53 protein-coding genes, 1 tRNA gene and 1 riboswitch (1 of these 55 running past the window's edge) are annotated in these 57,671 nt (G+C 52.5%); of the genes, 34 read left to right on the top strand and 20 right to left on the bottom strand.

Annotated features, from left to right (window positions below):
* Both gatA and gatC read right to left on the bottom strand, forming a co-directional pair.
* Window positions 1-1,126, bottom strand: partial view of an Asp-tRNA(Asn)/Glu-tRNA(Gln) amidotransferase subunit GatA gene (gene gatA / locus ACFOMG_RS16185; RefSeq protein WP_376868176.1) — the 5' portion only. It extends 341 nt beyond the left edge of the window; the window shows 1,126 of its 1,467 coding nt (coding positions 1-1,126); its start codon is at window positions 1,124-1,126; its stop codon lies off the left edge, out of view.
* A 21-nt stretch (window positions 1,127-1,147) separates the two neighbouring features.
* Window positions 1,148-1,435 carry an Asp-tRNA(Asn)/Glu-tRNA(Gln) amidotransferase subunit GatC gene (gene gatC, locus ACFOMG_RS16180; protein WP_376868174.1) on the bottom strand — a complete coding sequence of 96 codons (288 nt, stop codon included), beginning with the start codon at window positions 1,433-1,435 and terminating at the stop codon, window positions 1,148-1,150.
* Between the two features lie 215 nt (window positions 1,436-1,650).
* Here gatC and ACFOMG_RS16175 point away from each other — a divergent pair, with 215 nt between their 5' ends.
* The 7 genes from ACFOMG_RS16175 to ACFOMG_RS16145 all read left to right on the top strand — a co-directional run bounded on the left by ACFOMG_RS16175 (window position 1,651) and on the right by ACFOMG_RS16145 (window position 11,166).
* A complete protein-coding gene (locus ACFOMG_RS16175; protein ID WP_376868173.1) occupies window positions 1,651-2,688 on the top strand; it encodes a rod shape-determining protein in 1,038 nt (345 codons plus the stop codon).
* Window positions 2,689-2,910: 222 nt separating this feature from the next.
* Window positions 2,911-3,729, top strand: coding sequence for a rod shape-determining protein MreC (gene mreC / locus ACFOMG_RS16170; RefSeq protein WP_376868171.1), 819 nt, complete (start codon window positions 2,911-2,913; stop codon window positions 3,727-3,729).
* A 1-nt stretch (window position 3,730) separates the two neighbouring features.
* Window positions 3,731-4,210: a rod shape-determining protein MreD gene (gene mreD, locus ACFOMG_RS16165; RefSeq protein ID WP_376868170.1), complete on the top strand. Its 480-nt coding sequence runs from the start codon at window positions 3,731-3,733 to the stop codon at window positions 4,208-4,210.
* Window positions 4,211-4,220: 10 nt separating this feature from the next.
* On the top strand, window positions 4,221-4,793 hold the full coding sequence (locus ACFOMG_RS16160; RefSeq protein WP_376868168.1) for a Maf family protein: 573 nt from the start codon (window positions 4,221-4,223) through the stop codon (window positions 4,791-4,793).
* Between the two features lie 44 nt (window positions 4,794-4,837).
* Window positions 4,838-6,289, top strand: coding sequence for a ribonuclease G (gene rng / locus ACFOMG_RS16155; protein ID WP_376868166.1), 1,452 nt, complete (start codon window positions 4,838-4,840; stop codon window positions 6,287-6,289).
* A gap of 13 nt (window positions 6,290-6,302) precedes the next feature.
* Complete coding sequence (locus tag ACFOMG_RS16150; protein WP_376868164.1) at window positions 6,303-10,301, top strand: YhdP family protein; 3,999 nt, start codon at window positions 6,303-6,305, stop codon at window positions 10,299-10,301.
* Window positions 10,294-11,166, top strand: a complete 873-nt coding sequence (locus tag ACFOMG_RS16145; protein WP_376868162.1) for a carbon-nitrogen hydrolase family protein — start codon at window positions 10,294-10,296, stop codon at window positions 11,164-11,166. Before ACFOMG_RS16150 ends, ACFOMG_RS16145 begins: the two co-directional genes overlap by 8 nt.
* Here the strand turns inward: ACFOMG_RS16145 and ACFOMG_RS16140 are convergent.
* The 3 genes from ACFOMG_RS16140 to ACFOMG_RS16130 are packed head-to-tail and all read right to left on the bottom strand — an operon-like array spanning window position 11,159 to window position 14,048.
* On the bottom strand, window positions 11,159-12,487 hold the full coding sequence (locus tag ACFOMG_RS16140; protein WP_376868160.1) for a magnesium transporter: 1,329 nt from the start codon (window positions 12,485-12,487) through the stop codon (window positions 11,159-11,161). The two genes, ACFOMG_RS16145 and ACFOMG_RS16140, sit on opposite strands and share 8 nt — an antisense overlap.
* Window positions 12,484-13,029, bottom strand: a complete 546-nt coding sequence (locus ACFOMG_RS16135) for a mechanosensitive ion channel domain-containing protein (protein WP_376868158.1) — start codon at window positions 13,027-13,029, stop codon at window positions 12,484-12,486. The genes ACFOMG_RS16140 and ACFOMG_RS16135 overlap by 4 nt, the downstream gene beginning before the upstream one ends.
* Window positions 13,026-14,048: a succinylglutamate desuccinylase/aspartoacylase family protein gene (locus ACFOMG_RS16130; RefSeq protein ID WP_376868157.1), complete on the bottom strand. Its 1,023-nt coding sequence runs from the start codon at window positions 14,046-14,048 to the stop codon at window positions 13,026-13,028. The genes ACFOMG_RS16135 and ACFOMG_RS16130 overlap by 4 nt, the downstream gene beginning before the upstream one ends.
* A gap of 197 nt (window positions 14,049-14,245) precedes the next feature.
* Here ACFOMG_RS16130 and ACFOMG_RS16125 point away from each other — a divergent pair, with 197 nt between their 5' ends.
* Window positions 14,246-15,073: a mechanosensitive ion channel family protein gene (locus ACFOMG_RS16125; RefSeq protein WP_376868155.1), complete on the top strand. Its 828-nt coding sequence runs from the start codon at window positions 14,246-14,248 to the stop codon at window positions 15,071-15,073.
* Between the two features lie 70 nt (window positions 15,074-15,143).
* On the opposite strand, the gene ACFOMG_RS16120 is transcribed toward ACFOMG_RS16125, so the two are convergent.
* Both ACFOMG_RS16120 and ACFOMG_RS16115 read right to left on the bottom strand, forming a co-directional pair.
* On the bottom strand, window positions 15,144-16,772 hold the full coding sequence (locus ACFOMG_RS16120; protein WP_376868154.1) for an acyl-CoA synthetase: 1,629 nt from the start codon (window positions 16,770-16,772) through the stop codon (window positions 15,144-15,146).
* A 143-nt stretch (window positions 16,773-16,915) separates the two neighbouring features.
* On the bottom strand, window positions 16,916-17,263 hold the full coding sequence (locus tag ACFOMG_RS16115; RefSeq protein WP_376868152.1) for an Mpo1-like protein: 348 nt from the start codon (window positions 17,261-17,263) through the stop codon (window positions 16,916-16,918).
* 344 nt (window positions 17,264-17,607) lie between these two features.
* Here ACFOMG_RS16115 and ACFOMG_RS16110 point away from each other — a divergent pair, with 344 nt between their 5' ends.
* Window positions 17,608-18,837, top strand: a complete 1,230-nt coding sequence (locus ACFOMG_RS16110) for a polyhydroxyalkanoate depolymerase (protein WP_376868150.1) — start codon at window positions 17,608-17,610, stop codon at window positions 18,835-18,837.
* A gap of 32 nt (window positions 18,838-18,869) precedes the next feature.
* On the opposite strand, the gene ACFOMG_RS16105 is transcribed toward ACFOMG_RS16110, so the two are convergent.
* Window positions 18,870-19,580 carry a hypothetical protein gene (locus ACFOMG_RS16105; RefSeq protein ID WP_376868148.1) on the bottom strand — a complete coding sequence of 237 codons (711 nt, stop codon included), beginning with the start codon at window positions 19,578-19,580 and terminating at the stop codon, window positions 18,870-18,872.
* Window positions 19,581-19,735: 155 nt separating this feature from the next.
* On the opposite strand from ACFOMG_RS16105, the gene smrA reads away from it, so the two are divergent.
* Window positions 19,736-20,332 carry a DNA endonuclease SmrA gene (smrA, locus tag ACFOMG_RS16100; RefSeq protein WP_376868146.1) on the top strand — a complete coding sequence of 199 codons (597 nt, stop codon included), beginning with the start codon at window positions 19,736-19,738 and terminating at the stop codon, window positions 20,330-20,332.
* 47 nt (window positions 20,333-20,379) lie between these two features.
* On the opposite strand, the gene ACFOMG_RS16095 is transcribed toward smrA, so the two are convergent.
* On the bottom strand, window positions 20,380-21,162 hold the full coding sequence (locus tag ACFOMG_RS16095) for a substrate-binding periplasmic protein (protein ID WP_376868144.1): 783 nt from the start codon (window positions 21,160-21,162) through the stop codon (window positions 20,380-20,382).
* 224 nt (window positions 21,163-21,386) lie between these two features.
* On the opposite strand from ACFOMG_RS16095, the gene ACFOMG_RS16090 reads away from it, so the two are divergent.
* From ACFOMG_RS16090 to ACFOMG_RS16045, 10 genes are all read left to right on the top strand, one after another.
* On the top strand, window positions 21,387-22,313 hold the full coding sequence (locus ACFOMG_RS16090; protein ID WP_376868142.1) for an alpha/beta hydrolase family protein: 927 nt from the start codon (window positions 21,387-21,389) through the stop codon (window positions 22,311-22,313).
* A gap of 78 nt (window positions 22,314-22,391) precedes the next feature.
* A complete protein-coding gene (gmk, locus tag ACFOMG_RS16085; RefSeq protein WP_376868140.1) occupies window positions 22,392-23,036 on the top strand; it encodes a guanylate kinase in 645 nt (214 codons plus the stop codon).
* Between the two features lie 118 nt (window positions 23,037-23,154).
* Window positions 23,155-23,388, top strand: coding sequence for a DNA-directed RNA polymerase subunit omega (gene rpoZ / locus ACFOMG_RS16080; protein WP_376868139.1), 234 nt, complete (start codon window positions 23,155-23,157; stop codon window positions 23,386-23,388).
* Window positions 23,389-23,413: 25 nt separating this feature from the next.
* The gene (spoT, locus tag ACFOMG_RS16075; RefSeq protein ID WP_376868137.1) at window positions 23,414-25,534 is read left to right on the top strand and encodes a bifunctional GTP diphosphokinase/guanosine-3',5'-bis pyrophosphate 3'-pyrophosphohydrolase; all 2,121 of its coding nucleotides are present in this window, start codon (window positions 23,414-23,416) and stop codon (window positions 25,532-25,534) included.
* Window positions 25,535-25,536: 2 nt separating this feature from the next.
* Window positions 25,537-25,920: a RidA family protein gene (locus ACFOMG_RS16070; protein WP_376868136.1), complete on the top strand. Its 384-nt coding sequence runs from the start codon at window positions 25,537-25,539 to the stop codon at window positions 25,918-25,920.
* 132 nt (window positions 25,921-26,052) lie between these two features.
* Window positions 26,053-26,562, top strand: a complete 510-nt coding sequence (locus tag ACFOMG_RS16065; protein ID WP_376868134.1) for an RNA methyltransferase — start codon at window positions 26,053-26,055, stop codon at window positions 26,560-26,562.
* A gap of 67 nt (window positions 26,563-26,629) precedes the next feature.
* Window positions 26,630-27,124, top strand: a complete 495-nt coding sequence (locus ACFOMG_RS16060) for a LabA-like NYN domain-containing protein (RefSeq protein WP_376868133.1) — start codon at window positions 26,630-26,632, stop codon at window positions 27,122-27,124.
* 59 nt (window positions 27,125-27,183) lie between these two features.
* Window positions 27,184-27,399: a ParD-like family protein gene (locus ACFOMG_RS16055; protein WP_376868131.1), complete on the top strand. Its 216-nt coding sequence runs from the start codon at window positions 27,184-27,186 to the stop codon at window positions 27,397-27,399.
* A 4-nt stretch (window positions 27,400-27,403) separates the two neighbouring features.
* Window positions 27,404-28,180 (top strand): type I methionyl aminopeptidase, encoded by a 777-nt coding sequence (gene map, locus ACFOMG_RS16050; RefSeq protein ID WP_376868129.1) that lies wholly within the window; start codon window positions 27,404-27,406, stop codon window positions 28,178-28,180.
* A 107-nt stretch (window positions 28,181-28,287) separates the two neighbouring features.
* Window positions 28,288-28,944 (top strand): cytochrome b/b6 domain-containing protein, encoded by a 657-nt coding sequence (locus tag ACFOMG_RS16045; protein ID WP_376868127.1) that lies wholly within the window; start codon window positions 28,288-28,290, stop codon window positions 28,942-28,944.
* Between the two features lie 89 nt (window positions 28,945-29,033).
* Here ACFOMG_RS16045 and ACFOMG_RS16040 read toward each other — a convergent pair whose 3' ends face one another.
* Window positions 29,034-29,471: a c-type cytochrome gene (locus ACFOMG_RS16040; protein WP_376868125.1), complete on the bottom strand. Its 438-nt coding sequence runs from the start codon at window positions 29,469-29,471 to the stop codon at window positions 29,034-29,036.
* Between the two features lie 108 nt (window positions 29,472-29,579).
* The gene (locus ACFOMG_RS16035; protein WP_376868123.1) at window positions 29,580-30,179 is read right to left on the bottom strand and encodes a TetR/AcrR family transcriptional regulator; all 600 of its coding nucleotides are present in this window, start codon (window positions 30,177-30,179) and stop codon (window positions 29,580-29,582) included.
* A gap of 161 nt (window positions 30,180-30,340) precedes the next feature.
* Between ACFOMG_RS16035 and ACFOMG_RS16030 the strand changes: the two genes are divergently transcribed.
* The 8 genes from ACFOMG_RS16030 to ACFOMG_RS15995 all read left to right on the top strand — a co-directional run bounded on the left by ACFOMG_RS16030 (window position 30,341) and on the right by ACFOMG_RS15995 (window position 41,294).
* Complete coding sequence (locus tag ACFOMG_RS16030; RefSeq protein ID WP_376868121.1) at window positions 30,341-32,212, top strand: acyclic terpene utilization AtuA family protein; 1,872 nt, start codon at window positions 30,341-30,343, stop codon at window positions 32,210-32,212.
* Between the two features lie 149 nt (window positions 32,213-32,361).
* A complete protein-coding gene (locus ACFOMG_RS16025; protein WP_376868119.1) occupies window positions 32,362-33,990 on the top strand; it encodes an acyl-CoA carboxylase subunit beta in 1,629 nt (542 codons plus the stop codon).
* A 303-nt stretch (window positions 33,991-34,293) separates the two neighbouring features.
* Entirely contained in the window at window positions 34,294-35,451 is a 1,158-nt protein-coding gene (locus ACFOMG_RS16020) for an acyl-CoA dehydrogenase family protein (protein ID WP_376868118.1), read from the top strand.
* Between the two features lie 336 nt (window positions 35,452-35,787).
* Complete coding sequence (locus ACFOMG_RS16015; protein WP_376868117.1) at window positions 35,788-36,612, top strand: enoyl-CoA hydratase/isomerase family protein; 825 nt, start codon at window positions 35,788-35,790, stop codon at window positions 36,610-36,612.
* Window positions 36,602-38,587, top strand: a complete 1,986-nt coding sequence (locus tag ACFOMG_RS16010) for an acetyl/propionyl/methylcrotonyl-CoA carboxylase subunit alpha (protein ID WP_376868116.1) — start codon at window positions 36,602-36,604, stop codon at window positions 38,585-38,587. The genes ACFOMG_RS16015 and ACFOMG_RS16010 overlap by 11 nt, the downstream gene beginning before the upstream one ends.
* A 182-nt stretch (window positions 38,588-38,769) precedes the next feature.
* Window positions 38,770-39,654, top strand: a complete 885-nt coding sequence (locus ACFOMG_RS16005) for an SDR family oxidoreductase (RefSeq protein WP_376868115.1) — start codon at window positions 38,770-38,772, stop codon at window positions 39,652-39,654.
* A gap of 5 nt (window positions 39,655-39,659) precedes the next feature.
* Window positions 39,660-40,379: an enoyl-CoA hydratase/isomerase family protein gene (locus tag ACFOMG_RS16000; protein ID WP_376868113.1), complete on the top strand. Its 720-nt coding sequence runs from the start codon at window positions 39,660-39,662 to the stop codon at window positions 40,377-40,379.
* A gap of 56 nt (window positions 40,380-40,435) precedes the next feature.
* A riboswitch (glycine riboswitch) is annotated at window positions 40,436-40,524 on the top strand.
* Window positions 40,525-40,652: 128 nt separating this feature from the next.
* Entirely contained in the window at window positions 40,653-41,294 is a 642-nt protein-coding gene (locus ACFOMG_RS15995; protein WP_376868111.1) for a trimeric intracellular cation channel family protein, read from the top strand.
* 4 nt (window positions 41,295-41,298) lie between these two features.
* Here ACFOMG_RS15995 and ACFOMG_RS15990 read toward each other — a convergent pair whose 3' ends face one another.
* On the bottom strand, window positions 41,299-41,706 hold the full coding sequence (locus ACFOMG_RS15990) for a hypothetical protein (protein WP_376868109.1): 408 nt from the start codon (window positions 41,704-41,706) through the stop codon (window positions 41,299-41,301).
* Window positions 41,707-41,810: 104 nt separating this feature from the next.
* On the opposite strand from ACFOMG_RS15990, the gene ACFOMG_RS15985 reads away from it, so the two are divergent.
* The 3 genes from ACFOMG_RS15985 to ACFOMG_RS15975 all read left to right on the top strand — a co-directional run bounded on the left by ACFOMG_RS15985 (window position 41,811) and on the right by ACFOMG_RS15975 (window position 43,934).
* Window positions 41,811-42,746, top strand: coding sequence for an AEC family transporter (locus tag ACFOMG_RS15985; RefSeq protein ID WP_376868107.1), 936 nt, complete (start codon window positions 41,811-41,813; stop codon window positions 42,744-42,746).
* A gap of 90 nt (window positions 42,747-42,836) precedes the next feature.
* A tRNA-Arg gene (locus ACFOMG_RS15980) sits at window positions 42,837-42,913 on the top strand.
* Between the two features lie 652 nt (window positions 42,914-43,565).
* The gene (locus tag ACFOMG_RS15975) at window positions 43,566-43,934 is read left to right on the top strand and encodes a hypothetical protein (RefSeq protein WP_376868105.1); all 369 of its coding nucleotides are present in this window, start codon (window positions 43,566-43,568) and stop codon (window positions 43,932-43,934) included.
* 221 nt (window positions 43,935-44,155) lie between these two features.
* Here ACFOMG_RS15975 and ACFOMG_RS15970 read toward each other — a convergent pair whose 3' ends face one another.
* From ACFOMG_RS15970 to ACFOMG_RS15955, 4 genes are all read right to left on the bottom strand, one after another.
* The gene (locus tag ACFOMG_RS15970; protein WP_376868103.1) at window positions 44,156-45,838 is read right to left on the bottom strand and encodes an ATP-binding protein; all 1,683 of its coding nucleotides are present in this window, start codon (window positions 45,836-45,838) and stop codon (window positions 44,156-44,158) included.
* Complete coding sequence (locus ACFOMG_RS15965; protein WP_376868102.1) at window positions 45,835-46,605, bottom strand: hypothetical protein; 771 nt, start codon at window positions 46,603-46,605, stop codon at window positions 45,835-45,837. Before ACFOMG_RS15965 ends, ACFOMG_RS15970 begins: the two co-directional genes overlap by 4 nt.
* 161 nt (window positions 46,606-46,766) lie before the next feature.
* The gene (locus ACFOMG_RS15960) at window positions 46,767-47,567 is read right to left on the bottom strand and encodes a hypothetical protein (RefSeq protein WP_376868100.1); all 801 of its coding nucleotides are present in this window, start codon (window positions 47,565-47,567) and stop codon (window positions 46,767-46,769) included.
* A gap of 140 nt (window positions 47,568-47,707) precedes the next feature.
* Window positions 47,708-48,898, bottom strand: a complete 1,191-nt coding sequence (locus tag ACFOMG_RS15955; RefSeq protein ID WP_376868099.1) for a leucine-rich repeat domain-containing protein — start codon at window positions 48,896-48,898, stop codon at window positions 47,708-47,710.
* A 240-nt stretch (window positions 48,899-49,138) separates the two neighbouring features.
* Here ACFOMG_RS15955 and ACFOMG_RS15950 point away from each other — a divergent pair, with 240 nt between their 5' ends.
* From ACFOMG_RS15950 to ACFOMG_RS15940, 3 genes are read left to right on the top strand one after another with little or no spacing between them, the layout of a single operon-like run.
* On the top strand, window positions 49,139-50,137 hold the full coding sequence (locus ACFOMG_RS15950; RefSeq protein WP_376868098.1) for an HlyD family secretion protein: 999 nt from the start codon (window positions 49,139-49,141) through the stop codon (window positions 50,135-50,137).
* A 9-nt stretch (window positions 50,138-50,146) separates the two neighbouring features.
* Window positions 50,147-52,921 carry a ribosome-associated ATPase/putative transporter RbbA gene (gene rbbA, locus ACFOMG_RS15945; protein WP_376868096.1) on the top strand — a complete coding sequence of 925 codons (2,775 nt, stop codon included), beginning with the start codon at window positions 50,147-50,149 and terminating at the stop codon, window positions 52,919-52,921.
* Entirely contained in the window at window positions 52,922-54,040 is a 1,119-nt protein-coding gene (locus ACFOMG_RS15940) for an ABC transporter permease (RefSeq protein ID WP_376868095.1), read from the top strand. It begins immediately after the preceding gene.
* A 10-nt stretch (window positions 54,041-54,050) separates the two neighbouring features.
* Here the strand turns inward: ACFOMG_RS15940 and ACFOMG_RS15935 are convergent, their stop codons facing one another.
* The 4 genes from ACFOMG_RS15935 to ACFOMG_RS15920 form a co-directional block, all read right to left on the bottom strand.
* Window positions 54,051-54,731: a hypothetical protein gene (locus tag ACFOMG_RS15935; RefSeq protein WP_376868094.1), complete on the bottom strand. Its 681-nt coding sequence runs from the start codon at window positions 54,729-54,731 to the stop codon at window positions 54,051-54,053.
* Entirely contained in the window at window positions 54,728-55,432 is a 705-nt protein-coding gene (locus tag ACFOMG_RS15930) for a hypothetical protein (protein ID WP_376868093.1), read from the bottom strand. The genes ACFOMG_RS15935 and ACFOMG_RS15930 overlap by 4 nt, the downstream gene beginning before the upstream one ends.
* A gap of 51 nt (window positions 55,433-55,483) precedes the next feature.
* Window positions 55,484-56,137 carry a hypothetical protein gene (locus ACFOMG_RS15925; RefSeq protein ID WP_376868092.1) on the bottom strand — a complete coding sequence of 218 codons (654 nt, stop codon included), beginning with the start codon at window positions 56,135-56,137 and terminating at the stop codon, window positions 55,484-55,486.
* Window positions 56,138-56,238: 101 nt separating this feature from the next.
* The coding region (locus ACFOMG_RS15920; protein WP_376868090.1) for an OmpA family protein at window positions 56,239-57,671 on the bottom strand (1,433 nt) is incomplete at its 5' end.

The following is a 57,671-nucleotide window of genomic DNA, read 5'->3' as shown; positions in this document are numbered from 1 at the left end:
GTGCTTTTTTGTAATAGGCGTCATAGAAGCCGGCCGACAATGCATAAGTACCAATCATGATGCGGCGTTTCACTTCATCGCCAAAACCTTCGCCACGGGAGCGGACGTACAGGTCGTGAATATCTTTCGGATCTTCACAACGGTAACCAAAGCGCACGCCGTCCATACGCGACAGATTGGCAGAACATTCCGCCGGTGCGACCACGTAATACACAGGAACGGCCAGATGGGTATTCGGCAGGGAAATTTCTTTCACCATAGCACCCATGTTTTCGTATTCTTTAATGGCGTTCATCACCTGCTGCTGCATTTCTGGCGATAAATCATCGCGGAAATACTCTTTAGGCAGGCCAACGGTCATCCCTTCCAGCGAATCATTCAGCGTCGCGGTGTAATCCGGAATATCATGCTGAACACAGGTGGAATCTTTTTCATCGAAGCTGGCCATCACGTTCATCATCATGGCCGAATCTTCCGCGGTGCGGGTCATGGTACCGGCCTGATCCAGGCTGGAAGCGAAGGCAATCATGCCGTAACGCGATACCCGGCCATAAGTTGGCTTCAGACCGGTGATACCACACAGCGCTGCCGGCTGCCGGATCGAACCACCGGTATCACTGGCCGTGGCGCCCGGCACCAGACGAGCAGCAACCGCTGCCGCCGAGCCACCGGAAGAACCACCCGGAACGCGATCGCTATCCCACGGGTTTTTCACGCCACCAAAAAATGATGTTTCATTGGACGAACCCATGGCGAATTCGTCCATATTGGTTTTGCCCAGGCACACCGCACCGGCATTATTAAAGTTGTCGGCCACCGTGGAGTTATACGGCGACACGAAGTTGCTCAGCATTTTTGAACCACAGGTCGTTAACACCCCTTCGGTACAGAAAATGTCTTTATGGGCCATCGGCACCCCGGTCCAGGCACCGGCATTGCCAGCGGCACGCAGCTCATCCGCCGCTTTCGCCTGGGCCAGCGCCTGCTCTTCAGCAACCGTGATAAAGCTGTTGTAGTCGCCGTCTTTGTCTTTAATACGGCCTAATAAATCCTGAGTGATTTCAACACTGGAGTATTCTCCGGCTGCTAAATCGCGCGAAATCTCAGCAATGGTTTTGTTGTGCATTTCAATCAATCCTTCTGCTGATCACTCAACAACTTTCGGAACAATGTAGTGACCGTCGGCAATCTGAGGCGCAATCTTCTGGAAACGCTCACGTTCGTTGCTTTCGGTAACCACGTCGGCACGCAGACGCTGAACAGCGTCCAGTGGGTGAGCCATTGGCTCCACAGCGGTGGTATCAACAGCAGCAAGCTGGTCCACCAGGTCGAGAATATTGCTCAGGTTTTTCTGATATTCACCAATCTGAGCGTCATCAATCTGCAGGCGCGATAATTCGGCTATGCCGCGAACCTGATCCTGATCCAGAGCCATACGGGTACTCCCATAAATAAGGCAAGAGTCAATAGGGTTATGATAATTTGCGGCTTTGCTTAACGTCACTTGATCAAAAAAACAACAGCAGCGCCACAGAAAGAAAGGCCAGAAGCCTAGCACAAATGCGCCTTGCTCTAAATCCCCACCATTGCTAGAGTTACTGCAATTTTTTTACCTACCCGCGTGTGGGAAATTGTGCAGGGAATCCTTGGATGTTTAAGAAGTTAAGAAGCATGTTTTCCAGCGATCTGTCGATCGATCTGGGAACAGCGAATACGCTGATTTACATGCGTAATCAGGGCATCGTACTGGACGAACCGTCCGTGGTTGCGATTCGTATGCAGGGCCACGCAAAAAGTGTCGCCGCTGTTGGTGCCGAAGCAAAACGTATGCTGGGCCGTACTCCGGGCAACATTCAGGCCATCCGCCCGATGAAAGACGGCGTGATTGCCGACTTCGAAGTGACCGAAAAAATGCTGCAGTACTTCATTAAAAAAGTACACGAAAGCAGCGTCCTGCCACCCAGCCCCAGAGTGGTGGTGTGTGTACCTTACCAGGCAACCAAAGTGGAACGTCGTGCCATCATCGACTCCGTAATGGGTGCCGGTGCCAGCCGTGCTTACCTGATTTATGAGCCAATGGCTGCCGCTATTGGTGCCGGCCTGCCGGTCGACGAAGCCCGTGGTTCTATGGTGGTGGATATCGGTGGTGGCACCACAGAAATCGCCATTATTTCTCTCAGCGGCGTGGTTTACGCAGAGTCGGTTAAGGTGGGTGGTGATCGCTTCGACGAAGCCATTGTCGCTTATATCCGTCGTAATTATGGCAGCCTGATCGGTGAAGCCACGGCAGAACGTATCAAACAGGAAATCGGTACCGCATATCCGGGTGGTGAAGTACGTGAAATTGATGTTCGTGGCCGTAACCTGGCGGAAGGTATTCCGCGCAGCTTTACCCTGAACTCCAATGAAGTACTGGAAGCACTGCAGGAATCTCTGGCGGCAATCGTCCAGGCGGTTAAAGGTGCGCTGGAACAATCGCCACCGGAACTGGCTTCCGACGTTGCCGAACGCGGCATGGTATTAACCGGTGGTGGCGCGTTGTTACGTGACCTGGATAAACTGCTGAGCGAAGAGACCGGCCTGCCGGTACTGGTAGCCGACGACCCACTGACCTGTGTTGCACACGGTGGTGGTAAGTTCCTGGAAACGGCCAGCGAAAGCCAGCTGGAAATGGCGGCCATGGATTAATCCGGGCCAGCCAGTCAAAAAAGCCCTCCCTTATCCCGATAAGCGAGGGCTTTTTTGTCGCACTCTGACATTTTTTAAGGAAACATCGGTTCTCTGTATCGCTGCGAATCGGTATAGTTAGCGTTTTATCATCCGGCTTACTGATGGGCGTTGCGCCCGTATTGACGTAAGGAATACAGCATCAAATCTCAGTTTCAGGTTCCGCCATTTCAGGGACAGAAAGTGGCTGCCATTGCAGTGCTGGCTATGGCACTGATCTGGCTCGACAGCCACGCCCCCTGGTTACAACCGCTGCGTAATGCCACCGGTTACCTGATTTTGCCTGCGCAGAAGGTGGCTGCGATTCCGGCGGCCATGGCCGACTGGTTTGGTGAATCTGCCGCCGCCCGTCAGGAGCTGCAGGCGGAAAACAAAAAGTTAACCGCCCGCAACCTGATTCTGGAAACTAAAGCCCAGCGACTGGCAGCACTGGAAGCGGAAAATATCGAGCTGCGCGAACTGCTGTCGGCGTCTGAACAGATCGACGACCGGGTACTGGTTTCGACCTTAATCGCCGTTGACCCGGACCCCTATTCAAAACAAATCCTGATCGACAAAGGCAGCGAAGACGGCGTCTTCCTTGGCCAGCCGGTACTCGATGCTTATGGCCTGTTAGGTCAGGTGGTGGATGTTTTACCGCGCTCCAGCCGGGTATTGATGATTGCCGATTCCAACCACGCCATTCCGGTGCAGGTGAACCGCAACGGCGTCCGCGCCATCGCCGCCGGTACCGGCAGCCTGGCCGAACTGGAACTGATTTATGTGCCTAACACTGCTGATATTCAACAAGGCGATTTATTGGTCAGCTCCGGCCTCGGCGGCCGCTATCCCAAAGGCTACCCGGTGGCCCGGGTCGATCGGGTGGAAAACATTCCCGGCAAACCCTTTGCCAGCGTAACCGCCCGGCCGAGCGCTCACCTCGACCGCAGCCGTCACCTGTTACTGGTATTCCAGCAGGGGTCGGGGCAGGTTCCTCCGGAAACCTTATGGCGGAAGCAATAATATGATGGATTTCAGAACCCTGCTGGTATTTGCCACCTCGGTTTTTCTCGCGTTTACACTGCAGCGCCTGCCGATGCCGGAAATATTATCCTGGCTGCAACCTGCCTGGGTGACCATGGCAGTCACCATCCTGGTGTTACGCGCGCCGCAGGTATTTGGTTTATGGCTGGCATTACCGTTAGGGCTGATGCTGGATGCCGAACAAGGCAGTTACCTCGGCCTGCATGTGTTGTTACTGACGCTGCATATTTATCTGCTGCAGGTGATGTACAAACGGGTCGCCATGTTTAACTTTATTCAGCAGACCGGCGTGGTTTTCCTGCTGGTCGCGTTACAGCAGCTATTGGCTTACTGGGCACTGTGGCTACTGACGGAAGACAGCCGGCCGGTGGACATCTGGCGTCCGGCGTTAACCTCAGCGCTGATGTGGCCCTGGGTATACGCACTGGTCAGTCTGGCCATGCGCAAAGTACGGCACTGACGGAGTTTTTGTGTTTTATCTGGCCTCAGCTTCCCCGCGACGACGGGAATTATTAACCCAGATTGGTGTCAGCTTTGAACTGGCACCGGTTGCCATCGATGAAACGCCACACCCCGCTGAAGCCGCGCGCTCATACGTTGAACGTCTGGCGCAACAAAAAGCCGCGGCGGCGCTGGCCAGTCTGGATGACCCACAAGCCGTGGTACTGGGGTCCGACACCAGCGTGATCCTTGGTGAGGATATTCTGACCAAACCGGACAGTACAGCCGACGCGCGCCAGATGTTACGTCGCTTGTCAGGCCAGCCACATCAGGTTTTTACCGCGGTTGCGCTGCTCAGCCACGAGCGTCAGCAAGTCATCAGCGTCGCCACCGAGGTGGTTTTCCGCGCTCTGGACGAGGCCGAAATCGACGCCTATATCGCTACCGGCGAACCGATGGACAAGGCCGGTTCATACGGTATTCAGGGCAAAGGTGCGATACTGGTAGATCACATCAGTGGCAGTTACAGCAATGTGGTGGGGTTACCGCTGACGGAAACCGCCGCACTGTTAAAGAATTTTAATATTCCTGTGTGGGCCTGAGCCCGGCGCAGCTGAAACGGGCCTGAGCCCGGCAAGGTAAAGCCATGAATGCAGAGATTCTGATGAACGTTACCCCAACGGAAACCCGGGTGGCGGTGGTCGAAAACGGTGTATTACAGGAAATTGTCATCGAGCGCGCCAATCATCGTGGCATCGTTGGCAATATCTACAAAGGCAAAATTGTGCGTGTCCTGCCGGGCATGCAGGCCGCCTTTGTCGACATCGGGCTGGAGCGGGCAGCTTTTATTCACGCCGCCGAAATCGGCAACGGTGACAGCAACACGCCGATCAATCAGCTGGTGCATCAGGGCCAGTCACTGGTGGTCCAGGTCACCAAAGATCCGATTGGCACCAAAGGCGCACGCCTGACTACCCAACTGGCAATCCCGTCACGTTACCTGGTGTATATGCCCGGTGCAGATCACGTCGGCGTTTCCCAGCGTATCGAAGATGATGAAGAACGCGACCGCCTGAAAGTGCTGGTTAACCAGTGTATGGAGCAGGAAGGTCTGACCGGCGAAGCCGGCTTTATTTTACGCACGGCCGCAGAAGGCGTGGGCGAAGACGAAATTCTGGCCGATACCCGCTACCTGCGCCGACTGTGGCGCAAGCTGGAAGAACGCATCAAAGAATTTACCCCGCCGGCCCAGATTTACGATGAGTTGCCGTTATCACAACGGGCACTGCGTGATTTCGTGCGCCCGGAAATCGAAAAGATTCTGATCGACTCACGCGAAACCTCCCAAAAGATGGCATCGTTCACCGAACAATATATGCCGGAAATCGAAGAGAAGCTGGAGTATTACCCCGGCCCGCGCCCCATCTTCGAACTGAACAGCGTCGAGGATGAAATTCAGCGCGCACTGGAGCGCAAAGTCCCGCTGAAATCCGGTGGTTACCTGGTCATCGATCAGACCGAAGCCATGACCACCATCGATGTGAACACCGGTGGTTTTGTCGGGCGCCGTAATCTGGAAGAAACCATCTTCAAAACCAACCTCGAAGCCGCCACCGCAATTGGCCGCCAGGTGCGGCTGCGTAACCTGGGTGGCATCATCATCCTCGATTTCATCGATATGATCGATACCGAACACCAGCGTCAGGTATTACGGATGCTGGAAAAGGTGCTGGAAAAAGACCACGCGAAAACCAAAATCAGCGGTGTTTCAGAACTGGGCCTGGTGGAAATGACACGCAAGCGCACCCGCGAAAGCCTCGAACATATGCTGATGGAGCCCTGCACCGCCTGTGACGGACGCGGTTCGGTGAAAACCGCCGAAACCATCTGTTACGAAATTTTCCGCGAAATTCTGCGCGAAGAACGGGCTTACGAAGCCGGTACCTATCTGGTACTGGCCAGCCAGCAGGTGGTCGACCGCCTGCTGGATGAAGACTCCGACGGCCTCGCCGATCTCGAAGCCTTCATCGGCAAAGCCATCAAACTGCAAGTCGAAAGCCTGTATACGCAGGACCAGTACGACATCGTGCTGCAGTGAAGAAGGTATAACCGTGCGCTGGCTCTCACAACTGTGGACACAAATCTGGATCACCCTGGTGGTTGCTATGGTCAGTCTGGCGTTATACGTCAGTGTTGGCCGGCAGCTGATTCCACTGGTGGAAAGCCTGCGCCCGGATGTTGAACAACAGCTGTCTGCGGCGTTACAACAACCGGTCAGCATTGGCTCATTAACCGGTGGCTGGCATATTCTGGCGCCGGTGGTGACGCTGCAGGACATCACGCTGGGGGAAGCGGAAAGTGGCCTGCATATCCGCAAAATTGTTGCCGAGCTCGACCTCAGCGCCAGTGCGTTTTATCAGCTGCCGGTGTTTAAACGTATCGAGGTCAGTGGTGTGCGCGGCCATATCGTGCAGCTGGGAAAACGCCACTGGCAACTGGCCGACGGCTGGCAGATAGGCCAGCCTGACCTGACCATAGACCCGCTGACCGGCACCACCCGCGCCGCCGCAGCCATCAGGCGTCCGGGCTGGCTCGATTTACTGGAGCTGCAACAGGCGCTGGTGTTAAGCGACTGGCGCATCACTCACCAGGGGTTGGACGTCAACGACCAGCTCGAAATTCATCAGCTGCTGTGGCGTAACCGGGCCAACAGCCGTGCCATTGAAGGCCAGGTTGCCTGGGGGCTCGAACAACTGGCGCGCCTGACGGTAAAAGGCACCTTCCAGGGGCCGCTGTGGCCCTGGACCGATCAGGACGCACAGTTTTATGTCGCGGTAGAACCCCAGGACTGGAGCCGCTGGGTGCCCGGCCAGCAACAGGATCAGTTCCACCTGCAACAACTGAGTGCCGGCCTGCAGGGCTGGGCCAGCATTCGCGACGGTGATCTCAGCAGCCTGGTAGCCAGCGTTCAGGTCCCGCAACTGGCACTGAAAACTCCGGGCGAAGCGCTGCAACTCAGCGGCGGTAATATCCAGCTGCGGGCCAACCGCAAAGGCAGCGACTGGGACATGCGTATCCGGCCGCAGTTCGATCAGCCCCTGCCGCTGCAGGAGCTGACCGTCAGCGCTGCCGTGCTGGAGCAACAAAAAGGCTGGCAGTTCGGTATTCCACAACTGGATATTGCCGCGGCGCGCGAATTACTCGAAAAACATGCCCTGCTGCCCGACAACATTCTGCAATACATCCGCCAGACCCGGCCACGCGGTCAGGCATTGAATACCCGCCTGTCATTATTACCGGGCCAGGATGAACAGCCACTGCAACTGGCGTTATACAGCGATATCCATGAAGCCAGCAGCGACAGTTATAACGGCATACCGGCATTCAGCGACATCAGCGGTAAGCTGGCACTGACCCCCAAGGCCGGAAAACTGACGCTGGACGATGATGATTTTGCTGTTCAGCTGGCCGGAATATATGCCGACAGCTGGCGCCTGCAGAATGGCCGCGGCACCTTTTACTGGCAAATCAATCACGACGCCTTCCGTTTACGGCTGGCGGATATGCAGGCGCAGTTTAACGGCATCGATATCCACGCCGATGTCGGCCTGCGTATACCGAACAACGCCGATGTTGAACCCAACACCAGCGTATTAGCGGCATTCCGCCAGGCGGACGCTGCTCAGCGAGACCAGCTGGTACCAGAGTTATTAGACCCGTCCGTGCGGCAGTGGATCAGCGACTCAATCCTCGCCGGCCAGTTTCACAACGGCGTGTTCCTGCTTAACGGCCGCCTCAGTGAACAGCCGCCCAGCAACAGTAACAGCGTGCAGTTGTATTTTGATGTCAGCGATGCGCGGCTGCGTTATCTGCCGGACTGGCCTGAAGTCACCGGTCTGAGCGGCCGGATGTTGCTCGACGCCCCCAATCTGGATGTCTGGGTGGACCAGGGCAAAACCCTGGGTGGCCGTTTTGCTGAACGCAGCGCCCGCATTCGTTTACGGAATCACAATGATCAGCCGCAGCTACAGGTCTCCGGCCAGTTAATTGGCCAGGCCGACCAGGCGTTACGCTATTTCACCGAAACCCCGCTGCAACAACAGGTAAACGGTGCCTTTGATCAGTGGCAGGCCAGTGGTGAGCTGCAGGCCAGCATGTTAATGAAAATGCCGCTCGGCGGTGACAACAGTGTGCCGAAAGTACAGCTGGATGTGGCGGTCAGCGATGCTGCCGTTGAACTCAGCGAGCTGAAGGTCAAACTGCAACAACTGAACGGCACATTACACTTCGACAGCGAACTCGGCCTCTCTGCCGAGCGCCTGAGCGGCTCGGTATTTGGTGGGGATTTTGACGCCAGCATTCAGTCCCAGAGCTATCAGGGGGGCTTTGATATGGCACTGTCGGCCAAGGGTGATGCCCAATGGCCTGAGGTGAAACAATGGATGCCGCTGTTTTTACTCGATCCGCTGACTGGCCAGCTGAATTATCAGGCGCGGCTGGATATTAAATCGGCCAAACGCGGTGGTCTCAGCTTCCAGCTGAACAGCGACCTGAGTGGCACCACGATCGATATGCCACAACCGCTGGGCAAAGATGCGCAGCAGCCCCGTCATCTGGCACTGACTGTGCGACCGGGAGCAGAAACCCGCATCACCCTGAACTACGATGAGCTGATGAAAGCCGCCCTGGCTATGGATGAAGACGGCCTGGATCGTGGCCAGGTGTATTTTGGTGGTCCGGATCCTTTCCTGCCCAGCGACAAAGGGGTGGTGGTACGTGGTGCCATCAAACAACCGATTAAAGCAGCCGAATGGTGGGATCAGTGGCAACACTTCAGTGCTTTGTTAAGCAACACCGAAAACGACAACAACGCACCAGCGCCAGGGCAAACCGCCAGCGCCAGCCATAATCCGCTGCGTCAGATTGATTTACAGATTGCCGGAGTTGATTCCTGGGGCATTCCCATGGGCCAGCTGCGTCTGAATGCCAGCCAGCAGTGGAACGAGTGGCAATTTAATGTCGACAGTGATCTGGTTAAAGGTCTGATCACCCTGAAGCCAGACGGCCAGCCGATCGATATGCAGCTGGATTACATCCATATGCCGTATAAGGATGAAACCGCACAAGCAGTCAGTCAGGCAGCGGACGAAGTGGCAGCGGAGGCAGCAGAGCCAGAAAAACCGGATCCGTTAGCAGCCCTCAATCCGGCCGATTTCCCGGCGATGGATATGCAGCTGGCGGAGTTTTATGTTGGTAGCCGCAACTACGGGCGCTGGCATGTCAGCTCCCGGCCCGGCGCTCAGGCAATGAAAATTCAGCTGCACGACAGCGATATGAAAGGCATGCAGATCAGCGGCGACGTATTGTGGCAGAAGCAGGATGGCTTGCATGTTACTCAGCTCGACACGCTGGAAATCCGCAGCAAAGACGTCGGCAAGGTATTACGCTCGTTCCGCCAGAAAGCCATTATTGAATCCAGCGATATGCGGGCTTCGCTGAAGCTCAGCTGGCAGGGCTCGCCACTGATGTTTAACAGCGCCAGCCTCAATGGCCTGGCCAGCCTGCGCCTGCGGGATGGCAGTATTGATGCCGAAGGCGCCGGAGCGTTGAAAGCCTTCGGGGCACTGAACTTCAATTCCATCAGCCGCCGCCTGCGCCTCGACTTTTCCGATCTCTATCAGTCGGGTCTGGCGTTTGATGTACTGAAAGGCAAAGCGCGGATCGAAGACGGCTTATTAACCCTCAGCGAACCGTTACTGGTTGATGGCCCGGGTGGCAAGTTCCTGACCTCCGGCAGCAGTAATCTGAACGATCACAGCCTGGATATGAAGCTGGCGGTAACCTTCCCGGTAACCAGTTCTCTGCCGATGGTGGCGGTGCTGGCCGGCCTGGCGCCACCGGTGGCGGCGGCCATTTATGTGTCGGAAAAACTGGTGGGTGATGAACTGGAACGCTTTACCAGCGCCAGTTATACCGTCAAAGGCCGCTGGGAACAGCCGGAATTAAAAATTGATCAGGCCTTTAATAACGAAGTGGAAGGTAAGAAAACCCGCAGCTTTAAAGACCGGGTGTTAAGTATTTTTGGCATTGATGGTGACGACGATGACTGACACACACAAGCTAAACAGCAGCCCGCGCAAAGTCGCCGCCATACAGATCAACAGCCTGACGGATATCGAACACAACCTGCAGCAGATCGAAACCCTGCTGGCCGACGCCCAGCAACAGGGGGTTCGTCTGGCGTTGATACCGGAAATGTTCGCCACTCTGGATGGCAAACAATATCCCGCAATTGCGGCCGATGATGCCTTGTACCAACGCATTGCCGGCTGGGGAAAACGTTTTAACCTGTGGCTGATTGCCGGCGCTTATCCTTTGCCCTGCCCGCCGGATGCGGATGGCAAACGTGACCCGCGGGTGCGTTCGGCGTGTCTGGTGTTTGATGATCAGGGCGAGTTACAGGCGCGTTACGACAAAATTCATTTATTCGATGTCGATGTTGATGATGCCCAGGGCAGCTATCGCGAATCGGATCATTTTGCGCCCGGCGATCAGCCGGTGGTGGTCGACACCCCGGTGGGCAAAGTTGGCCTGGCGATCTGTTACGACCTGCGCTTCCCGCAGCTGTTTATGCAACTGCGGGCACAGGGGGCTGAAATCATCAGCCTGCCAGCGGCATTCACCTATACCACCGGCGCAGCACACTGGCAGCCATTGCTGCGTGCGCGCGCCATCGAACAACAGTGTTATGTGATTGCCGCCAACCAGTGCGGCTGGCATGACGATCCGGGACAACCACAAAGGCGTCAGACCTGGGGGCACTCCCAGATCATCGACCCCTGGGGCGAGGTACTCAGCGAAGCGAGCGATCAGCCCGGCCTGGTGATTGCCACCCTTGAGCCACAACAGCAGGCCGATATTCGCCAGCGTATGCCGGTATTTCAGCACCAGCGCCTGCCCCCCGGCGTCAGATAAGAATCAGCGACCCGAGACCAAGGAAAATCAGGAAACCAATCACGTCGGTGACTGTGGTCAGGATAACCGCGGAAGCCACCGCCGGATCGATATTGATCTTTTCCAGCACAAACGGAATATAAGTCCCGGATGCCGCCGCCGCCAGACTGTTAACCACAATCGCACTCCAGATAATGGCGGCGATGGCAAACGAGTTAAACCACCAGTACACCACCGCGGCGATCAGCAAACCGACAAGTAAACCATTCAGCACCGCCACCTTCATCTCTTTACTGAACAGCAGCCGGATGTTCATCTGGTGTACATGCCCCAACGCCAGACCCCGTACCGTCACCGCCAGTGTCTGGCTGCCTGCAATACCGCCCATGCTGGCCACCACCGGCATCAGAATCGCCAGCGCCACCACCTGCTGCAAGGCGCCTTCGAACCAGCCGATCACCCAGGAAGCCAGAAACGCGGTGGCCAGGTTAATACACAGCCATAAAGCCCGGGGCCGGGCCGCGCTGAACACCGGAGCAAACAGGTCCTCTTCCACGACGGGAGATTCCGACGGCGCGGAATGAACCAGGTGAGACTGGGCTTCACTCAGTAACAGCGACACCGACAAGGCGCCGATTACCCGGCCGTCATCCACCACCGGGCAATACGACAACCCCTCCTCGAAGTGATAGGTTAATGCCACATCGCGGATATGATGATCGGCCTCCAGTGCCGCAATCGGCCGTGCCAGGGTTTCCACCAGCGCATCGTCACTGGAATTAAATAGCGCCGACACCGGTATATAACCAATTAAATGGCGGCCATCGTCGACCAGAAAAACCGCCGCAATCGACTCTTTCTTTTTCAGCCGGCGAATCACCGACGCGACCGAAATTCCATGGCGCACCCGCAAAAAGTTTTTCTGCATAAAACGACCGACCTGGTCGTCGTCAAAGGCTAATGCCTGTTGTAGTTCTTCGCTGCTGGTATCGTCCTGATCGAGCAGAATATTGTCGATCATGTCTTTCGGCAGCGCCTGGGCGTACGAAGCCAGATACTGGGGTGTGGCATAACGCTGAATCGCCAGCCGGGCGCCGTCGTCCAGCGCCCGCACAATATGCTCAACCGTGACCACCTGCAGGCAGTTAATCACTTCCCATAACTGGTCCTCTTCAATCAGCGGCCACAGGTTTAGACGAATATTCTGTGGCAGCGACTCCAGCAGCTGAGCTTTATCCCGGGCACTGAGTTCACGGAAATTCTGTGCCGATAACTCCGTCAGATCAGACTGCAGTAACTCCTGTAATAAACCATCCAGATTGATATCCGCACTCCAGCTCATAATACATCTCCGTCTGTTTTATCGGCTGCCGGCGGCGTGTTATCCGGGGTGATTACCACGGCTTTCTGAAACACCAGCGAATTCGGATAGGTAATTTTTTTATCGCCGTCGGACAGGATGACATGGAACATGGTGATTTCATCGATGATACCTTCCACCGAATTTTCACCATCAACGATACGCACATGATCACCCACCCGATAAGGGAAAAAGAAAAACACCACCACACTGGCCGTGACATTACTCAGGATTGACCATTGCGCAAATAAGGCGACCCCCAGTACCGCAAACACCGAGGTAAAAACCAGGCCAACATCTTTGTAGCCAAAGCCGGCAATCACACCAAACACCCCCAGCGCAATCACCACCAGCATGATCGTTAACAGATACTGGACGTATTGCACCCGCCGCCGTGAAATATGTTTTTCCCGGCCCACCCGGGTCACCAGCCGCAACATCAGTTTGCGCACAAACCAATAGCCCACGGACACCACCATAATGGCCAGCAGCAACGGAAATTCACTGTTCCCGGTCAGACTCATAACGGCGCATCTCCCGGATTCAGCAGGGCTTCGTTTAATTCTTCAATATTGTCACTGACATCTTCACTGTCGCGGAAATAGGCGATGTGGAACATGGCATCACCTTCCTGAACCAGCGGAATATTCTGCTTACCAATAACCACCCCTTCGCGCACACTCACCACCCGGGCCAGAGTTTCTCCGAAAGCGTCACCGATGGTAGCCAGCAAAGCGCCTTTCTGCACATGATCACCAATACTGACATGGTCGCGTACAATGCCGCTGGCACCAGAGCGCACCCAGCTGCTTTTATAGGCCACGAAAGGTTCAATACGGCGTTTGCGGCTGCGTTTTTTCGCCAGCATCTGCAACGCCCGCAAAATATTTTCGATCCCTTTTACCCCGGCACGAATGGATAACTCATCAAACCGTAACGCTTCTCCGGCTTCATACAGCAAAATTTTCACACCGTATTCCACCGCAGCTTCACGCAGCGAACCATCGCGCAGATTGGCGTTCAGCAATACCGGTACGCCAAATTCTTCCGCCAGTTCGCGGGTTTGCTGATCATCCAGATTGGCCCGGATCTGCGGCAGATTGGTGCGGTGAATGGCACCTGTGTGTAAGTCGATGCCGTAATCGCATTTACTGACGATTTCATCGAGAAAAATATGCGCCAGCCGGCCGGCCAGTGAGCCTTTGTCCGACCCCGGAAACACCCGGTTAAGATCGCGCCGGTCAGGCATATAGCGACTTTGATTCAGCACCCCATAAACATTCACCATAGGTACAAAAATAATACTGCCGCAGCGCAGTTTCAGGCTTTTGCTCTGAATCAGGCGGCGGATAATTTCAATGCCGTTCAGCTCATCACCGTGCACAGCGGCGGATACAAATACCGTCGGGCCATCTTTACGGGCACGTTTTACATACACCGGCATGGTCACTTCAGAATCTGTGTATAACCGCACCACAGGAAGGTCTATCTGATGGCTGCTGCCGGGGGCAATATCAATGCCGGCAATATTGAGTGGTTTCATTCCATATTCTCATCATCAGCACCGCAGAACGGCACTAAAATTGTCTCTGTCTGGCCGTTTCCCTGATGTTTTACATCATTTAACCGGCAAAGCTAATAATGGCCCCGCTCTGACAGCTGCTCAAGATTTTTCTGAGTGTTTTACTGTGATTAAATGGCAGGCACCCTCACTGCATCCGATCTGTCTACAGGAGAGTTATGAAAGACTATCTGCAAAACCTCGACCCACAGGCCCTGCTGGAGTTGGCACAACCTTTTGCCGTCAACCTGATTCTGGCGCTGGTGATTTATCTGGCCGGCAGCTGGCTGGCGCGCCGGCTGGTCAGCCTGACCCGGACACTGATGAAAAAACGCCAGCTGGACGAAGCGCTGGCCGAGTTTATCGGCAGCATTCTCAGCGTGTTATTAACCTTTGTGGTGGCACTGATCGCACTGGAGCAGGTCGGTATCGACACGACGTCATTGCTGGCCTTATTAGGTGCCGCCGGCCTGGCTGTTGGCCTGGCGTTAAAAGATTCGTTATCGAACTTTGCCGCCGGTGTCATGCTGATTCTGTTTAAGCCATTTAAAATCGGTGACTTTGTTGAGGCCGGAGGCATTGCCGGCATCGTTGAACGTATCAGTATTTTCAGCACTCAGTTACGCACCGGTGACAACCGCCAGATCATTGTCCCGAATGCCGGTATTTATGGTGACGTCATTACTAACTTTTCTGCCAAAGCCACCCGCCGTATCGACCTGGTGATTGGCATCAGTTACGACGACAACATCAAACAGGCGCGCGATATTATTCAACAGATTCTCGATCAGGAAGAACGAATCCTGGCAGACCCCGCGCCGGTGATTGTGGTCGGCGAATTGGGCGACAGCAGTGTGAATTTATGGGTCCGTCCGTGGGTAAAAACCGCCGATTACTGGCCGGTACACTGGCAACTGCTGGAAACCATCAAGACCACCTTTGATGAACAGGGTATCAGCATTCCGTTCCCTCAGCGCGATGTGCATCTGTACCAGGAAAACCAATAACCCTGCAGTGAACATCACAAAAAAAGCCTGCTGATGTTTCAGCAGGCTTTCGGGGTATGAAACAGGAAGCTCAGAGCTCTTTGGATTTTTCGCGCAGAACAAACTTCTGGATTTTACCGGTTGAGGTTTTCGGCAGTTCGCCAAACTCGACGTAACGCGGCGCTTTAAAATGCGCCATGTTATCGCGACAGAAAGCGATAACCTCTTCCTGTGATGCTTCGGCGCCGTCTTTCAGTTTAATAAACGCACACGGTGTCTCGCCCCATTTATCATCTGGCTTGGCAACCACGGCCGCTTCTTCAACATCCGGGTGACGATACAACACATCTTCCACTTCGATGGAGGAAATGTTTTCACCACCGGAGATGATGATGTCTTTTGAGCGGTCTTTAATTTCGATGTAACCATCTTCATGCCATACCGCCAGGTCACCGGTATGGAACCAATCACCACTGAAGGCCTCTTCAGTCGCCGTCGGGTTTTTCAGATAACCCTTCATCACAATATTACCGCGTACCATGATTTCACCGATGGTTTCACCATCACGTGGCACCGGTTTCATGGTATCGGTATCAGCGATCATCAGGTCTTCCTGCATCGGGCTTTTAACCCCCTGACGGGCTTTTAATGCAGCGCGTTCGGCCAGTTCCTTATCGTTCCATTCATCGTGCCAGGCACACACCACACACGGGCCGTAGGTTTCAGTCAGGCCATACACATGGGTGACGTTAAAGCCCATGCTTTCCATGCCTTCAATCACCGCCGCCGGTGGCGCCGCACCGGCGACCATGGCATTAACCTGATGTTCAATACCGGACTTCATCTCTGCTGGGGCATTGTTCAGCATATTCAGCACAATTGGCGCACCACAGAAATGGGTCACCTTGTTTTCTTTGATTTCATGGTAAATCGCGTCCGCACGCACATGGCGCAGCGAAACACTGACACCCGCCGCCGCCGCAATGCTCCATGGGAAACACCAGCCATTACAATGGAACAGCGGCAGAATCCACAGATAAACCGGATGACGACCCATATCCCAGGAAATAATATTATTCGCCGCATTCAGGTAAGCACCGCGATGGTGATACACCACCCCCTTTGGATTACCCGTCGTGCCTGAGGTGTAGTTCAGGGTAATCGCCTGCCATTCATTTTCCGGCAGCTGCCAGTCGTAGTTATCTTCAGCCTGTTCCAGCAGCTGATCGTAGCTGGTATCACCCAGCAGTTCACCCTGATCGTAATACGGATCATCGATAGCGATCACGGTTGGCTTAACAGCCACCATTTTCAGGGCCTTACTGGCGACCTCTGAGAATTCTTTATCAACAAACAATACTTTGCTTTCTGCATGTTGCAGGATAAAAGCCACCGCTTCCGCATCCAGCCGGGTGTTAATGGCATTCAGCACCGCACCACACATAGGCACACCAAAATGTGCTTCAAACAGCGGTGGAATATTGGCACACAGGAAAGACACGGTATCGCCGGTCTTAATGCCCATGCCCGCCAGACCCGACGCCAGGCGCACGCAGCGCTCATAGGTTTGCGCCCAGGTATAACGGGTATCCTGATGAATCTGAGCAGTACGGTTTGGATAAACAAAGGCCGCGCGCTGCAGATAGCTGACAGGACTCATAGGGGTGTAGTTAGCCGGGTTAGCTTCCAGGCCTAACTCATAAATATTATGGTGTTGCATAAAGGAACTCCGGAGTTGTTCTTATCTGCCGAGTAATAAGCGACGTATTAGAAAGTTCCGGAGTCTGAGTGAAAATCCGACATAGGTAGCATTCAACTAAGTAGAACTACGTAAGTAACTCCACAAAAACCAGCCTGGATCGGCTAGCTTCCCTGTTTCGGCATTTTCGCCGCCAGACGTCCGGTCAGGAAGTCTTTCAACATGACCCAATCCCCCATAAAACTCCAGAGCGGATAACGAAAAGTGGCCGGTTTGTTGTGCTCGAAGAAGAAATGCCCCACCCAGGCCTGGGCATAACCCGACACCGGTGCCGCCAGCATCCAGAGGTAGTGACCACTGACCAGCGCCCAGGTCAGAATGGTCAGCGCGCTGAGCGTGCCGGTGTAATGCAACACCCGACAGGTAACATTGGCATGCTCTGCCAGATAATACGGATAAAACTCAGCAAAACTGCTGAAATTTTCGGTTTTCATCGCAGTCGGTTCAGACATGTGCGCTCTCCACAGTTGTTATTGTTATCGGCGTTGTTATTGGCGTTGTTATCGGCGTTGTTATCGGCGTTGTGACTCACAACATTTGCCAACAGCATACCGCGATTGCCGTCAGAACGATTAGCTTTGCGCGCCAGCAAGTTATCCCCAGCGGCCAGCCACTAAGAAATTAGTACTAATAAGAGCCAGAGAACCACCAGCCTGCTATCCGGCAGCGACGCGCAGCCTGACCAGTTTGACACTTTTTGTTACTAAATTGGTCAGTTGTCTTCTGCCGACTCATGCTAAGGTTTCTGTCATTGGTTAAATAATCAACAATCTCACCCGAGCTACGGGAGACGACAATGCTCTATCGTATTAACGCTCATATAATGCACGCCATGCAGCCGGTGCATGTACTGGCGCGTCAGGCGCGTCAGTATTTATACCAGCCCTGGAACCCACTGAGTTATTCCTGGCATTACCGCACCTTACGCGCCTGGCTGGAACTGCTGGAACGTCTTACCGACTATTATGAAGAGCCGGAATGGGAACTCGACAGCACCCGGATTAACGGCCGCGAGGTTGGCATTGAATATAAGGTTGTAGCCGAAAAGCCCTACTGCAACCTGCTGCACTTTCGGCGTCGCAGCCGCAAGCTGGAGGCACAGCCCAAAGTACTGATGGTGGCACCGATGTCGGGTCACTTCGCCACTCTGTTGCGCGGCACTGTGCGCGAGTTCCTGCCCGATCATGAGGTGTATATCACCGATTGGCGTAATGTCCGCGATGTGCCCGCCAGTGAAGGGGAATTTCATTTTGATGATTACGTCGAATATCTGATCGGTTTTCTCGAACACCTGGGCCCAGATACTCATGTCGTTGCAGTTTGCCAGCCCTGCGTTCCGGCCCTGGTCGCCGCCGCTGTAATGGCCGCCACCAACAACCCGAATCTGCCCTCCAGTATGACGCTGATGGGCGGACCGGTGGACACCCGGATCAACCCGACAGACGTCAACGATTATGCTTCAGGCAAGGATCTGGAGTGGTTTGAAAATAATGTTATCTGCCGCGTGCCCCCGGGCTTCAAAGGCCGCGATCAGCTGGTATATCCCGGTTTTATTCAGTTATCCGGCTTTATGTCGATGAATATGGATAACCACGTCGCCAAACACTTTAAGTTTTTTAACGACCTGATCAAAGGTGACGGTGACAGCGCCGAGGCCCATCGCAAATTTTACAACGAATATCTGGCGGTCATGGATATGCCGGCACATTATTATCTGGATACCATTCGCAAGGTGTTCCTTGAGCATCAGTTGCCGCGTGGTGAAATGCAGTATCGGGGGGAAAAAATTGACCTGACGGCGATTAAAAAGATGGCGCTGATGACCGTCGAAGGCGAGCTGGATGACATTACCGGGCGCGGCCAGACCAGTTGTGCGCTGGCATTGTGTTGCGGAATTGCCAAAAGCCGAAAACACCATTATGAAGCTCAGGGGGTCGGCCACTACGGTATTTTTAACGGCCGGAAGTTCCGTGAAAGTATCGCTCCGAAAATTAAACAATTTATGGTGAAACACGCTCAGTCCTAGCCCGGAATATACCGGGCCAGAGCCTGTCACCTTTACCAGTCGTTATAACCTTTGCGCAGACCACCATGACGCACTTCGGGAGAAGTATCACGACGTTGAGGGTGGTGCTGCTGGTGTTGGTGTTGTTGCTGGTGTTGTTGCTGGTGTTGCTGACGTTCGCGCCGTAACTCCCGGGCATGATGCCAGCGTTTATTCTGATGGGTTTTCATCGCCTGCCACTGCTGGCGCTGGTCACGGGTCAGAATCTGTTCCAGCGCCGAGTCAAATTGCGCCCGTGCCTGACTGCGTTGTTCACGATCAACCGGCCACAGATAACCAGCCGGCTGTTCATCCATCACCTGGCGCAGCTGTTGTTGCTGATCAGCCGTCATCTGCAGTCGTCGTGCGACTTTTTTCAGCCGCTGGTTCAGTGCATGCTGACGCTGTTCAGCAATCAGGTTGCTGGCCTGGGCTTTCTGTTCGGCAGTTAACACCTGCTGAATTTCCTGGCGCATTTGTTTCATCAGCACACCTGCCTGCTGCCGTTTGGCGCCATGCTCCTGTGCGCTCTGACGCATTTCCCGGAATTGTGCCTGGTACTTATCTTCAATCGCCTCAATCTGAGCTTCCTGCTGCTCACTCAGCTCAAGCTGATCTTCCCAGGCTATGCCGCGCTCAGCACGACCATCAAAGGCCAATACCTGAGCACTGATCAAGGTGCCCACTGCCAGGCTGGTAATGGCAGGTAACCTTAGTTTTTTCATCGCCTTCCTCCGGTTGTGGGGGCTTGTTTACCAAACCCATACTACGGATATCGGATTATAGTTGTGTGTCCGTTCGCAAAGAATTGTCACACCTCAGTGCTGCGGCGATATAATGGCCGCTGAACACGTAGTACCCAGCCGAGTGAATGGTCGACATGAGTGACACTGATAACAATGAAGACGATCTGTTTCTGCGCGAAATGCAGGGCGTCGAGCCGTTGCAAGCCAGGGAAAAAGTCACCCTGAGCAAGGGCGATATTAATAAAGCCAATGCCGCAGCACGGAAGCAGGCGGCGGCTCAGGAAGCCGAACAACAGCAGCAGAATCATCTGCAGACCAGTGACGTCACCCGGGTTGGTCCACACGATATCCTGGGGTTTAAACGTCCTGGCATTCAGGATGGCGTATTCCGTAAATTACGCTTGGGAAAATACGAAATTGAGGCACGGCTGGACCTGCACCGCCGTACAGTCGAGCAGGCCCGGTCTGAGCTGTTCCGCTTTATTCAGGACTGCATGGAACACGACATTCGCTGCGTTCTGATTTTGCCCGGCAAAGGTGACCGCAATATCGAAGACCCGGGCATTCTGAAAAGCTATCTGGTGCACTGGCTGGAAGATCTGGATACGGTACAGGCCTTTCATACCGCGCAGAAACATCATGGCGGCTCCGGAGCCTTCTACGTGCTGCTACGGAAAAGCGAACGCAAGAAACAGGAGGCACGCGAGCGATACAGCAAAGGCCGGATCTGAGCCGGCCTCCGCTCGTGTGCAATAGCTATCCTAAGCCTTATGATTGGTTACTGCGTCCGTGCTTCCCACTCTGAAATTCCCTGCTTCAGATACTGTGCCATGAGCTCTTGTTGTTGTGCGCTGATCAGGATGTCCGACAACTTCTGGCGCAGTTCCGGTGTGTTGCAATCGGATTTTTTAGAGATGGTCAAAAACAGGTCTTCGCTACCAATCGGCACATCCAGTGCCTCGATCTGATCCAGAATACCCAGCTCCGCGGCGTAGGCACGAGCGGGATTATCTTCATAGATAAAATATTCAACCCGGCCCCCCAACAACATATTCAGCCCCTGGTTCAGGCGCACCGCTTCATGGATATTAAGGTGATGCTCGGCGTATTCATCAAACGCCTGACCAAAACTGTTGTTAATCACGGTTACGCCAGAACGCCCCTGCAAATCACTCCATTGCTGATATGGGAACGCCCCTGCTTTCCTGACCCACACGGCGGTGCGGGTTTTCTGGAAGGCCGGGCGAATGTAATCCATGCGGTAGCTGCGCGGCACGGTATAAAATGCACCGGCAATCAGGTCGATCTCGCCTTCCGCCACGTCTTCCTGCACTCGCCCCCAGGGGCCAACGTACTTCAGTACAATCTCAATGCCGAGTTGTTGAGACACGTAATCCATCAGCTTGGGGATTGCACCAAGCATTTCCAACGAGTCATCACCGGCGCGCCACAAGTAAGGCGGGTATTCAGAGTTACCACTGGCGGTTAATCGCCGACACTCTTCACTCAGGGATGACAACGGCAACAGTGCCAGCAGTAACAGAACGAAGCGCAATAACATGCCAGAGCTCTCCACGTAATCGACTAAAACAAGCTGTCTGCTTATAAGATTAGTCGGCCCTGCAGCGAATGCAGTGATCTGGCTAAAAAGTCACGGCTTAGTCAATCAGCTGATAGATAATGCATGCAGTGCAACTTTTGATCATAAATGTGTCACTCCTGGTGCATTACCGGCTCTCCACAGGGCGATACACTGGAGACACATCATCAGCCAGTGAGCACACCATGTCTCAAGCCAGTATTCAGCCACAGACCCCCGATCCCATCAGTGTCAGAATCACCACTGACGACGGTTATCAGTTGGCCGGCAGCGAGTATCGTCCAGCGACCGCTGAAAGCAATGGCAAGGCTGGCATAGCAGCAGCGCCCGGACATGGCATCGGTGTCGTGATTAACGGCGCCACTGGTGTGTTGCGCCAGTACTACGATGGTTTTGCCCGGTTTTTATGTCACCAGGGGTTCACCGTACTGACCTACGATTTTCGTGGCATCGGCGGCAGCCTCCAGCATGCTCCCGGTGCTCCCGTACCAACCATGCTGCACTGGGGGCAACGTGATATGGATGCGGCCCTGAGTTTCTTTATGGAGCGACATCCGCAGTTGCTGGTCAAAGGCATTGGCCATTCCATTGGTGGCCAGCTACTGGGGGTATTACCCGATAACAACCGCTACCATGGCTTCCTTAATATTGCCTCTCAACACATTTACTGGAAAAACTGGCCGCTGCGAGACCGGGCGCTGACCGCCGCCTTCTTTTTTGGTGTGCTGCCGCTGTTTTATAAATCGGTTGGCGGTCTGCCTAAGTGGGTATTAGGGGCCGAGTATCTGCCCAAACAGGTCGCCCGCGACTGGAGTCGCTTTGGCCGCAACAAGGCCTATATCGCCGATGAGCAGGGCCAACCGTTGCGCCAGGGTTTCAGTGGTTATCGTGGTCGTATGCGTTTTTATGCCATGGCCGATGACCGCCGCTTTGCGCCACCGGCGTGCGTCCGGGAGCTGGAAAAGTTATTCAGCAATGCCGATACCGAGGTCAGGGTGCTGCATCCCCGCGACTTTGATATGAAAGCCATCGACCATTTCGGCTTTTTCAAAAAATCGATGCACCAGCGGGCCTGGCAGGAAAGTGCCGACTGGCTGGCCCAACCGGCATGATTCATACCCGCAGCGGGTCAGCTCGGTTATACTTAGGCGATTATCCTGTTTATAACCCGACCTGTTGCGACGAGATTCATGGCTCCTCAAACCTCAACTTCATTTACCGGTACCCTGTTTATTTTTTCGGCACCTTCCGGCGCCGGCAAAACCAGCCTGGTTAAAGCCCTGCTGGACTGTACCTCACACATCGGCGTGTCAGTTTCACACACCACCCGGGCACCCAGGCCGGGCGAAGAAAACGGCAAAGACTACAACTTCGTCAGTGTTGATGAATTCCGCCAGCTGATCGGTGACAACGCCTTCCTCGAGCACGCCCAGGTATTCGACAACTATTACGGCACCTCACAGCACTGGGTTGAAAATGAACTGTCTGCCGGCCGCGATGTGATCCTCGAAATTGACTGGCAGGGCGCGGCCCAGGTTCGTCATCTGATGCCGGACGCTGTCAGCGTGTTTATTCTGCCGCCATCGATTGAGGAGCTGGAACAGCGCCTCAGCGGGCGAGGTCAGGACAGTGCCGAAACCATCGCCCGGCGCATGCAGGATGCCCAGAGCGAAATGAGCCATTACGGTGAGTTCGACTACCTGATTGTTAACGACGAGTTCGACAATGCGCTGCAGGAATTGCGGGCGGTTGTCGTCGCCCGCCGCCATCGCCTGGCAGCACAACAGGTGCGCCACCAGTCAATGTTACAGGCGCTGCTGGCTGCGCGTGACTGAATTCGTCGCGGCAAACGGATAAAAATCAGACAACTTCCCGCTCCAAGGCTTCCTTTGTGGCGGGAATTGATTAAAATGTTCGGTTCCACCGAATTTAACTTTATCGACAGGATTGCACATGGCCCGCGTAACCGTAGAAGATTGTTTAACTAACCTGAATAACCGTTTTGAGCTGGTCATGCTGGCCACCAAGCGGGCACGTCAGATTGCTGTTCAGGGTGCCGAGCCACTGGTAGCCGAAGAAAACGACAAGCCAACCGTACTGGCTCTGCGCGAAATTGCTGAAGACCTGGTTACTCCGGAGAGCATGGCCGCACAGGAAGCAGCCGCAGCACGCGCAGAAGAATACTGAGCAACAACGAGGTTATTCAGCTTCCGTGCCCACCCTTAATGCCCTTGAAGAGCGACTGAGCAAGTATCTGAGCAACAGCCAGATCAAACAGGTCAGTCGCGCTTATTATTACGCAGAACAGGCCCACGAAGGCCAGCGCCGCCGCAGCGGTGAGCCCTACATCATCCATCCCCTGGCGGTTGCCAACATTCTTGCTGATATGCACCTCGACCATCAGAGTCTGATGGCCGCGATGTTGCACGATGTCATCGAAGACACCGGTATCCCGAAAAGCGCCCTGGCACAACAGTTTGGCAATGTCGTCACCGATCTGGTCGATGGCGTTTCCAAACTGACGAATATCCACTTCGAAAGCAAAGAGCAGCAACAGGCGGAAAACTTTCAGAAAATGGCCATGGCCATGGCGAAAGACATCCGGGTGATACTGGTTAAGCTGGCCGACCGGCTGCACAATCTGCGTACCCTTGGATCACTGCGGCCGGAAAAACGCCGCCGTGTGGCACGGGAAAGCCTGGATATCTATGTGCCGATTGCGAACCGGCTGGGCATTAACGATATTCGCATCGAAATGGAAGAACTGTGTTTCGAAGCCATTTACCCGATGCGTTCCGGGCTGATTGCCAAAGCGGTAAAAGCCGCCCGTGGTAATCGCTCAGAAATGGTGGATAAAATATCGTCAGCTGTGCGTAATCGCTTAGGGGAAGCCAACATTCAGGCACGGGTGGTTGGCCGCGAAAAGCACCTGTCGAGCATTTACAATAAAATGCGAGAGAAGCGCAAATCGTTAACCGACATCATGGACGTTTACGGTTTCCGCATCATCACTGACAGCGTCGACGACTGCTATCGTATTCTCGGCGTCATGCACTCACTGTATAAGCCGATTCCCGGGCGTTTTAAAGACTATATCGCGATCCCCAAGGCCAATGGCTATCAGTCGTTACATACGACCTTAATCGGTATGGGTGGCGTGCCAATCGAGATTCAGATCCGCAGCGAAGAAATGGAAGCCATGGCTAACCATGGTATTGCTGCTCACTGGTTGTATAAATCCGAAAGCGATCAGACCAGCGGCACTCAACGGGCACGTCAGTGGGTACAGAATTTACTGGAGCTGCAGAAAAATGCTGGCAGCCCGATCGAATTTGTCGAACACGTTAAAGTCGATTTATTCCCGGAAGAGATTTACGTCTTCACTCCAAAAGGGACAATTCTGGAATTACCCGCCGGTTCTACCGCCGTCGACTTTGCCTATGCGGTGCATACCGATGTCGGCAACCGCTGCATCGCCTGCCGCATTAACCGTCAGCTGGCACCGTTAAGTGCCACACTGCAAAACGGCCAGACCGTACAGATTGTCACCGGTCCGAACTCCAGTCCGAACCCGGCCTGGCTCAATTTTGTAGTCACCGGCAAAGCCCGCTCCAATATCCGCAGCTATCTGAAGAACCAGCGTCGCAGTGAGTCGGTATCTCTGGGCGAACGGCTGCTGAATAAAGCACTCAACGACCTGACCAAAACCCTGGACGATATCGACCAGATTCATATCGAACAGGTATTAAAAGAAACCGGGCTGGAAACCTTCGATGATCTGCTGGAAGAAATTGGTTCCGGCAGTCGTATGGCACCCATCATGGCGCGCCGTTTATTGGTCGCCAATAAAGACACCGATATCGACCTCGATGCATACGAACAATCGCCGCTGGCGATTAAAGGCACCGAAGGTCTGGTGGTCAGTTTTGCCAAATGCTGCAGCCCGATACCCGGTGATGCCATCGTTGGCCACGCCAGTTCAGGACGTGGTCTGGTAGTACACACCGAAGCCTGTAAAAACGTTCAGGATTACCAGAACAACCAGGAAAAATTTATTACCCTGTCCTGGGATAAAGATATCGACAGCGAATTCACCGTCGACCTGCGTGTGTATCTGGAAAACCGCCGCGGCATCGTGGTCGAGCTGGCCAGTGCCATTAACCAGGCCGACGCCAGCATTGAAAAAATTGATGTTGAAGAACGCGATGCCCGCCTCAGCGTTATTCATATGAAAGTCAGCGTTCAGGGTCGTCGCCACCTGGCCCGCGCTATCCGTCGCCTGCGAAATATTCGCGGGGTCAATAAAATTGTTCGCAGAAAAAATAAGGACTGACCATGGCACGTGAAATTATCGCCACCGACAACGCTCCAGCCGCTATTGGCACCTACTCGCAGGCGGTTAAAGTTAATAAAACGGTGTATCTGTCGGGTCAGATCCCACTGGTACCAGCAACCATGGAAATGGTTGATGGTGATATTGAAGCCCAGATCCATCAGGTGTTTAAAAACCTGAGTGCCGTCTGTGAAGCCGCGGGTGGTCAATTACAGGATATTGCCAAACTGAATATCTTTCTCACCGACCTGAGCAATTTCACCACGGTTAATCAGGTCATGGCGCAATACTTTGAACAGCCATATCCGGCCCGGGCAGCCATTGGTGTTGCTCAGTTACCGAAAGATGCCGGTGTTGAAATGGATGGCATTTTAGAGCTGGACTAACAGCTATTCAAAATAACAAGAAGTGGCTGATGGCTTTTCAAAAGCAGCGACATAATATTGCCATTGGCTACTTTCTCAGGCCCCGACAGTGAAAACGTCGGGGCTTTTTATTTTTTTAAAGCATCAGTTTTTATGAACAAAACCAAAGTTACCATCGGATTAACTAACCCCAAAAGCCCATCCAATGTTGGTTCGGTTATGCGGGCAGCCGGCTGTTTGGGCGCGGATGAAGTGTATTACACCGGCCGCCGTTACGATATTGCTGCCAAATTCAGCACCGACACACAAAACATCAGCGACAAAATTTTGCTGCAAGGTGTTGAATCATTAATTGACTGCGCAGACCCACAAGCAAAAATCGTCTGCGTAGAATTAGTCGAAGGCGCCACCTGTTTGCCTGATTTTAAACACCCACAAAACGCGCATTATATTTTTGGCCCGGAAGATGGCAACATCAGCCAGGCCATCATCGACCAGGCTGATGAGGTGGTGTATTTACCCACCATCGGCTGCCTGAATCTGGCGGCGACGGTGAATGTGGTTTTATACGACCGGGTCTCTAAAGCAGACCTCAGCTTCGCCGGCGATGATTTGATTCGTGCCAGCCGTGATGTGAATAATCGCGCAAAAGTGAAACGTTAAACTCCGTCAGATAATTGAATGCTAGCGAAAGAATTCCGCTAGTATTCCGAATATTCAGAGAAAAGTGATGCCCGCCAACAACGTCGTTATTCTGGTCGATGTGCAAAACATCTATTACACCTGTCGCCAGGCATTTGGCCGCAACTTCGATTACAACCAGTTCTGGAAAATAGCGACGCACAGCGCCGATGGTTCACCGCGCAAGGTGGTCAAAGCCATCGCTTATGCGGTGGATCGTGGTGACGAAAAACAAAAACAGTTTCAGAATATCCTGCGCGCGATTGGCTTTCAGGTAAAACTCAAACCTTATATTCAGCGTGCCGATGGCACGGCCAAAGGCGACTGGGATGTGGGCATTACACTGGATGCGGTGGAATACGCAGCGGAAGCCGATACCCTGGTATTGGCTTCCGGTGACGGCGACTTTGGTATTCTGGTACAACGTCTGCAACATAAATTCCGCACCCGGGTTGAAGTTTATGGTGCCGAGCCCCTGACCGCCGACTCACTGATCGCCGCAGCGGATCAGTTTGTTGCAATCAAACCCACGCTGCTGCTGTAGACGCCGCCGCCTTCAATAACATACGATCCGTATACGTTTTATATATTACTGAGATCACCATGGGCATCGTCAAAATCTCCGATGAACTGCATGAAGAAATCCGAAAATCGAGTGCCGTCATGTCACGTTCAATTAACTCCCAGGCAGAATTCTGGATTCGTATGGGTATGTTGGCCGAGCTGAATCCGGAACTGACCTTCCGCGACATTGTGCAACAACAGCTGGAACACCATCAGCTGGATGTCAGTAAACTGAAATTACAGCGGGCGGGATAACCAGATGCAGCAACAACCCAATATTAAAAATGCCGAACAAGCAGAACTGATGCGCGAATCCGGGCGCTTATTAGCCCAGGTGTTTGCCATGCTGGATGACTTTGTTAAACCCGGAGTCACCACCATGGCAATTAACGATGAAGTGGAACGTTTTATCACTCAGGAGTTACAGGCACGTCCGGCCAGCAAAGGCCAATACGACTATCCCTATACACTGAATACCTCGGTCAATGAAGTGGTTTGCCATGGCATGCCTAACACCACTCACCCGTTAAAAAGCAGCGATATTATCAACCTCGATATTACTCTGGAAAAAAACGGATTTATCGCCGACTCCAGCAAAATGTATGTTATGCCGGATGCATCACCGGCAGCGCGTAAACTGGTAAAAACCACCTACCAGGCGATGATGGCCGGCATCGAAGTGGTTAAGCCCGGTGCCCGTTTGGGTGACGTTGGCCATGCCATTCAGCAGGTCGCGGAAGCGGAAGGGTACAGTATTGTACGGGAATATTGTGGCCACGGTATTGGCCGCGAAATGCACGAAGAACCCCAGGTATTACACTATGGCCGGCCTGGCACCGGACTGGAACTGAAAGCAGGCATGACCTTCACCATCGAACCTATGGTAAATCAGGGCAGCTACCGCACCAAAACCAAAAAAGATGGCTGGACCGTGGTAACCAAGGATAAAAAATTATCCGCTCAGTGGGAGCACACTATTCTGGTGACCGACGATGGCTATGAAATTCTGACATTACGGGCAGAAGAAAAAAACTGACACGGCATCTTTTCAATTCTTTTCGCTGTCCTGCGCGGCTCTGCGGTAAGCTATAGGCCGCGCTGGCCAACCGGTCAGCCGCAGCGATTTTCTGCGAGACGTTAACCATGACACAACCCTCTTCCGCCCTGATCTGGGACAGTTTTACCCGTCTGTTTCACTGGCTATTGGTCGCCAGTATCGGCCTGGCCTGGTGGACCGCCGAACAGGGTGGCGACTGGATGGAGTGGCATCTGCGTTGTGGGTACGCGGTATTATCACTGGTTGGCTTCCGCCTGATCTGGGGCTTTGTTGGCAGCCGTTATGCCCGCTTTGGCAGTTTTGTACGTTCTCCGGCCAACACCCTGGATTATGCCAAATCACTTAAAGCCGGTAGCGCACCTGAGTATCAGGGCCATAACCCACTTGGCGGCTGGATGGTCATTGCCTTGTTATTGCTGGCGTTAACTCAGGCGGCAACCGGCCTGTTCGCCAACGACGATATTTTTACCGAAGGACCACTGGCCAGCCTGATCAGCTACGATCTGAGCATCGAAATCACCCGCTGGCACGAAGCGTTATTTAACGTCATTCTGGTGGCGATTGGTCTGCATCTGGCGGGGGTGTTTTTCCATCAGCTAGTGAAAAAAGAAAAACTGATTCAGGCGATGATTCACGGCCGCAAACCCGCGGCCCCACAAACCGCGATCACCAGCCAACACTGGCTGCGGGGGCTGATTCTTGCCGCAGCATTCGCTGGTTTATTCGTCTGGCTGGGGTTTTAAACGGCGCCTTCCGCAGCCGTCTGAGGCCCATAAAAAACCTGACCTGGCTAAGCCGGGTCAGGTTTTTTTATATTAGCGGCGTATCTGAATCAGTCTTTATACTGGTCGTGACAGGATTTACAGGTTTTCGCCACCTGAATAAATGCAGGTTTAATCTGTTTTAAATCACCGCTTTGTGCCGCTTCCGCCAGCGCTGCCGTGTTGGTTTCAAACTTACCCATTAAACCGGCAAACTCATCCCATTTTTCTTCAATAACCGGCAACGCACTGGTGGCACGCGCATAAGTGCCGGCACGGAAACCATCCAGCGGCATTTTGCTTAATGCTGCCAGGTTCGTCGCACGACTGGCCATTTCTTCGGCGTTAAAGTCCTGCTTGCCTTTTACCATGTCAGCAATCGGACCGAACTGCCACTTAACCGCTTTAAAAATACCTTTCCGATATTCTACCGCTTCGAATGGCTTAACGTCGGCCAGCGAAGTTGACGCAATCGTTGCCAGAGCCACGGTCATTACTATTTTTTTCATCGTTCACTCTCATCTGTCATCATTGTTTTGTCTTAGTTTAAGCGACCAAAACATAACGGCCCAGTAATCCGTTGGTGGCATTACCATCCTTTACAAAAGTGTCAGCAACTATTTTACTGCCAGTGTCAGCGCATCCAAAGCCAGCTGTTCGATGCTGATTTCGCCATCCGCTTTATACCAGTTGGTCGTCCAGCTCAGTGCGCCGGTTAAAAACCGCCGCAGGATAAACGGATCGGTCTGTACCATACCGGCAGCACGGGCTTCGGCCAGGGTATCGAGCCACAACTGTTCGTAAATATCGCGCAGCGCCAGAATATGCTGCTGACTGTCGGGTTTTAACGAGCGCCATTCATACACCAGCACACTCATGGCTTCGCCGGTTTCCCCCAAAATCGACTGTAACTCACAGCGAATCAGTGCCAGCACCTTGTCGCGCGGACTCTCCGCCTGACTCAGCCCGGCCTGCATCAGCGCGGTATTACGAACGATGGTTTCCTCCATCACCGCCTTCAGAATGGCCTCTTTCGACGGATAATGATGAAACAGACTACCCGACTGAATGCCGATTTCAGACGCCAGATCACGTACCGTCGTACGCTCATAACCCTTGTGTTTAAACAGCTGTGCTGCCGCAGCCAATAACCGTCCCTTGGCGCTGCCCGGGTCGGTTAACCGGCCGTCATCAATTAATTGCTGCACAACTGTCATAAGGGCTTCCGCATTAAAAGGCTTCATTGTATGGGTCTTTTTCAGACAGTCCACAGTTTACCCTGCCCCCGGGGATTTACAAACCAAGCGCTTGCTTGGTAGTCTGTTTAACAATGAATCACAACTCACACCACAAGTGGCGACGTTAAAGGCAGGACAACATGAAACAAGCGGTCCGTATTGGCTGTGCCTCAGCTTTCTGGGGCGATACTGCTGCAGCTGCACAGCAGCTGGTGAATCAGGGCAAGCTGGATTATCTGGTATTCGATTATCTGGCCGAAGTGACTATGTCGATCATGGCCGGCGCCCGTCTGAAAAATCCACAGGCTGGCTTTGCCCCGGATTTTGTTCAGGTGCTGAAATCTGTATTACCCGGCATCGCCCAGCAGGGCATTAAGGTGGTCAGCAATGCCGGCGGCATTAACGTCCGTGGTTGTGCCGAAGCACTGCAGGCGGTCATTAACGATGCCGGGCTGTCACTGACGGTTGCGGCAGTCGAAGGCGATAACCTGACAGCGAACCAGGCCGATCTGGCTGCCGCCGGCGTTAAGGAAATGTTCTCCGCAGACGCCCTGCCCGACCAGTGTCTGAGCGTTAACGCTTATCTGGGAGCACCGGCCATTTACCAGGCGCTGAGTAGTGGTGCGGATATTGTTATTACCGGTCGCTGTGTCGATTCCGCCGTCGTACTTGGCCCGCTCATGCATGAGTTTAACTGGCAGGCAGACGATTATGACCTACTCGCTCAGGGCTCTCTGGCAGGTCATATCATTGAGTGTGGCGCTCAATGCACCGGCGGTAATTTTACCGACTGGCAGCTGGTCGCTTATGGTGAACAAAGCCGCAAAAATGGCGGTTACGCCAATATGGGGTTTCCGATTGTCGAGTGTGCTGCCGACGGCAGCTTTGTGGTGTCCAAACCGGAAAATACCGGCGGGCTGGTTTCGGTCCACAGCGTCGGCGAACAGCTGTTATATGAAATTGGTGACCCGGTAAATTATTGTCTGCCGGACGTTAGCTGCGATTTCAGCCAGGTTAAGCTGGAACAGCTTGGCGACAACCAGGTGAAAGTCAGTAACGCCAGAGGCCGGGCACCCGGTGATCGATATAAAGTGTCGGCCACCTATATGGACGGTTTCCGCTGTACCGCCACCTTTATGATTGGAGGCCGTGAAGCCGTACAAAAAGGTCAGGCCGTTGCGGATGCCATCATACAGCGCGTCAGCCGGCTGCTGAACATGCAGCAATTCGACGACTTTAAACAAACAAATATCGAAATTCTTGGCAGTGAAACCAGCTACGGTGCACACGCCTGCATGCAACATAACCGGGAAGTCACCGTAAAAATTGCGGTGCAGCATAACGACAAAGCAGCACTGGGAATTTTTGCCCGGGAAATTGCTCAGGCAGCCACCGCCATGGCACCGGGTATTACCGGTATGGTTGGCGGGCGGCCAAAACCCAGCCCGGTTATCCGTTTATTTTCTTTTTTGTGGCCCAAAGAACAGGTGCCTGTCAGCGTGCGCCTGATGAACACAAACGAGCCACAGGCTGTCGCTATCAATCACAGTGGTACCACGCCGGACCACAGCAGCGATATCCAGCCAGCCATCAACAGCGAAATCGCCACATTAACGGCAGAGGTGCCATTAATTTATCTGGCGCTGGCACGCAGCGGCGACAAAGGCAACCATTGCAATATTGGCGTCATGGCGCGTGAAGTCGAATACCTGCCCTATATTCAGCAGGCGTTACGTCCACAAGCGATCAGCGAATATCTGAGTCACCTATTGGATGCCCCCGACAGCCGCACCCGCCTGTTCCCGTTACCAGGGTTAAACGCCTTTAACCTGCTGCTGGAAAATGCCCTCGGAGGTGGTGGTATTGCCAGTTTACGTATTGACCCTCAGGGTAAAGCGGCAGCACAACAACTGCTCGATATGCCGGTTAAGGTAACGGCCGAAATTGCCGAAAACTCTTACCAGGCTTATGAAAAATTAACCCGGAATTTGGCTCCGTCACCCGAAGAATAAAAAACATGTTGAGTAAGATAAGTATTTTTCGTCGGTGCACAAAAAACCACATCCATGTGATCTTTGTGCACAGGCAACATCCTGTTGCCACACTCCGAAAAACACTTACCTCACTCATTATTCATAACAATATGAATCAGTAATTAATTATGACCCATTTATCTTCCGATATTGATAGCAACAGCGCTGAGTTTCAGGCTAACCGCGATGCCATGCTGGCGGCGCTGGAGGAATTCCGTGACATCGAACAAAAAGTGCTGGAAAAAGCGCAGCAAGCCAAAGAAAAGTTTGTTAAGCGCGGTAAGTTATTACCGCGTGAACGGCTGAATTTATTGCTTGATCCGGGTTCAGAGTTTATCGAGCTATGTTCACTGGCCGGCTACCGGATGTACGACGATAAAGACGGCAGTGCCGCCGGTGGTGGCATTATTGCAGGGATTGGTCATATTGCCGGAATTCGCTGCCTGATTCAGGTGAATAACAGTGCTATTAAAGGCGGCACCATTTCTCCGGCCGGGCTGGATAAAACCCTGCGGGTTCAGGAAATCGCCCGGGCGAATAAACTTCCTCTGGTCACCCTGGCTGAAAGTGGTGGCGCCAACCTGAATTACGCCACCGATGTGTTTGTTCCCGGCGCCCAGGCATTTGCCAATCAGGCACGCTTAAGTGCCGCAGGTATTCCTCAGATTACCGTGGTACATGGCAACGCAACGGCTGGCGGTGCCTACCAGCCCGGTTTATCCGACTATGTTATTGCTGTACGTGGCAAAGCCAAAATGTTTCTTGCCGGCCCACCGCTGTTAAAAGCTGCCACCGGCGAAATCGCCAGCGATGAAGAGCTGGGCGGCGCCGAGTTACATGCCTTAGACGCCGGCACAGCCGATTACCTGGCGGAAGATGATGCCGATGGTATTCGCATCGCCCGTGAGGTACTGCACTCCATTCCCTGGAACGAACAGCTGCCGTCGCAACAGGCTGTTGACTATCGGGAGCCGCTTTATTCTCCCGAAGAATTAATTGGGATTGTACCCGCCGACGCCAAAACACCTTATGACGTGCGTGAAATTATTGCCCGCATCGCCGACGGCTCAGAATTTCAGGACTTTAAACCACAGTTTGATCAACAGACCGTCTGTGGTTTCACTCATATCGGTGGCAACGCTTGCGGCATTATTGGTAACAACGGTCCGATCACTGCCAAAGGTGCAAACAAAGCCGCGCAGTTTATTCAGCTGTGTAACCAGAGCAATATCGCGTTGCTATTCCTGCACAACACCACCGGCTTTATGGTCGGCACCGAGTCTGAGCGTAACGGCATTATTAAACATGGTTCCAAAATGTTGCAGGCAGTCGCCAATGCCAGCGTCGCTAAAATTTCTATCGTCGTGGGTGGTTCTTACGGCGCCGGTAACTACGCCATGTGCGGCCGTGGTCTGGACCCTCGTTTTATTTTCGCCTGGCCAAACAGTAAAACCGCCGTGATGGGCGGCGCTCAGGCGGGCAAGGTATTACGCATCGTCACCGAAGACAAACAACGTTCGATGGGCATTGAACCAAACCAGCAACAGCTCGATCAGTTAGAGCAGATGACTGCCGCCAAACTGGATGCCGGCTCAACCTCATTATTTGGCACCGCACGACTATGGGACGACGGCTTAATCGACCCACGCGACACCCGACGCCTAATGATCCATCTGCTGGATATTTGCGACAAAGAGAAGCAACGTAGCCGCTCAAATAGCATTCAGAACAATAGCTTTGGCGTGGCGCGTTTTTAAAGCGTAAACCGAGAGATACAGCATCAGTGATCTGGTAAATAGTGTCATGACACGCCGTTAACCCATCCTTGGGGGCTCGACTATCACATCCCTGTGATAGACGGTCATAAACCACTATTCACCGGATCACTGACGCAAGAAGAGCTGCCTCAGAATAATTATGAACGACCTTCTATGGCATGGATGCCATAGCAGAGCTTCCAGGGATGGATTCACAGCGTGTCGGGCATGATTAATGTGAGGCAGTTCTGAATATAAAATTAAAAAATCAAATAGAAGTACCCGGCTAAAACGGAGCACACCATGATCCTGACACAAGAACATAAAGAGCTGAAACGTACCGTCCGCAATTTTGTGGAAAATGAAATCAACCCCCACGTTGATCAATGGGAAAAAGATGGCATTTTCCCGGCTAAGGAGTTGTTCAAGAAGATGGGAGAACTCGGCCTGCTGGGTATCAGCAAACCGGAATCGGCGGGTGGCATGGGGCTGGATTTTTCCTATGAAATGGCCGCAGCGGAAGAGTTCGGCGGTATTTTATGTGGCGGTGTGCCGATGGCGATTGGTGTACAAACCTGCATGGCCACCCCTGCCCTGGCACGCTTTGGATCAGACTATGTCAAAGAAACCTTCCTCGCTCCGGCCGTAGCCGGTGATATGGTGGCCTGTATTGGTGTCAGTGAACCCGGTGCCGGATCGGATGTGGCGGCGATTAAAACCAATGCCGTAAAAGACGGTGATGATTACATTATTAATGGCACCAAAATGTGGATCACCAACTCCACTCAGGCTGATTTTGTTTGTTTACTGGTGAATACCTCAGACGATAAACCGCATAAAAATAAATCCCTGATCGTTGTTCCGCTAAACCTGGAAGGGATCAGTTTTTCTGAAAAACTCGACAAGCTGGGAATGCGCTCCTCGGATACTGCACAGATATTTTTCGATAACGTGCGCGTGCCGCAGAAAAACCTGATTGGTTCCGAAGGCGCCGGATTTATGATGCAGATGATGCAGTTCCAGGAAGAACGGATGTACGTCGCAGCGATGTCATTAAAAGCGATGGAAACCTGCGTCAACAGCACCATTGATTACGCCCGCGAGCGCCACACCTTTGGTCAGCCTTTAATTAACAATCAATCCGTTCATTTCCGCTTAGCGGAGCTGCAGACCGAAATCGAAGCACTGCGTTGCATGGTATATCAGGCCTGTGAAGGATATCTGAATAAAGAAGATATGACGCGCCTGGCATCGATGGCAAAACTGAAATCCGGCCGTTTATCGCGTGAAGTAACCGATGCCTGTATTCAGTACTGGGGAGGCATGGGCTTTATGTGGGACAACATAGTGTCACGCTTTTATCGTGACAATCGTCTTGGTTCGATTGGTGGCGGTGCTGACGAAATTATGCTGGGTATTATTTGTAAATATATGGGTATTTTGCCAAGTCGTGGTAAGTAACTCTTTTACCCACCAAGATAGAGTCGAAGATATTGCGTAGTCAGGCTTTTTTTCCAGGGATGGAAAAAGAGAGCTACTAGGACAAAAATTCAGGATTGAATTTTTGCACTGCGAAAGCAGCCATTAGGACAAGTACAGGACGTACTTGTTGAACTACTTGCGCGTCCTGACCAAGCAATATGAGAGATTCTATCAGCAGTGGCTGCAACTTGAATATGTTTACCGCAACTCGCCGTAAATACATCCTTGTAGGCTCTTCCGGCGCATCCATGCGCCCGAGGGTTGCTACAAACACATTCAAGTTACAGCGATTTAATCCAGATACCGGGCTTTAATATGAACGAGCTAACACAAAATTTTAATACCCTGGAAATTATCGATCAGCAACCACTGCTGACGGTACGCCTGAACCGGCCCACGCTTGCCAACGCCATGAGCCTGGAAATGGTTATGGAATTGGTTGCCGTGATGGAAACCGTGAAAAGCAGCGGCCACCGTGTTCTGTTAATTGAAGGCGCTGGCGATCACTTCTGCGCCGGCGGCGATATTAAAGACATGCAAAATGCCGGTGGTGATGCAAAAAAACTGCGCGACTTTAACCGTGCATTTGGTCATATGATTGAAACCGCTGACCAATTACCCGTCGTAGTGATCTGCTCTCTCAAAGGCGCCGTGATGGGCGGTGGTTTTGGTCTGGCTTGTGTCAGTGATTATGCCATTGCTGAGCCAGGCGCACGTTTTGCCCTGCCGGAAACCTCACTCGGCATTATCCCGGCACAAATTGCGCCGTTTGTGGTGAAGCGTATCGGTCTGACACAAGCTCGCCGTTTAGCCTTGCTGGGTCAGAAAATCAGCGCAGCCGAAGCATTAAGCCTGGGGCTGGTCCACCAGCTGGCAGATTCTGATGAACATCATCAGCAATTGATTCAGCAAGGTATTCAATCCGCACTGAAGTGTGCACCACAGGCAACGGCCGATACCAAAGCACTGCTACATGCGGTGAATAACAGCGTGGATACAGAAAATGGTCAATCCGTAAGCCGGTTATTAGATCAGGCCGCCGAAGATTTTGCCGCAGCAGTCGGCAATGAAGGGCGTGAAGGCGCCAGCGCTTTTATGGAAAAACGTCAACCAAACTGGGCTTCTGACTATGACAAATAACACCCGTTTTCAGAAAATCTTAGTCGCTAACCGAGGCGAAATTGCGCTTCGTGTTATTCGCACAGCTAAAGCTCAGGGTTACCGCACGGTAGCGGTTTTTTCCGAGGCAGACCGGCAAGCCCCTCATGTACAGGCAGCTGACGAAGCGGTATGTATCGGCCCCGCGGCTGTGGGCGAAAGCTACTTATGCGGCGATAAAATCCTGGCCGCTGCCGCCAGCACCGGGGCGGATGCTATTCATCCGGGTTATGGTTTTTTATCGGAAAATGCCGGATTTTCCCGGGCCGTCAGCGACGCCGGGCTGGTATTTATTGGCCCGGATGCCACAGCCATTGAATTAATGGGCAGCAAACGGCAATCCAAAATAGCCATGATTGAGGCCGGAGTACCTTGTATTCCCGGTTATGAAGGGGCTGATCAGTCCGACGACGCACTGAAAAAAGCGGCATTGGCAATCGGCACACCCGTGATGTTAAAAGCCAGCGCCGGTGGCGGTGGTCGCGGCATGCGATTAGTCACAGACAGCGACACGCTGGATGAAGATATTCGTTCCGCCCGTTCAGAGGCACAAAACGCCTTTGGTGATGGTGAACTGATTATTGAAAAGGCCGTATTACAACCGCGCCATATCGAGATTCAGGTCTTTGCCGACAACGCCGGTAATACGATTTATCTGGGAGAACGCGATTGCTCAGTACAACGGCGCCATCAAAAAGTAGTGGAAGAAGCGCCTTCGCCATTTGTTGATGCCGAATTACGTCAGGCGATGGGCCAGGCTGCGGTGGCCGCCGCTAAAAGCTGCAACTACCGTGGTGCCGGTACGGTTGAGTTTTTAGTCGACCACAATAAAAATTTCTATTTCCTGGAAATGAATACCCGGTTGCAGGTAGAACACCCGGTTACCGAGTTAATTACCGGCCTGGACTTAGTGGCGTTGCAATTACAGGTTGCCGCCGGCGAACCACTGGGCCTGACCCAGGAAGATGTGCAGTTAACCGGCCATGCGATGGAAGTGCGGTTATATGCCGAAGATCCGGCCAACCACTTCGTTCCACAAACCGGTGAATTATTATTATGGCAGCCCGCCGACCGGGAAGGCGGAATTCCGCTGGATGGTTTACGGGTAGACAGTGGCATCGCACAAGGCCAGACCGTTACCCCGCACTACGACCCGATGCTAGCCAAACTGATCAGTTATGGCAGCAATCGTGAACAGGCACGCCGTCGTTTGGTGCGGCTGGTACAGGATTCTGCATTATTGGGCATTCAGGATAACCGTGCTTTTCTGGCTCAGTGTTTACAACATCCGCAGTTTATTAACGGCCAGGCCAGCACCGCTTTTATCGCCGACCACATGGAGAATTCCGACTGCATGCAGCCACTGAAAGCACAGCCGCAAGATATTGCCCTGGCCGCTTTTATTCTTAATGCACCGGATGGTTTTCACAATAATGCCCTGGGCGTACGTTTCAGCAAAATTGCTCATAACGACGATGTGGCGGAAGTTGAAATCCAACAGGACAGTACAGACCGCAGTTTGATTCATGTAAAACTGATCGCGACTGAAGAAAACTTCACGCTGCGCGCTATTTCCCGCGATAACCACCAGCTGCGTTATGAATTAAACGGCATTCAGCGATCCGTACATTACGTTCAGCCAAGTGCCAGTGAATGTTGGCTGGATACTCCACGAGGCAATTTACAGCTGCGTGATGTCACACTGATGTCCGCCAGCAGCCAGGCCGGTGGCTCCGACCAGATTCGCGCCTCCATGGACGGCGCCCTGATTGCGCTATTGGTGGAAGCCGGCCAGCCGGTAGAACAGGGCCAGACGTTGGCGGTACTGGAGGCCATGAAAATGGAACATCCGTTAAAAGCGGGCGTTAGCGGCACGGTTAAAGAAGTACTGATTAATGAAGGGGATCAGGTTAAAGGTCGTCAGTTATTAATTCAGTTAGAAGAAGCTGACGCTTAATTAAATTAAAACATTGAAGAATGAAATGCTTTCGAGAGCAGCAACAGGATGTTGCGTCCGCCCGGCAGGCACATGGATGTGCCTTCGGGGCGGCGTCAGAAAGTATTGCGTTCTTTAATGTAGTCTTTCGCATATAAATAGCTGAAGTGTTGTCATCAGCTAAAAAGAAACAGGTAAACACAATGGCTAACTTAAACAATAAAACCATTATTATTACCGGTGCCAGCCGTGGCATTGGCCGCGAGATCGCACTCAGCTGCGCCCGTGATGGCGCTAACATTGTGATCGCAGCAAAGTCTGATGAGCCTCATCCGAAATTAAAAGGCACCATCCACAGTGTTGCTGAAGAAGTGGAACAAGCCGGTGGCCAGGCGCTGGCAATTAAAGTCGACGTTCGTTCTGAAGAAGACATCGACAACCTGATTGCCAAAACCGTTGAGCGATTTGGTGGCATCGACATCATTATTAACAACGCCGGTGCCATTGCTCTTGCCGGTGTTGAAAGCACACCGCTGAAAAAGTTCGACCTAATGATGCAGGTGAACTTCCGCGCGGTGTTTTTGCTTAGCCAGAAAGCCCTGCCCCATCTGAAGAAATCCGAACACGGTCATATTTTAAGCCTCTGCCCGCCGCTGGATTTTGATCGCCGCTGGTTGCGTAATCACTCGCCTTACACCTTAACCAAATACGGCATGTCGATGCTGACCCTGGGTATGTCGGATGAGTTTAAGCGTTACGGTATTGCCGTAAACGCGTTATGGCCACGTACTGTGATTCATACCGATGCAACCTCGTTTGGTGGCAAACAATCGTTTGATCGTGCCCGCGGGCCAAAGATCATGGCCGATGCCGCTTACACCCTGCTGCAAAAGACCGGTCGCGAAGTTACCGGCCAGCTATTGATTGATGAAGAATTCCTGCGCGATCACGGCGTCAGCAATTTTGACCAGTACCGTGCCAATCCTGAAAGTGATAAAACCGATTTAATGCCGGACTTATTTGTTCAGCAGCCCGAAGCTTACGTACGTGGCACAGTGCCACCACTGGCTGGTTTGGAAGACGAGTAATTGCCATGTCCTTATTGAGCCTTAAAAACGACGGAAAAGTCGCTATTATCTCGATGGATAATGGCAAAAATGCCAACAATCTGGAGTTCGCTCAGGAACTTCTGGTACTGCTGAAAGACGTTGAAGCGGAAAAGTCCAACAAAGCATTAATCCTCACCTCCAGTGACGAAAAGAACTGGAGCCAGGGCATTGATGTGATGTGGCTGATGAGCAGTATTCAGAGTGGCAAACACAACGACGTCAAAGCCTTTTTATCCACCATGGATGAAATCTATACCCTGATGATGCAGTATCCAATGCCGATTATCGCCGCGATTAACGGCCATACTTTTGGTAATGGTATCGTGCTTGCCGCGGCGTGCGATTTCCGCTTTATGCGGGCAGACCGTGGTTACGTGTGTTTTCCGGAAGTGGATATGAACATTCCCTTTATGCCGGGTTTAATCGACGTCATTCTGAAAGCGATACCTAAGCATACGTTTAACGAGATGATTCTGACTGGCCGTAAGATGAGTGCCGATGAAATGGCAGAAGCCACTTTTATCGATAAAACCTTCGGTTCAGTAGACGCACTGCATCAGGGGGCGCTGGAATTTGCCCGTAGCTTTAATAAAAGCCGGCCGATTTTTGCCGAGCACAAACGTCGTCTGCATCAGCCGGTATTGCAAGCCCTGGCCGAGAAAAACCCACCCGTCATCGCCGAGCTGAAGATTCTGCTTGGCTGACTTTCGTCACCAGCCGATCAGCCGGACTTGAGAGTTAGTGGCTCACCGCCTACAATGCCAGCTCTGCAGGAGAGAGGTGGCATTGGCCATCCGCCGAAGGCGCAAGCTCCCATAAACGCTCAGGCACCCGGACTGCAGAATCTGAAATCGCCAACTGGAGAGCGGTTGCACAGGCAACCCACCGACGGAGCAAATCACAGGCAACGACGCTTGTGGCTAAACTCTCAGGTAACCGGACAGGGGGAGGGGCAATACAGACTAAGGTATTTCTGTATGCTGACCCTTGCTTATCTTATTGCTATCACCGCCGAAGCCATGACCGGTGCACTCGCCGCCGGGCGCCGTAATATGGACCTATTTGGTGTTTCTCTGATCGCCTTCCTCACCGCTTTGGGCGGTGGCACAGTGCGCGATATTCTGCTCGGTAATTTTCCGGTGAACTGGACCCAACATCCGGAATACATCTACCTCACCGTCGGTGCCGGTTTATCCACCATGCTGGTTGTGAAGCTGGTGCACAAACTGCAACAGCTGTTTCTGGTACTGGATGCGATTGGCCTGGTGGCCTTTACCCTGATCGGCTGCAACGTTGGCCAGCAACTGGGTTACAGCCCGGTTGTCGTCGTTATGGCGGGCATTATTACTGGCATTTTTGGCGGCATTCTGCGCGACTTATTATGCAACCGCCGGCCGGAAGTGTTGCACCGAGAGTTATACGCCAGCGTGTCGCTGCTGGTTGCCCTGCTCTACCTGCAATTACAACAGTGGCAGCTTGACGGCGATATTGTGCTGCTGGCGTCGTTCAGTGTCGGGCTGTTATTGCGCATGAGCGCACTGCGCTGGCACTGGCGACTTCCCACCTTTTCCTACGCCCCGGAACGCTGGCAGGACGCCGCCCACGGTGATCAGAAATAATGTATCAACGCGGATGGTCGTCAGGGCCATCCGCCGGACGCAGCAGTGCCATAAACTGCAGCGCAAACGACATCAGCCGGATCCAGGGGAAGATCATAAACATCAGCAGGTACAGCCAGAACTGACCCCAGAAATCAAAGGCATAAAAAACCGCATAGGCGATCATAAAAGCGGCCGGAACCAGCAGGGTCACCACCATCAGATCATCCGGACGGACGCTATGACTATTTATATTGGCCAGCAGTGGCATCAAATTAATAAAAGCAGAATTGATTAAACCAAACGGCACCATCAGCCAGCGACCAAACATACGCCGTGCCAGCATCACATTCAGCACCAGCAACACCGGCCCCAGTAACAGATGGATGTTATACAGTGAGCTGACCAGATTAAATAACTCGAAGTTATCCATCAGCACATTGCCTTCGCTGGGGTACAGAATGCCCCTTAAATCGTATAGACCCCGACTTACCGAACACCGACAATCATGACTCTGTTACCCGATGGAACCCGGTTATGCTGCAGGTATTGACCATTCTGACCCCGATTTTTGCGCTGATTCTGGCCGGCTTTATTGGCCGCCGCAGCCGTATTCTCGGTGCCACCGCCGCCGCTGAATTAAACCGCCTGGTGGTGTGGCTGTGTTTGCCGGCGTTGCTGATTCACACCACCGCCACCACGGAACTGCGTCAGATCTGGCACGGCGGCTTTGTCATGACCTTCACCCTGGCAACCCTGCTGCTGTTTATACTCTGCTTTGCCTGGCGCTTATGGCGCGGTGCCGCCATGGCCTCCGCCAGCCTGGACGCTTTAGGAGCGTCGTACGCCAACACAGGTTACGTCGGCATTCCGCTGTGTTTATTTGTGCTCGGCGATGCCGGGCTGGAACCGGCTTTAATCGCCACCTTAATTGTGGTGTGTGGCTTATTTGCCATCGCCGTCACCCTGATCGAAGTCAGCCTGCATGCCAGCCAGGGGCTGGTCGGCGCGTTAATAAAGGTCAGCCAGGCGTTATTAAAAAATCCGTTAGTGGTATCGCCCTTTATTGGCATTCTCTGGAACTTCAGTGGTTTAGCGATGCCACAGATGGCCGCCACCTTCCTGCAGTTAGCCGGTGATGCCACCGTTCCCTGTGCGCTGATTTCCCTCGGCGCTTTTCTGGCGCATAAACAACCGGGTTCTGCCAGCGGCAGCCTGGCACTGGTGCTGATGAAACTGCTGCTGCACCCGTTATTAGCCGCGGTACTGGCCTATTGGGTGTTTGCCTTGCCACCACGCTGGGCGGTGGCGGCGGTATTGCTCAGCGCACTGCCGACCGGCACCGGACCTTATATGTTGGCCGAGTTTTACCGCCACGAAGCGTCGCTGGTATCGCGCACGATTTTGTTATCCACCGTCGGCTCTCTACTGACCTTAAGCGGCTATTTGCTGTGGCTTACTCCTGATGGATAACAACCTGGTGGCGCACGATTTCACCCTGATTGAGTAATCGTGCCGTAACAGTAGCGTAAGCTATTGAAAGTAGGTAGAATAGCCGCCGTTCCGCCCGTAGCTCAGCTGGATAGAGCGCTGCCCTCCGGAGGCAGAGGTCAGAGGTTCGAATCCTCTCGGGCGGGCCATTCTGAATCTCTATCCGAAGCTGCCTGCTTCAACAATCCTTCTTAGTGATCGAAATCTTTGTACAGCCCGATGGGGATGAGAACCTCTGATAGGTTCGACTCATAGCGAGCCTGCGAGCAGAGAGAACATCGGAGCTTGCGACGATGGGCCGCAGGCCGCCAGTAATCCTCTCGGGCGGGCCATTCTGAATCTCTATCCGAAGCTGCCTGCTTCAACAATCCTTCTTAGTGATCGAAATCTTTGTACAGCCCGATGGGGATGAGAACCTCTGACAGGTTCGGCTCATAGCGAGCCTGCGAGCGGAGAGAACATCGGAGCTTGCGACGATGGGCCGCAGGCCGCCAGTAATCCTCTCGGGCGGGCCATTCTGAATATCTATCCGAAGCTGCCTGCTTCAACAATCCTTCTTAGTTATCGAAATCTTTGTACAGCCCGATGGGGATGAGAACCTCTGATAGGTTCGACAACAACTTGATCCGGCAGGACGCCTGATAAACAATCGTCAGAGTCTGCAAACGAAGATAACATCGGAACCTGCGACGCGCTCGTTTGTACAAGAAACATCCAAAGGAAGGAAGAAACGTCCCTGTTGATGAGGGCGTCTTACTCTTATAAACGATGAAATTTTCAGCAAAATCCAATAATCGTTACATGCCCTATTGGCATGCGATACTCATTTTTTTCGCCTTTATGGCCGGCGCCTACCTGTCGCAGGGCAAGATCAACTCAGTTGCGTTTTATACCGGCCTTTCCACAGCCGCAATCTGGCTGATTCTATCTTATATAACCAATGCCCAGCGTTCAGTAATATCCGTGACCAATGGCAATATCACTTTTGGCAGCAAAGGCACGGTACATGGGAACATAAAATCTGAAGAGATTATTGAAATCATCAATAATTACACCAGCAGCAACCCACATATTTATATCAGAACAAAAGACGACAGCCGTTTTTTAATTCCCGTTGCCGGTTTCAGTAAACGTGAAGTGGAAAAAATCATCAGCACAATAATGCAATAAAGCGGCTGGAAAACCTCGGCTGTCTCCACTTGTTTTCTAGGATATCAACTATCCGGAAAACAAGTGGCACTCAACACTCAAAAGCGATTCAACACCTGCTCAACCAAAATCCTCCGGGTTCATCATGGATATCATCACACTTTTACGAGCATAAACGAGCATAAACGAGCATAAACGAGCATAAACGAGCATAAACGAGCATAAACGAGCATATAAGATACTCATCCCCTATCAGCCAACTGATAGTAAGCTCCCCGTCCCTTCCCACACAGGGCAATCTCACCAGAGTCCGCGAGCTTCCGTAACAACTGAGCAGCCTGGTCTTTGGTCAAGTGGCACAGCTCTATTACTTCCGCCCTCTGAATACGCTGATGTTGTTTGACATAATTGAGCACCATCTGTTCGTTCTGTAGCTTGCTAAAGCCCGCCTGACGGGTATACGCAGCCTTATCTCCCTTGGCCTGATACATGGCCACCGACAAGGTATAAGTTCGGCCACGAGTCTTACCATGTGCTTCTACCAGCCCGGTTTCAACCAATGACTCGATGGTACGCTTGGCAACAGCGACATCCTGTTGCACCAACCCAGCCAGCTCTTCCGCATTCATACGCTTCTGACCTTTTAACGCCGACAGCACAATCAGGCTATCGACTGGCAGACTGCCACTCTGGTTTTCCTGCTCGACAACTAAGCGCAGAAAAACCTCGTCGGCCTCCACTGTTTCAAGACGTAGAATTACATTGTTGTAATCCGTGCGGTTGTAATCAGGCTGAGGGCGGCCAAAACGGAGCATACCACGGTAGATTTTATCTACACCGCGCCCCGAGCGTTCTACAACACCAATGCGTTTCATTACATCGGCTAACCTTGGGTTACGCGGACGCGGCTCAGTACTCAGAAGATTCCCGATAGTGACACCGTCCACCAGCCCACCTGGGTTACTGATCGTCAGACCGTCATCGTTTAACCGCACATGCACCGCACCAAGACGATGATAATCCCGGTGGACCAACCCATTGGCAACGGCTTCACGAAATGCACCCAAATCCACCATAGGAACAGGAACACGAAACAGCCCAACTTGGATTTCACGCTCTGGGTTATAGGGACGGAAGTTGGTTTCTAACCATTCAAGTGCTTTCAATAAAGGAAAACGCCGAAACTCATTAAAACGCACGTATTCCTGTTCAAGCACCTGGAACGCCAACTCATGAGTAGGTACAAGATCGCGAATCGCTGTTTCACGGCCAATCACCAATAAGCCGGTCAGGGTAGGTAAACGCTCACCACTGGCTGCTCGGGCAGTGAAGCCGAGCGCTGCATCCAGTTGCTCATCATCCAGCTCAAGCAAAACCCTGTCACCGCCGTAATGCTGCACAGCCTGGCGCAGACGCTCGCGTTCAATCGGGTCAAAATCTGCAACAGTGGCCCCTGTCACCACCTGCGCGGAGGCATCAAAAATACCAATTCTGGAAGATCGGCTGGTGCGCTCATGTGGCAGCATAGCCACACACTCAGGTGTGCCGTCCTGTTTAATACGACGATGCAGGTACTGACCAGACATAGTCGCGATTTCAGAATGCGTCGCCTTGGGCACCAGAATACGAGCGACCCTCACAGAACCATTTGCACCATCCACCTCTATCGCCTCAACCGTAACCTGCAATGCAGGTGAGGTGCGGGCAGCAACTAACCCCGGCAGGCCGGTTAAGTTCATATGGGCTGCATGCAGGCCGGTTGGTGTGGCGTCATCCTCGACACCCAGCCATAATTCACCGCCCTCGGTATTAGCCAGGCACACTAACGCCTGCACCAGCTCATCGTCTGGCAGACGCTTTCGGTCACTTTTGAATTCAACCGTGAGGGATTCGGCTGCTGGTATGTATTGAGAATTATTGATCATATGTTGGCTTCCGCATCTGTTTGGATTGCTCTGATCAGCCAGGATGGTGCGCTTAAGTCTTCTGAATCCAGCGTATACTCAGGTATGTTCCGCCAAAATTCGACGATTGCATCGGAAAAGCTTTGCAACTGAGCATCGGATACCCGTAAGTGAGTATGATCAATCCATGAATTATCAGCACGATCAAACGAATGCTCACTTAAAGGGTCAGGAAGAAACTGCGGAAACTCTTGTTTCAACTCATTGAGCGATCGCCCCTCTCCATGCTTGTATACATTAACGACTAGGTCACAAGCTTTCAACGAGTTAAAATACGGTTTTCCAGATACATCCCAGCCTAATCGATCCAGTAGATTAATTATGTCTTTAAATGGTTTGCGCCAAAACGTTTCTTCAACCGCAGCCCTGCCGCCAAATTTCTGCGACTCCCACACCAGCCATTCACGTAGCTTTTTATCCCACTGATGATACATTCCAGCGACGACGCTTAGCCGGGTACTCTCATGCATCTCAGTTAATAAACAATAATAATCGCCACCCATTTGATAAGCGGCTTCGGCAATGCTGCAAGGATCATAAAAATCAGGGTTTAAGGTTTCTTCTCGCTTTTCCCAGTAATCATTAGCGGCTTTATCGGCTTCGTCACTAATATTGCTAAACTGTGATAATAATCGGCTACGGGCCTGATCAATGTAAAACCGATGTTCGGCGATCAGCGATTCCCGCATCACCTGCGATATAAAAAAGCACATTATTTGCCATACCACCTCTAAAAGACCTTTGTTACTTAAAGAAGATCATTATAATTTTTGGAAGTTTTTTACTGTACTAGAGGATGACTTGCGTGTCACAGTTTTACTTAACCAGCATAAAGCTGAGCAGTGAGCCAGTATGGCACTCACCACCCGTTGGAAGTTCTTTCTCTAGATCAACCAAAATCCTCCGGGTTCATCATGGATATCATCACGCCATTAATATTAATCCGCTGCCGACGCTGATACACCTCAGCAAAGTCCCGTCCGTTAAGCTCGGTTTTACGCAGACATTTCCCCTGTTTAATGGTACGGGCGCCACGTTTATAGTTGGCGATGCCACCCGGGTTGCCGGTGTTATGATCAATGGCTTTACGCGTCTGTTTCGGGTTGTCGCCATCCGGGTCAAGCCACAGGTGTAACAGGCTGCTGTCACCCAGTACCATGTCGCCGCCACGCACGACTTTGTTGTAAACCAGATAACGGGTATTAAACAGTTCCAGAGCGGCAACGGTTTTTAACCAGTCATCAGAAAAGCTGTTCGCGATTGCCTGGCTTTGTGGATCAATCTGCGCAGGCTGATCACAACGACTGGCAACAAAATCCAGATCGCTATCGTTGTACACAACACCGATACGTTGTTGCCAGGCCTGCTCAAACTCCAATCGTTCAGTCATTCTGATCATCACCAGCGTCGCTTTGGTTTTACTGTAGGAACCGGCATCCATATGTTCCAGCTCCAGATCGCGCTTCACATTCCCCCAGGGATGTTCGGTATTGGACCAGATGGCGTAATGTTTTTTATGAAACTTTTCCAGTAGTTTAAATTCTGTTTCGGTCAGTGGTTGTGGTAACCACAGCTGCATATAGTCCTGACGTACATCCTGATATTGATCATCGATCAAACAGCGAATGTCCAGCTGTTTTAATAATTCCAGAATATGCAGGTGCATGGCATTCAGTTTTACATTCATCATACGGTTTTCCTTCTCAGCCCTGGCGGCCGATACTTTTTAACTCAACTCAACTCAACTCAACTCAACTCAACTCAACTCAACTCAACTCAACTCAACTCAGTTCAGTTCGATTCAATTCAATTAAGTGTGCCACAAGGCAATCAGGCGTCGTCGGCTTCAATACCGAGCGATTGCGCTTCAGCGATACAGGCTTCGGTTAAAAACGGTGAAATAATTTTTTTCAGTTGTGGTAACAGTCGTTTATCGGCACAACTGTTAACCGCAAAATAGTCGTCATAACCGTTCCATTGCGGGCATAGCTGACTATAAATTTCATCGCCAGCATCGGCGTGCAGCTCACTGATTTGCTGTAACAGATATTCCGGAATGGCCAATTGTTCAAACCAGGTTTTCACTTCGGCTAACACCTGGTATGCCTCATCCCCTTCCGGGTCGATGTGGGCATTTTCTGGCTGCTGTACAAAGTCATAGATATCAAATGCCGGGGTGATAAGTTTTTCGTCGTACATCAGCTGCTGCACAACCATCAGCTTAAAACCAAAGTCTGCGAAGTCGCTGATCTGACGTGATTTCTGCTGTAGCCGCAGGCGGGTTTTTTCGTCATACAGGGCTTTTTTAACCGGTTCGATTTTCAGCCGGGACTTCAGTCGCGCTAATGATGTTGGCAGCTGACTGAACGGATTACCTTTTGCCTCAATGGTTTTAATCGCGGGTAAATCCGCTAACCAGTCTGGCAGGCTGGTTAGCTGGCAGCCGGAGATATCCAGCGTGGTGAGATGTGGCAACTGCAATAACCAGGACGGCAATTCGGTTAACGGGTTATTACTCAGGTCGAGATGGGTCAGCTGCGCTAATTCAGCAATTACTGGCGGGATCTCTGGCAGGCCACAAGTCGCTAAACTCAGGTGTTGCAGCTGCTGCAACTGCGCCCAGTCCTGTGGCAGTGGCGGCAACTCAATGGCGGTTAATTCCAGGTAGCGCAGCTGTGAAAACGTCACCAGCGTCCGGGCATCATCGTCATTCAGTTGAACCTCATGCAACTGCAACTCCTGCAACCCGGTGTTGCTGCGTAACAATGGCAACAAACGGCACTGGCGGCTGAGAAAAGAGCGCTGACAGCTGAAATGGCGCAGCCGGGTTAACCCGGCCAGGCCCTCGGTATCCACTTTGGCAAACGCATAAGACAGGTATTCCAACTGCCGGTATGGCTGGATATCAGTCATTTCCGTCTGATAACTAATGTATAACGCCAGCACCTCATCGGCATTGGCGCCGGCCAGACTGTTGGGGTAAAAAATAGCGCTGCTGTAATGATCGTAAAGCTGACTCATAACCAATCCATGACGTTAGACCGGTCAATAATGACAGATTTAACAGCGGTATTCACAGCAATTAATTGCATCGTCATGCTGTGCCCTCATCGGTCATCAGGATTCACTCAATCAAGGGCAACACAGTGTCCCGAAGATGAGACAGCCTATTGAACCTATCTTGATCTGAATCGCTGGCCAGAACTGCTGATAAGACACATAATCAGCCACTCGGTCAGCTCAGCCATTCAAGGAACTGTTATGAAACCTCTCCGCTACTTAATGCTTGTGTTTTTTGTCGCCGCCCTGGCCGTTATCGGCTGGTTATTGTTATGGCAAAACAGCGATCAACCCGAAGGTTTCAGTTTCAGTAATGGCCGGATCGAAGCCGAACAGGTCACCATTGCCAGTAAGCAGGCAGGACGTATCGCCCAGGTGCTGGTAAAAGAAGGCGATCAGGTAAAGGCCGGTGATGTTCTGGTGCGGCTGGATAACCAACAACTGCTGGCCAAACGCAGTGAAGCGATGGCGATGATTACCCAGGCCGAGTTAGCCGCCGAAGAAGCCGACGCCGCCATCAGCCAGCGCCAGAGCCTGTTAAAACAGGCCGATGCCGATCTCAAACGCGCCCGTTCCATGTACCGGAAAAAAGTCGCCCCCAAAGAAAAGCTGGAACTGGCGCAAACCCAGTACGATTCCGCCGTGGCGACATTACGTCTGGCCGAGGCCACGAAAAAACGGACCTTAGCCAGTGTGGATGCCGCCCGCGCCGGACTGGCACAGCTGGAAACCCTGCTCGATGACACTGAAATCCGCGCACCACGTAATGGCCGGGTGCAATATAAACTGGTCAACGCCGGTGAAGTGATTGCTGCCGGTGGTCATGTGGTGACGTTACTGGATACCAGCGATGTTTATATGGAGCTGTTTTTAACGGCCGATATTATTGGCCAGCTGCGGATGCAGGATGAGGCACGTATTATTCTCGACCCCGCACCGGAGTATGTCATCCCGGCGCGTATTTCCTTTATCGCCGCCGACGCCCAGTTCACCCCGAAACAGGTCGAAACCCGCGAAGCCCGTGCCGACCTGATTTTCCGCATTAAAATCAATATCGATGAACAACTGCTGGCGCAATATCAGGATGTGGTAAAAACCGGCGTACGCGGTATTGGCTGGGTACGAACCGATGCTCAGGCACCGTGGCCACAGTCGTTGCAGGTAAAACTTCCGGCTGGCGAACCTTCCGGTCAACAATAAGGGCGCCTTATGAAAGCCATTGTTGAAGCCCGTGATGTGTGTCATCACTACGGCACACAGAAGGTATTAAGCGTCGGCCAGCTGACGATTCCGGCCGGACTGATGGCCGGTTTAATCGGCCCGGATGGTGTCGGTAAATCCACCCTGCTGGCCTTAATTACCGGCGTTAAACAATTACAGCAGGGTGATATTCAGGTGCTTGACGGTGATATCCGCTCGCGCCGCTTCCGCAAACAGGCGTTATCCCGCATTGCTTATATGCCCCAGGGGCTGGGACGTAACCTCTACCCGACCCTGAGTGTCAGTGAAAACCTGGATTTTTTTGCTAATTTATTCGGCCAACCGGCAGAAGAACGCCAGCAGCGTATTCAGCAGCTGACCCGGGCAACCGGCCTGGCACCCTTTCTCGATCGTCCGGCGGGTAAATTATCCGGCGGTATGAAACAAAAACTCAGCCTTTGTTGTGCCTTAATTCACGATCCGGATTTATTGATTCTCGACGAACCGACCACTGGCGTTGATCCGTTATCACGCCAGCAGTTCTGGCAATTAATCAGCCGCATCCGGCGCCAGCGGCCACAAATGAGTGTGATTGTTGCCACCGCTTATATGGAAGAAGCGCAACAGTTTGACTGGCTGGCCGCGCTCGATGATGGCGAAATTATCGCCACCGGTTCGCCACAACAACTGTTGCAACAAACACACAGTGAAACGCTGGAACAGGCATTTATTCGTTTATTACCACAACAGAAACGGGGTCGTCACCAGGACGTTGTCGTGCCGCCACTGAGTTTCAGTGATGAGCAACCGGCGATTGAAGCTCAGGGGTTAACCCGCCGCTTTGGTGATTTTATTGCCGTGAATAATGTCTCCTTCCGCATTCGCCGCGGCGAAATTTTTGGTTTTCTCGGCTCGAATGGTTGTGGTAAAACCACCACCATGAAAATGCTCACCGGGCTGTTACCGATTTCTTCCGGTGAAGCACGGTTATTCGGCCAGCAACCGGATCCGAAAGACATCGCTACCCGCCGTAAGGTCGGTTATATGTCGCAGAGTTTCTCGCTGTACGGCGAAATCAGCGTGCGTCAGAACCTGCAATTACACGCCGGTCTGTATGAATTAAGCGGCGACCAGGCACAACAGCGGGTGGATGAATTATTAACCCAGTTTGATCTGTGTGAGGTTGCCGATACTCTGCCGGAAAGCCTGCCGCTGGGGATTCGCCAGCGTCTGCAGCTGGCGGTTGCGGTATTACACCGGCCGGAAATTCTGATTCTCGATGAACCCACCTCCGGTGTCGATCCGGTCGCCCGCGATGCCTTCTGGCGGCAGCTGGTGAAGTTGTCGCGCGAAGATGGCGTGACGATTTTTATTTCCACCCATTTTATGAATGAGGCCGAACGCTGCGACCGTATTTCCCTGATGCATGCCGGTGAAGTGCTGGCGGTTGGCCAGCCTGATACGCTGGCGCAACAACGCGGTTTTGAATCACTCGAAGGCGCGTTTGTTGATTACCTGCGTGAAGCCTCACAATTACCGCCAGAAGCGCAGGACGACGATAAGGCGCAGCCGACCAGCGACAGCGCTAACACTGAAGCCAACACCAAAGCCAACACTAAGAACAACAGCAAACCAGTCAGCGACAAACCGGCGGCGGCCATCAGCCTGCGCCGTTGGTGGGCCTATGCCCGGCGTGAAACGCTGGAAATTATCCGTGATCCGATCCGTCTGGCGTTTTCCTTATTCGGGCCATTAATACTGATGCTGACCTTCGGTTATGGCATTTCGTTCGATGTGGAAGAATTAAAATACGCGGTGCTCGATCTCGATCAGTCACGCGAGAGCCGGGCACTGGAAGCCAGTTTATCCGGCTCGCGCTATTTTCAGCCACAAACACCACTCAGCAGTTATCAACAGGGGCTGGAATTATTAAAACAAGGGGAGCTGACTCTGGTGGTTGAAATTCCGCCCGATTTTGGCCGTGATTTTTTACAGCGAGAGCGGCCACAGATTAATGTTCTTATTGATGGTGCGATGCCGTTTAAAGCGGAAACCAGCGCCGGTTATATCACCGGCATGACGGTGGACGAGCTGCAACGGGTATTCCGGCGCTCACCCTACGCCAGTGCGGATTTATTACCCTTACAGGTGAATTCCCGTTTTTATTTTAATCAGAGCTTTAAAAGTGTGTATGCCATTGTCCCCGGCGTGGTGATGCTGATGCTGGTATTAATTCCGGCAATGATGACAGCACTGGGGATCGTCCGGGAAAAAGAAACCGGTTCCATCGCCAACTTCCACTCAACCCCGGTGACCAGGCTGGAATTTTTATCCGGCAAACAGGCACCGTATATCGTCATCGCTTTTATCAGCTATTTATCATTGCTGGCGTTGGCGGTGTTGTTATTTCAGGTGCCGGTGAAAGGCTCATTATCTGCTCTGACACTGGGGGCACTGTTATACGTCTGGGCCACCACCAGTTTTGGTCTGGTCATCTCCACCTTTACCCGTACCCAGGTCGCCGCCATGTTTGCCTCGGTGGTGTTAAGTATTGTGCCGGCGGTGAATTTCTCCGGTTTATTAACGCCGGTGTCCTCGCTGAATCAGGCCGGCCAGATATTAGGGCTGAGTTTTCCGGCTTCCTGGTTCCAGCAGATCAGTATCGGTACCTTTACCAAATCGCTGCACTGGCCGGAGCTGTGGGTTAACCATCTGGCATTAGCCGGCTTTATTGTGTTGTTTACCCTTCTCGCCTGGCTCGGCCTGAACAAGCAGGAGCGCTGAATGAATCTTGCCAATATCCGCCGCTTAGGTGTTAAAGAGTTATTCAGTCTGAAAGCCGATATCGTGCTGATGATACTGATTGTCTATATTTTTTCACTGGCGATTTATTCCATCTCTACCGGCGTCAGTTTTGAAGTCAAAGACGCCAGTGTGGCCGTGGTCGACGACGATCATTCGTTGCTCAGTCGTCAGATCAGTGCGGCGTTATTACCCCCCCAGTTTAAAGCCGCCGCGGAGATACCCGCCAGCCGGATTAATGAGGTGCTGGAAAACGGCGAATACGTTTTTGTACTGGTGTTTCCGCCGGATTTCGAAAAAGATCTGCTGGCCGGCCGCCAGCCACAACTGCAGTTAAACGTCGACGCCTCAGCCATGACTCAGGCGGGCAATGGCTCAGTGTATATTCAGCAGATTATTATTGCCGAAGTGATGAAATACCTCAGCCCCGGACAACAACTGAGCGACAAACTGCCACTCGATATTAATGTGCGGCGGTTATTTAATCCGAATTCCAGTTCCGTCTGGTTTAACTCGCTGATGCAGCTGGTGAACAGCATCACCATGCTGGGGGTAATTCTGACCGGCGCGGCACTGATCCGTGAGCGCGAGCACGGCACCATCGAACATTTACTGGTGATGCCGGTGACCCCGGCTGAAATTATGCTGGCAAAAATCTGGGCCAACGGACTGGTTATTCTGGTGGTGGCGTTATTATCGTTATGGCTGGTTGTCCATCTGTGGCTACAGGTGCCGATTCAGGGCTCAGTCTGGCTGTTTACTCTGGGGGCGGTATTGTATTTGTTTTCGCTGACCTCACTCAGCATCATGTTGGGTACCGTGACCCATTCCATGGCCCAGTTTGGTTTACTGGTGATCCCGGTGATTGTGATTATGTACCTGTTATCCGGCGGAACCACCCCCCAGGAAAGTATGCCTGACCTGGTGCGCTGGCTGATGCAGCTGTCACCTTCCAGTCATTTTGTCAGCTTTTCTCAGGGCGTCTTATATCGTGGCGCCGGATTGCAGAATGTATGGCCTCAGTTGCTGTTATTAGCCATATCCGGACTGGTATTTTTCAGCATCGCGCTGAAGCGTTTCCGTAAGGCCATCGAAGGCTGACCAGAGCCGTTTATTCGGCATCCGTCAGCCGGAAATGTGACCAGTCCTGAGCGCTGCTGAGGTAATAACCACCAATCAGCAGCGCCATCCACCACTCCACTACATTTTTTGCCGCATTGCCGCTGTCGCTTAACTGCAGCCCGATCATCAACAGCAGAAAACACCACTGAGCTGCAATAATTCGCCACTTGCCGGGCAGACTACTGCCGATATCGATCCCCTGGCGTGCCAAGGCGCGCAGGTAAAATGTCACCCGGGTCTGAACCAATAAAGAAATCAGGAAAAATAACGCCGCACCGACGGTATGAAGCTGCCAGGGTAACTGGCTTTTATCCGGCCGCAATACCGCCGTCGCCACAATCAGACACAACGAACTGACGATCCCCAGGCTCACCATCCAGCGTACCGTTAAAATAGGTTTGGCAGGAGCCAGCTGTATTAGCCAGCTTTTCAGGCAATACCACCAGAAAACAAACAACACACAGGCAGAGATTAAACCAGCCCGGAAAAAATACCCCTGTAGCTCGGGTATGCCGGTTGCAGTAATGCTGGTACAGCCAGAAATATAAGGTATACACACTGGCGTATTACCCAGCCACATGCCCAGCAATAAGGTAAACCAGAAGGTCAGATGTGATAACCAGAAACTGCCCAGCGCCAGTTTTTGTGGCAAAGTAAAACCCGGCTTCATGGTGTCACCTCCGTGCTTTTTTCCAGTCGTATCAGGCGGAAGTCACGCCAGTCCCAATAACCACTGAGAAAAAACAAACTGGATAATAATGCCAGCCACCATTCAATCACCTGTTCCAGCTGCGTGGTTTTTACCCCGATAGCCACGGCTAATAAAAACACCGTTAATAACAGCAGCTGCAACAGCGCCAGAATCACTTTAGCGGCGATACTCCAGCGTGGAAAATCCAGTTGCTGCTTCAGCTGGTGCATACGACGCGCCATCAGTATCTGGCAGACTGAAGTGGTTAAAAAAAACAACACCGCCAGCGCTGTATGAAACCGCCATAAACCACGATGTTCGTTCACCGGCAGCATGTTTTCCCCCATCACCGCAACGGCAGCAATACCCAACACACAGGCTGCCATAGCAATACGCACCGTACGGTGTAACCAGGGTTTAAGAGGTTCCTCACGCACACTTTCGAGCCAGGCTCCGGCGCAATACCACCACAATGCAAAACAAACAAAAGCGATAATCAGCCCACGAAACACGTAAGCAGCAGGATAATAAATGCCACTGGCGGTAATGGCTTCACAGCCCTGAAGAAACGGATTACACAACTCGACATGGCCACCCTGCCAGCTGAGGTAATAACTGACGGCAATGACCAGTAGCGGGAAAACAAATGAAAACAGTGCGGTGCGTTGTGGCAGAGTCATGACACATCCTTGTGCGAGTGGCTGCCGGACAGACCGGGCAGCGGCTGGTAATCAGTTCACGGCGAGGCGTATTTTTTTCCAGTCCCACCAGGCCGTTATAAAATACAGGCCGATAAATAACGTTGCCCACCATTCGATAATCCGTTTGCCGTGACTCATGTCGATGCCCACGGTTACCCCGGCAAAGGCAACAAACATAAACCATAAAATCGCCATAACCACCGACTTGGCCAGGAAAGATGGCACCACCAGGCCCTGTTTACGCGCCCGGAACAACATCACATAGTTCATCGTTAAGGCAATCAGCATGCCCTGAAAAAACAGATTGGCGCCACGAACATGGACACCCCAGCGGGTGGCGTCTTTTTCCGGCACCAGCACAGCTGTGCCGACCAGCAAGCCGATGGCGGCGAGCGTGCCAAAAAGCTGCATCAGCCCCAGGGCAATACGATTGTTATAGTCCTGCATCCAGCGCCGCATGATGTACCACCAGACACTAAAAAATGCGGTCGCAGCAATCATACCGCCGCGGAAAATAAAACCGGCATCGCCTTTCATACCGGTATGGGTGATATCGGTACAACCATCGATAAAAGGGTTGCACAAGGCTGCGGTTCCCTGGCTGGTACCGACCCAATAGGTTAGTGCGATGGTGCCCATCGACAAAACAAAGCTCAGCAGCGCAATCACCTGGCCAAAAGACATGTTCGTTCTCTGTACAGTTAAGAAGGATCACTGAGTATAAAGAAAAAAGCCCCCGGCCAATACTGGCAGGGGGCCCAAACACAGCTTTTGTAACAGTGCGATCAGCGGCTGATCACAACAAACTCCACCCGGCGGTTTTTCGCCCGCCCAGTCGCATTGTCGTTACTGGCGATCGGTTGCGCCTCACCATAACCCTTGGCGATTAGCTGTTCTTCGGCAACACCGTGTTCTTGTAAATAATCGCTCACGGCTTCCGCTCGCTTTTGGGATAGCTGCTGATTGTAACTAGCTGATCCCCGACTGTCAGTATGGGCTTGAATTTCAATCCGCATAGCCGGATTGCTTTTGATGTCTCTTGCAATCCCCTCTAACAGCATCATGTCATCTGTCGCTATCTCAGTGGAATTAACTGAAAATCGAATATTTACCATAATCTCATCAACCTTCTGAATAGATGGAATGGCAACCACAGCCACTTCAGGAGCATGAACTTTCACAACCTCAGTGTTATCAATAGCATTTAATTTTTCTTCAGCTTCTTCCACTGGCTCTAATACAGCTTCTTTATTAACCTTCGTCTCCTGTCGAACGGGATATTTAGATGACTTGTCACCGAAACGTTTAACTATATTCAATGACCAATATGACGCATCACGATCGTAAACTTCGTATTCTAATCGTAGGCTTACTGCCTTAGGCAGATAGTACTCAACCCCTGCCCCAAACATAAAGTGAACCGACTCTTGTTTTTGGACTCGCAAATCCTTTCCTTGGTTGTTCATATTAGCCAATCCCCCCTTGCCATAAAGAGACAAGCTGCCGCTTTTCCGCGCTTTGCCAAATAACCAATAATTGCCAACCATAGTAGCGCCCATCATTTGATAGCTAACCTCACCTTGAGGATCAAGGTGGGTTTTACCTAAATCGGCATAAAAACCTTCAAGCGACCAACGATCATTCCAATCGTAACCTGCTAATAACTTCCAAGCGTCATCATGCTTTTGATCTCGACGGAACCCGGTGCCAGATATTTTGGGTTCTAATTCACTCCGGCCAACACCAACCCCGCCATAGAAACCAGAGTAATCGTCCGCATAGACCACCGGACTCAGGAGTACTATAGAAACTAATACGATGAATTTGGCAAAAGAGCGCTGCACCAATATCACCAGAATAAGTAACATCATTACAGGGCCAACTGCTCCTCCAGAGACACCTGTTTGGACCTGCTGCTTATCCAAGTCATTAATTGCATCTCGATAATCAGGGATGCCATCTCGGTCATAATCTTCCCCAGCTGTTTCAGGACTATCTGCAACTCCATCATTATCGGAGTCATCATCGCGGTAGTCCGGGATGCCATCGTCATCACTGTCGCGCGGAGTTTCAGCGTCTCCTTTTTCATCTGCGTCGGCGATACCGTCGTTATCGGAGTCTTCATCCATATAATCCGGAATTAAATCGCCATCGCTGTCACGTGGTGTTTCTGCGTCACCTTTCTCAGTGGTGTCGGAAATACCATCGTTATCAGAGT

It is taken from the genome of Bacterioplanoides pacificum, from assembly GCF_042648445.1.
GTDB classification, from domain to species: Bacteria; Pseudomonadota; Gammaproteobacteria; order Pseudomonadales; family Oceanobacteraceae; genus Bacterioplanoides; species Bacterioplanoides pacificum.
Note: the sequence above shows the minus strand (reverse complement) of the source record. Positions and strands in the feature narration are given on the sequence as shown.

What these genes read in the sequence shown, in the direction of transcription:
- gatC (WP_376868174.1), bottom strand. Translation starts at nt 1,435, where the DNA reads ATGGCTCTGGATCAGGATCAGGTTCGCGGCATAGCCGAATTATCGCGC.
- ACFOMG_RS16175 (WP_376868173.1), top strand. Translation starts at nt 1,651, where the DNA reads ATGTTTAAGAAGTTAAGAAGCATGTTTTCCAGCGATCTGTCGATCGAT.
- mreD (WP_376868170.1), top strand. Translation starts at nt 3,731, where the DNA reads ATGATGGATTTCAGAACCCTGCTGGTATTTGCCACCTCGGTTTTTCTC.
- rng (WP_376868166.1), top strand. Translation starts at nt 4,838, where the DNA reads ATGAATGCAGAGATTCTGATGAACGTTACCCCAACGGAAACCCGGGTG.
- ACFOMG_RS16145 (WP_376868162.1), top strand. Translation starts at nt 10,294, where the DNA reads ATGACTGACACACACAAGCTAAACAGCAGCCCGCGCAAAGTCGCCGCC.
- ACFOMG_RS16140 (WP_376868160.1), bottom strand. Translation starts at nt 12,487, where the DNA reads ATGAGCTGGAGTGCGGATATCAATCTGGATGGTTTATTACAGGAGTTA.
- ACFOMG_RS16135 (WP_376868158.1), bottom strand. Translation starts at nt 13,029, where the DNA reads ATGAGTCTGACCGGGAACAGTGAATTTCCGTTGCTGCTGGCCATTATG.
- ACFOMG_RS16130 (WP_376868157.1), bottom strand. Translation starts at nt 14,048, where the DNA reads ATGAAACCACTCAATATTGCCGGCATTGATATTGCCCCCGGCAGCAGC.
- ACFOMG_RS16125 (WP_376868155.1), top strand. Translation starts at nt 14,246, where the DNA reads ATGAAAGACTATCTGCAAAACCTCGACCCACAGGCCCTGCTGGAGTTG.
- ACFOMG_RS16120 (WP_376868154.1), bottom strand. Translation starts at nt 16,772, where the DNA reads ATGCAACACCATAATATTTATGAGTTAGGCCTGGAAGCTAACCCGGCT.
- ACFOMG_RS16115 (WP_376868152.1), bottom strand. Translation starts at nt 17,263, where the DNA reads ATGTCTGAACCGACTGCGATGAAAACCGAAAATTTCAGCAGTTTTGCT.
- ACFOMG_RS16110 (WP_376868150.1), top strand. Translation starts at nt 17,608, where the DNA reads ATGCTCTATCGTATTAACGCTCATATAATGCACGCCATGCAGCCGGTG.
- ACFOMG_RS16105 (WP_376868148.1), bottom strand. Translation starts at nt 19,580, where the DNA reads ATGAAAAAACTAAGGTTACCTGCCATTACCAGCCTGGCAGTGGGCACC.
- smrA (WP_376868146.1), top strand. Translation starts at nt 19,736, where the DNA reads ATGAGTGACACTGATAACAATGAAGACGATCTGTTTCTGCGCGAAATG.
- ACFOMG_RS16095 (WP_376868144.1), bottom strand. Translation starts at nt 21,162, where the DNA reads ATGTTATTGCGCTTCGTTCTGTTACTGCTGGCACTGTTGCCGTTGTCA.
- ACFOMG_RS16090 (WP_376868142.1), top strand. Translation starts at nt 21,387, where the DNA reads ATGTCTCAAGCCAGTATTCAGCCACAGACCCCCGATCCCATCAGTGTC.
- gmk (WP_376868140.1), top strand. Translation starts at nt 22,392, where the DNA reads ATGGCTCCTCAAACCTCAACTTCATTTACCGGTACCCTGTTTATTTTT.
- rpoZ (WP_376868139.1), top strand. Translation starts at nt 23,155, where the DNA reads ATGGCCCGCGTAACCGTAGAAGATTGTTTAACTAACCTGAATAACCGT.
- ACFOMG_RS16070 (WP_376868136.1), top strand. Translation starts at nt 25,537, where the DNA reads ATGGCACGTGAAATTATCGCCACCGACAACGCTCCAGCCGCTATTGGC.
- ACFOMG_RS16065 (WP_376868134.1), top strand. Translation starts at nt 26,053, where the DNA reads ATGAACAAAACCAAAGTTACCATCGGATTAACTAACCCCAAAAGCCCA.
- ACFOMG_RS16060 (WP_376868133.1), top strand. Translation starts at nt 26,630, where the DNA reads ATGCCCGCCAACAACGTCGTTATTCTGGTCGATGTGCAAAACATCTAT.
- ACFOMG_RS16055 (WP_376868131.1), top strand. Translation starts at nt 27,184, where the DNA reads ATGGGCATCGTCAAAATCTCCGATGAACTGCATGAAGAAATCCGAAAA.
- map (WP_376868129.1), top strand. Translation starts at nt 27,404, where the DNA reads ATGCAGCAACAACCCAATATTAAAAATGCCGAACAAGCAGAACTGATG.
- ACFOMG_RS16045 (WP_376868127.1), top strand. Translation starts at nt 28,288, where the DNA reads ATGACACAACCCTCTTCCGCCCTGATCTGGGACAGTTTTACCCGTCTG.
- ACFOMG_RS16040 (WP_376868125.1), bottom strand. Translation starts at nt 29,471, where the DNA reads ATGAAAAAAATAGTAATGACCGTGGCTCTGGCAACGATTGCGTCAACT.
- ACFOMG_RS16035 (WP_376868123.1), bottom strand. Translation starts at nt 30,179, where the DNA reads ATGACAGTTGTGCAGCAATTAATTGATGACGGCCGGTTAACCGACCCG.
- ACFOMG_RS16030 (WP_376868121.1), top strand. Translation starts at nt 30,341, where the DNA reads ATGAAACAAGCGGTCCGTATTGGCTGTGCCTCAGCTTTCTGGGGCGAT.
- ACFOMG_RS16025 (WP_376868119.1), top strand. Translation starts at nt 32,362, where the DNA reads ATGACCCATTTATCTTCCGATATTGATAGCAACAGCGCTGAGTTTCAG.
- ACFOMG_RS16020 (WP_376868118.1), top strand. Translation starts at nt 34,294, where the DNA reads ATGATCCTGACACAAGAACATAAAGAGCTGAAACGTACCGTCCGCAAT.
- ACFOMG_RS16015 (WP_376868117.1), top strand. Translation starts at nt 35,788, where the DNA reads ATGAACGAGCTAACACAAAATTTTAATACCCTGGAAATTATCGATCAG.
- ACFOMG_RS16010 (WP_376868116.1), top strand. Translation starts at nt 36,602, where the DNA reads ATGACAAATAACACCCGTTTTCAGAAAATCTTAGTCGCTAACCGAGGC.
- ACFOMG_RS16005 (WP_376868115.1), top strand. Translation starts at nt 38,770, where the DNA reads ATGGCTAACTTAAACAATAAAACCATTATTATTACCGGTGCCAGCCGT.
- ACFOMG_RS16000 (WP_376868113.1), top strand. Translation starts at nt 39,660, where the DNA reads ATGTCCTTATTGAGCCTTAAAAACGACGGAAAAGTCGCTATTATCTCG.
- ACFOMG_RS15995 (WP_376868111.1), top strand. Translation starts at nt 40,653, where the DNA reads ATGCTGACCCTTGCTTATCTTATTGCTATCACCGCCGAAGCCATGACC.
- ACFOMG_RS15990 (WP_376868109.1), bottom strand. Translation starts at nt 41,706, where the DNA reads ATGGATAACTTCGAGTTATTTAATCTGGTCAGCTCACTGTATAACATC.
- ACFOMG_RS15985 (WP_376868107.1), top strand. Translation starts at nt 41,811, where the DNA reads ATGCTGCAGGTATTGACCATTCTGACCCCGATTTTTGCGCTGATTCTG.
- ACFOMG_RS15975 (WP_376868105.1), top strand. Translation starts at nt 43,566, where the DNA reads ATGCCCTATTGGCATGCGATACTCATTTTTTTCGCCTTTATGGCCGGC.
- ACFOMG_RS15970 (WP_376868103.1), bottom strand. Translation starts at nt 45,838, where the DNA reads ATGATCAATAATTCTCAATACATACCAGCAGCCGAATCCCTCACGGTT.
- ACFOMG_RS15960 (WP_376868100.1), bottom strand. Translation starts at nt 47,567, where the DNA reads ATGATGAATGTAAAACTGAATGCCATGCACCTGCATATTCTGGAATTA.
- ACFOMG_RS15955 (WP_376868099.1), bottom strand. Translation starts at nt 48,898, where the DNA reads ATGAGTCAGCTTTACGATCATTACAGCAGCGCTATTTTTTACCCCAAC.
- ACFOMG_RS15950 (WP_376868098.1), top strand. Translation starts at nt 49,139, where the DNA reads ATGAAACCTCTCCGCTACTTAATGCTTGTGTTTTTTGTCGCCGCCCTG.
- rbbA (WP_376868096.1), top strand. Translation starts at nt 50,147, where the DNA reads ATGAAAGCCATTGTTGAAGCCCGTGATGTGTGTCATCACTACGGCACA.
- ACFOMG_RS15940 (WP_376868095.1), top strand. Translation starts at nt 52,922, where the DNA reads ATGAATCTTGCCAATATCCGCCGCTTAGGTGTTAAAGAGTTATTCAGT.
- ACFOMG_RS15935 (WP_376868094.1), bottom strand. Translation starts at nt 54,731, where the DNA reads ATGAAGCCGGGTTTTACTTTGCCACAAAAACTGGCGCTGGGCAGTTTC.
- ACFOMG_RS15930 (WP_376868093.1), bottom strand. Translation starts at nt 55,432, where the DNA reads ATGACTCTGCCACAACGCACCGCACTGTTTTCATTTGTTTTCCCGCTA.
- ACFOMG_RS15925 (WP_376868092.1), bottom strand. Translation starts at nt 56,137, where the DNA reads ATGTCTTTTGGCCAGGTGATTGCGCTGCTGAGCTTTGTTTTGTCGATG.